Consider the following 56,425-nt stretch of genomic DNA (forward strand, 5'->3'; position numbering starts at 1 on the left):
CCCGAACGGCCGGTTCACATCGGGGTTTGGAATGCGGCGTCATCCGGTGTTGGGCTATAGCAAGATGCATACGGGCGTCGATTGGGCCGCTCCACGTGGCACCCCGATCATCGCCGCCGGCGATGGCGTGGTGGAAAAGGCGGGATGGGCCGGCGGATATGGCCGCCAGACCATTATTCGACACAATAACGGGTTTAAAACCTCCTACAATCACCAGAGCGGCATTGCCAAGGGCGTGACGGCAGGTGGGCGTGTTCGTCAGGGACAGGTCATCGGCTATGTCGGTGCCACCGGCCTGGTGACGGGCAACCACCTTCACTACGAGATGATCGTCAATGGCACCAAGGTCGATCCGATGCGTGTGCGCCTGCCCGACAATCGCGGGCTCAAGGGCGAGGACCTGCTGGCTTTCGAACGCGAGCGCAGTCGCATCGATGAGTTACTGAAAGAAAATGAGGACGCGCCGCTGTCAGTGGCATCGAGCGGCAGTTGATCATAGCCACCCCGAGCGAGCCAGCGGCCGGGTCCGACGCGATATCAGGCGGTTCAGACATGCGATGCCGCCAATATCGTCACCGGCCTCGCTGATCGCCTTATACAGCCACCAAGGCTCAGAGCTCCAGTCAGTCGCTGGCCAGTACATTTCCCTGCCTCTATTCAACGAAAGTAACGGTGACCCCCGGCTTGACGCGCTTCGCAAGTTCTTCGGCATCCCAGTTGGTCAGCCGGATACACCCATGAGAAGCCGTCTTTCCGATCTTTGACGGGTCCGGCGTGCCGTGGATGCCGTAAGTCGGCTTTGACAGGGCGATCCAGACGGACCCCACCGGGCCATTGGGTCCGGGCGGTATGGTCAACACCTTGTCGTTGTTCCCCTGCTTGAAGTTGATTTTCGGATTGTATGTGTATTCCGGATTGAGCGCGATCCGAGACACGGTATGTGTTCCCGTCGGCGAGGGCGTGTCGGATGAACCGATCGTCGCGGGATACGCAGCGACAAGCTGATCGTCTTCATTATAGGCACGCAACTGCTTGGCACTCTTGTCAGCCACGATGCGGGCGACGCTCGCCTTCATGGGCTTCCCGACATTCACCACCTTGATGATCGTGCCTGCCCGATTGAAATTCGCATCGGGATTGAGGGCAACGAGGTATTTCTCATCCATGTGAAAGCGCTCTGCGAGCATCTCGATCACGGATGTGTAGGATAGGGCATCAAGCTGAGCCTTGTGTGCGTAGTCAGCCGGTACCGAAGCGATATAAGGCCCTGCAGCGTCCTCTGCGGTGATGGTATATTCCTTGAAGGCCGGACCGCCCGTGCGTTCCAGTTCAGCCTCGATCCATTCCTTGTCGTAGGTTCTGAGCGTCTGCCCCGTTATCTCACGATAGGCCCGGATCGCCTTGTTCACGTTGTCGCCGGTGCGGCCATCGATGACACCGGGCGAAGCGCCCATACGATCAAGCAGCACCTGAAAGCGGGTCACATCCTCGCTAACCCCGCGTGGCCTGACCACGGCGCTGTCCCTTGGCAGAGCCGGCGTTACGGCAGCGCCACCTGACCCTGGATTGTTTCCTGTGCGCTGGTCGGGGAGCCCAGCCATATTGTCACGGGCGTCCGGGGCATCGAGCGGGGTTCGTTCGATGGGCTCGCGACCATAGTTCGGGTCCTCCGGATAAGCATCACGATCATCATATCGCGGAGCATTCGCATACGGATCCGAATAGCGGTCGTCGGGCGCATTACGCGCTCTGCCGCGGTTGCGCCGGTAACGATCGACCTCGCGGGGATCGGAGAAATCATAGACCTGGCCATCGAATTCGCGTGGGCGCGACGGTCGGCGCCCATCCTGCCGTCGACCCGGCGCCGCCGGGCGAATCTCCACCACCTCGCCGGTAAAGGCGTCGACGATGATTTCACGGCCGTACTGATCAATATAGACATCGAAATCGTAATTCTGAGCGAGCTGGACAGGCGCTTCCAGCGACTTGGCATCAGGAATAGCCTGGTTGTTTGCAAGCCCGTTGGTCAGGTGAAATGACGCGCCATCGCGCCACGTGTCGAGCTCCGGCATCACGGCCCAAGCTGAGGACGGCGCGGCAACCAAATACAAAGCGGTCAGAAAATTCAGTTTCACGTTCATCGCCCCTCGACTCATCCCACATGGACAGGCTGTTCGCGTAGCGAGCGATTCGCCCATTTGACGAATGATTTACCATAGGAGATGAACCGGACGTGAAGATGGCGAAGGTTGTGACAATTTCGAGGCGAGGTCACACCGGATCCAACCCCATCTCCCGCCGTGCCTTGCGCGCCACCCCATTGAACGACATGGGTGGGCTAAGGGAGGGCACCGCAAACCGCGTTGTAGTTGTCGATCTGCATGCGCCCTCCCCGGTATTGGTGGTCAAGCAGCCTGCCCGGCCTGTTCTTCCAGAGAAGCCTTGCGAGGCCGGAAATTGAGCCGGTCAGAGCCGGCCATGACCTTCACAATCGAGCCATCCAGGATATCCCCCTTCAGGATCTTTTCTGCCAGCGGATCCTGTAGCTCTCGCTGGATCACGCGTTTCAGGGGCCGCGCACCATAGGCCGGATCATACCCCTTGTTGGCCAGCCACTCGACGGCCTCACTATCGAGATCCAGTGTGATCTGGCGGTCCGCGAGCAAGTTTTCCAAACGCTGCAACTGGATCTCAACGATCTGGCCCATGTCCTGACGGCGCAAACGGTGGAAGAGGATGACCTCATCGATCCGGTTGAAGAACTCCGGCCGGAGTTTGGCCTTGACCAGATCCATCACCTCGTTGCGAACCTTGTCGACATCATCACCCTCATCAAGATTCACGAGGAACTCGGCACCAAGGTTGGATGTCATCACAATGAGGGTGTTGCGGAAATCCACCGTGCGACCCTGGCCGTCCGTAAGGCGTCCGTCATCGAGGACCTGCAACAGGACATTGAACACGTCTTGATGCGCCTTCTCGATCTCGTCGAAAAGGATGACCTGATAAGGCCGGCGTCTGACCGCCTCCGTCAAAACACCGCCCTCCTCATAGCCGACATAGCCGGGGGGAGCGCCGATAAGCCGGGCCACGGAGTGCTTCTCCATAAACTCCGACATGTCGATGCGCACCATGGCCTGCTCGTCGTCGAAGAGGAAAGTAGCAAGCGCCTTCGTCAACTCGGTCTTGCCGACGCCTGTCGGGCCCAGGAACATGAACGAGCCGATCGGCCGGTTGGGATCCTGAAGACCCGCACGAGCACGGCGGACGGCTTTCGAAACGGCTTGAACCGCCTCCCCTTGTCCGACGACGCGCCTGGCCAGTTCATCTTCCATCCGGAGAAGTTTTTCGCGCTCTCCTTCGAGCATCTTGTCGACCGGAATCCCGGTCCAGCGAGAAACGATATGGGCGACGTGATCGGGCTTGACCGTCTCCTCGACCATCCCGCCGGCACCGTCTTCCTCGCCCTGAGCCTCAGCCGCGGCCAATTTCTTTTCCAGCTCCGGAATCTGCCCATAGGCCAGTTCACCGGCGCGCTGGAATTCACCCTTGCGCTGGGCAATGGCCAGTTCATTGCGCGCTTCGTCCAGCTGCCTCTTGAGATCTGCAGCAAAGCCGAGCTTATCCTTTTCTGCAGCCCAACGGCTGGTCAGGCGCGCCGATTCTTCCTCCAGATCGGTCAGCTCGGTTTCGAGCTTGGCGAGGCGATCGCGCGAGGCTTCATCTTTCTCCGCTTTCAGCGCTTCGCGCTCGATCTTAAGCTGCATGATGCGCCGGTCGATCTCGTCGAGCTCCTCCGGCTTGGAATCCACCTGCATGCGCAGGCGGGATGCCGCCTCGTCCACCAGGTCGATGGCCTTGTCGGGAAGAAACCGGTCGGTGATATAACGGTTGGAAAGCGTGGCGGCCGCGACCAGCGCAGAATCGGAGACCCGCACCTTGTGGTGCTGCTCATACTTCTCCTTCAAGCCACGCAGGATCGAAACCGTGTCCTCAACAGTCGGCTCTTTCACGAAAACCGGCTGGAAACGGCGTGCCAGCGCTGCATCCTTTTCCACGTGCTTGCGATACTCGTCGAGCGTCGTGGCGCCGACGCAGTGCAGCTCACCCCGCGCAAGCGCAGGCTTGAGAAGATTGGAAGCGTCCATGGCGCCATCAGCCTTGCCGGCCCCGACAAGCGTGTGCATCTCGTCGATGAAAAGAATGATGTTGCCGTCGGCAGACGTCACCTCCGACAGAACGGCCTTCAGCCGCTCCTCGAACTCACCGCGATATTTCGCGCCAGCAATGAGAGCGCCCATATCAAGCGCCATCAACTGCTTATCCTTGAGGGATTCAGGCACATCCCCGTTCACGATACGCAAGGCGAGCCCTTCGGCAATGGCCGTCTTGCCGACGCCTGGCTCCCCGATCAGCACCGGGTTGTTCTTGGTACGCCGGGAGAGGACCTGGATCGTGCGCCGAATTTCGTCATCGCGGCCAATCACCGGGTCGAGCCGACCGGCTCGGGCGTCCGCCGTCAGATCACGCGCGTATTTCTTGAGAGCATCATAGCCCTGTTCGGCGCTGGCCGAATCGGCGGTGCGACCCTTGCGAATATCGTTGATGGCCTGATTGAGTGCCGTCGGGGTCACCCCTGCCCTGGACAGTATATCAGCGGTCTTTGCTGATTTTTCGACTGACAGTGCGGTCAACAAACGCTCAACCGTGACAAAGCTGTCACCGGCCTTCTTGGCCAGGTCCTCGGCAGTCGAGAAAACTTTCGCAAGCGGCTGAGCCATATAAAGCTGGCCGTTGCCGCCCTCCACCTGGGGCATGGCCTTCAGCGCCGCTTCGACGCCGAGACGCACATCCTCAGCCCGCCCACCTGCACGCTCGATCAGCGATGCTGCAAGCCCCTCTTCATCATCGACGAGCACCTTGAGCAAGTGCTCCGGGGTGAATTGCTGATGGTTGCTGGTAAGCGCAAAGGTCTGTGCAGCCTGAATAAATCCGCGCACACGCTCTGAATATTTTTCAAAGTTCATAAGTGTCTCCATTTCCCTGCCAGCCTGCTTTGCAGCACCGGCAACGATTAATGCGACGGGCTCCCATAAACCGTGATGTGGTCAGATTATCACGGTCCGGTGTGGCAAGCCCAACTGATTGAGATATGGGAACATATCCCTATCGGCACAAGATGGAGGCCAAATGAAAACGGCGGGGAAGCCCCGCCGTCATTATTTCAAAGAACGCTTTGTTCAGCCCTGAGCTGCAATCTCTTCCGGCACAGAGGCGGAAGGCGCTGTCTCATTGCCATCACCGCTGCCATCACCGCCTTCTGCATCCTCGCTCTTGCGGGCACGCGTACGACGCGGGCGTTTGGCGGGCTTTTCGCCTTCCTGCGCCCCTTCGGCATCCTCTGTCTTGGCAGCAGCTGGCTTCCGGCTGCGGCGTGCAGGCTTCGGCTTTTCATCGTCTGCACTGCCGTTCATACCACCGGCAGCGTGACCATTTCCGGCGCCGCCATCCTCGCCGTTCAATGCCAGCTCAGCCGGCACACCCTGAATATCAGGCTGCGGGCCGGAACCGTCATCGACGCGTTTCTGACGCTGAGGCTTCTGGCCTGCATTGTTGGCTTCGGCAGCATCCTGCTCATCGCCATCATCAGCATCGTCACGATTTTCGCGCGTCTGCTGCTGTTGCTGCAACTGTGCCTGGGCAGCAGCGATGATGCGATTGTAGTGTTCCGCATGCTGCAGATAGTTCTCGGCCATCACACGATCACCGGAACTTTGCGCATCGCGCGCCAGGGTGGTGTACTTGTCTGCAACCTGTTGTGCGGTCCCGCGGATTTTTACGTCCGGGCCATTGCTTTCGTAGCTGCGCGCTAAAGGATTTGGGCCTTTGCGGTTGTTGTTGCCGCGACCGCGCATGCGCCTGTTCTGCTGTTGTGGCCTCATTCGACTCTCTTGGTTTTTGAGACTGCTTGTTCGAGACAGATTTTTGAAACGATACTCTTTTCAGATGGCGGACGATGGCGGGAAGCCAGCAGTCTCACATCTCCCCTTGGCTCTGTGCCGCACCGCATTCTGCGGGCGCCAACGCCATTGCTGTTCCGCTTCAAATCAGTTGCCGGACAATCCCCGCAAAGAAGCAGAGGCGATAAACGCCCTTCACGACAGCTGGTCCTCGGGAACCGAATCGATAACGGTGCTGTCTGCTTCGTCCCATCCGGTAGGCGGAACCTAGCGGCATTCTTTTGCAATGCCAAGCTTTTTTTCAACCTTGTTCACGAGGCGTTTCCTGAGCAAAAACCAGCACCCGGTCATGCCCGGCGAGATCTTGACCGTGCGCTTTCAAACGGAAACCGTGTTCCGTAAAAAGACCGACCACGCTCTCCTTTTGGTTGTATCCGATCTCCACGGCAACGATCCCACCCGGCGACAGGAAAGGCGAGCTTTCGGCAGCAAGCCGCCTGTATGCATCCAGACCGTCCTGACCGGCAACAAGCGCCCGTCGCGGATCATGTTCCCGGACCTCTATGGCGAGGTCGCGCCAATCATCTTCCCGAATATAGGGCGGATTTGAGACGATGATATCATATCGACCATCAATATTGCCGAACCAGTCGGACAAACGTGCTTCAAACCGGTACCCGTAACCATGCATATCGGCATTGGCGTGCGCTGTTGCAAGCGCATCGGCAGAAATATCTGCGCCTATGGCCCGCGCTTCAGGCAAGACACTGAGCAGAGCAAGGGCAATCGCCCCCGTGCCGGTCCCCAGGTCGAGAATGCGCCAGGGGCGGCCCTCGCCGCCAACGCGGCGCACTTCGTCCAGCACCAGTTGAACAAGTGTTTCCGTGTCGGGGCGAGGCTCCAGCGTTTGATCGGAAAGGTTGAATTTGAGCCCGTAAAATTCCCTGAAACCGAGGATCCGGTGCACGGGTTTGCCGGCAATGCGCTGATCGATGAAGCGTTGCGCGAGATCGCGTTCTTCGGCGCCGACCGGTCTCTCAGGGCGCGATATGGCATCGAGCCGTGTGGTCTGGGTGACATGCTCGACCAGAAGACGCGCATCGAGTGCCGCCTCAGGGATACCGGCATTTGCCAACTTACTTCGCGCCCATGACAGAAGCGCGCCAAGCGTTTCCGCGTCAGCCATCCGCCCCGGTTTCCGCAAGCAGCTTTGCCTGATGATCCGAGATCAGAGCATCGATCACCTCTTCGAGATCGCCCTCGATCACCCGATCCAGCTTGTAGAGCGTGAGGTTGATACGATGATCCGTAAGGCGCCCCTGCGGGAAATTGTAGGTGCGAATGCGTTCGGAGCGATCGCCGCTCCCCACCTGCAGCCGCCGCGCCTCGGAGCGCTCGTCGGCCGCTTTCATACGCTGCATGTCGAACAAGCGCGCGCGCAGGATCTGCATCGCGCGGGCGCGGTTCTGATGCTGGGATTTTTCGGCCTGCAGAACGACGATACCGGTCGGTATATGGGTGATGCGCACCGCCGAATCGGTGGTGTTGACGTGCTGACCGCCGGCACCCGATGCGCGCATTGTATCGATGCGGATGTCGTCCGGCTTGATGTCGACGTCGATCTCTTCGGCCTCCGGCAGCACGGCCACGGTGGCCGCGGAGGTATGGATACGCCCCTGCGCTTCCGTGGCAGGCACGCGCTGGACCCGGTGAACGCCCGATTCGAACTTCAGACGCGAAAACACGCCGCGGCCCGAGACGGTGGCAATGATTTCCTTGTAACCGCCGGCCTCGCCCTCGCTGGCAGACACCACTTCAACCCGCCAGCCCTGTTCCGAGGCATAGCGCTCATACATGCGAAACAGGTCGCCAGCAAAAAGCGCGGCTTCATCGCCTCCTGTGCCCGCTCGAATTTCCAGAATGGCGTTCTTGTCGTCAGCCGCGTCCTTCGGCAGAAGGAGAATCTGCATCTCTTCGCCAAGCGTCTCGATGCGTTCCTGAACCTGCTCGACATCGGCCTCGGCGAGCTCACGCATCTCCTTGTCGGTCGTCGGGTCGGCGAGCATCGACTTGAGATCGTCGAGTTCCGCTTCTGCCTGACGCAACTCCCGGATCTTGCCCGCAACCTCCTGCAACTCCGAATACTCGGATGCGAGCTTCACATACACATCAGGTTCCGGGCCAGCCGCCATTTGCGTTTCGATAAGCTCGAAACGTTTCAAAACCTGGTCCATGCGGTCGCGCGGCAAGTCGGTCATCGACGGGAAAGCCTGTCAGTTCTAGAGAGCAATTGAGTGCTTGTTGGCAAAATCGCGTAGCAACGCGCGAATATCAGTCGACGCGCTGTGGTTGGCAAGCGCTTCGTCCATAACAGTCGAGAGGTCTGATAGAGGCAATTCGCAAAGCATTGCCTTTACCGGGCCGATGGCCGCCGGAGCCATGGAGATGGAGCGGAAACCCACTCCGAGCAATGCCATTGCCGAGATCGGTCGCCCCGCCAGCTCACCACACAGTGTCACCGGCGTTTCCGACTGATCGCCAGCGCGCACAATCTGGCGCAGAATGCGCAGAAAAGGCACACTCAAGGGATCGAAGCGATCGGCAATACGCGTGTTGCCGCGATCTGTAGCCGTCACGAACTGGAACAAATCGTTCGACCCCACGGAAACGAAATCCACTGCCTGCATCAGCTCTTCAAGCTGCCACAGGAGGGAGGGCACCTCGATCATGGCGCCGATCTTGAGTCGTGTCGGCAGGAGATAGCCGAACCGGGAGAGATGCCGTACCTCGCGATCAATGATGTTGCGGGCCTGACGCACTTCGTTCACTTCCGTGACCATCGGCAACATCATGCGCAGCTCACGCCCGCCTGCCGCTTTCAGAAGCGCGCGGATCTGCGTACGCAGCAATCCCGGCCGATCAAGCGTCAACCGGATGGCACGCCAACCCAACGCGGGATTTTCCTCATGCTGCGCGCCCTTGAAATAAGGAAGCACCTTGTCTCCGCCAATGTCGATCGTGCGGAACGTAACGGGCTTGCCATCAGCCGCTTCCAGCACTTCCCGATAAAGCCGCTCCTGCGCCTCGACTCTTGGGAAAGCCGCCGCCACCATGAACTGAAGTTCGGTGCGGAAAAGCCCGATACCGGCCGCGCCCGACTGCGCCAGCTGCGGGAGATCGACGGCGAGCCCGGCATTCATCATCAGGTCCACCGGAACGCCATCTTTCGTTTCCGTGGGCCGGTCGCGGAGTTCCTGATAAAGCTTTTGGCGCCGGGCACGGAAACGCACCTTCTCGGCATACGCGCCCTCGACATCCGATTGTGGGCGCAGATGCACCTGACCATCCTCGCCATCGACGATGATCGCATCACCATTCTCCGACATGGAGACGGCACCCTTCACCTGGCCAACCGTGGGCAAACCGATGGCACGAGCAACGATAACGATATGGCTTGTGGGGGCACCTTCTTCCAGAACCAGTCCGCGCAGCTTCTGACGAGGATAATCCAGCAGTTCAGCCGCCCCCATGGAACGGGCGACGATAATGGCGTCCTTGGGCAAGATTTCTGCCAACGCGTCCGGTCCACGGCCCATCAGCTGGCGCAGAAGGCGGTTTGCGAGATCGTCAAAATCGCTCATCCGCTCACGCAGATAGGGATCCGTCATGTGCATCATGCGCGCGCGCATGTCGCTCTGCACTTTCTCGACCGCGGCTTCGGCGGTCAGACCATTGTTGATGGCCTCCTGGAGCCGCCGCACCCACCCGCGGTCATTGGCAAACATCCGGTAGGCTTCAAGAACGGCACGATGCTCGCCTTCGAACGCCACATCCCGGCGGGACAACATGTCGTCGATGGAAAGTCTGAGTGAGTCGAGCGCGGTCTCAAGCCTTTCGAGCTCGTCATCGCTATCTTCGTTGAAGAGAGCGGTGACGACGATGCGCGGCTCGTGCAAGACCACATGCCCCAGTCCGACCCCTTCGTTGAAAGGCAGGCCCGTCATGCTCACAGGACGGCTGAGATCCAACTCTATACCGGGACGCGTCAATCTTGCCAGATCACCGGTCGCGATCATTTCGGCAATGACCATTGCCACCGTTTCCAGAGCCTCAATCTCGTCCTCGCGGTAATGTCGCATGGTGCGGTTCTGCACCACGAGGACACCAAGCGTGCGGCCTGCCCTGAGCACGGGAACGCCAAGGAACGAGTGATAAATCTCTTCCCCCGTTTCCGGCAGATAGGTAAAAGCCGGGTGTTTTTGCGCGTCGGAGAGATTGAGCGGGCGTGCGCTGGCGGCGATGGTGCCGACAAGGCCTTGACCGAGACGAAGCTGCGCCAGATGAACCGCGCCCGGGTTCAGACCCTCGGTCGCGTAAAGCTCCAGCATGGAATCGGCGCGCAGGACATAGAGCGAGCATACCTCGGCGACCATGTTCTGGGCGATTTCGCGAACGATATGGTCGAGCCGCTCCTGTGGATCGAGCGCCTCGGCCATCAACTCCCGCAATCGCCTTAACAGCACCCTTGGGCCGCCGGCAGAATCTCGCATCGAACCCCTCTCCCTCGGCCAATGCCAGCCACTTGCAGGAGCCAGGCAGAAGCCGGTTTTCGGGTTGTTGTTTTCTACTGCTTATCGAGACCGTAGACAGAATGCAAAGTACGAACCGCCAATTCGGCGTATGGACCATCAATCAGGATCGAAATCTTGATCTCGGACGTGGTGATCGCACGAATGTTGATCCCCTTCTCGGCCAGAGCCTTGAAGGCGATCGCGGCGACGCCGGCATGGCTGCGCATACCGATGCCAATCACGGAAACCTTCACCAGACCCGCTTCCGACTGAATCGCATCAAAGCCGATCGTTTCACGGACCTTGTCCAGAACAGCGACAGCCTTATCCAGATCCCCTGAGGGTACAGTGAAGGTCATGTCAGTGCGCGAACCATCCTCGGAAATGTTCTGCACGATCATGTCGACATTGATGTTGGCTTCGGCCAGCGGGCCGAAAATACCGGCAGACACGCCTGGACGATCCGCGACACGACGAAGCGATATCTGCGCCTCGTCCTTGGCGTAGGCGATGCCGGTGACGACTTGCTGTTCCACGATTTCATCCTCATCGCAAATGAGCGTACCGGGCGGGTTGTCGAAATCACCCATACCCGGCGCATCCGGATCCTCGAAAGACGATCTGACGAAGGTTCTGACCTTGTGCACCATCGCCAGTTCCACTGACCGCACCTGGAGCACCTTGGCGCCAAGGGAGGCCATTTCGAGCATTTCTTCAAACGAAATTTTGGGCAGGCGACGCGCCTTGGGTTCGATGCGCGGATCGGTGGTGTAGACGCCATCGACATCGGTGTAGATGTCGCAGCGGTCAGCTTTTACCGCGGCAGCGACCGCAACCGCACTGGTGTCGGAACCGCCGCGCCCCAGCGTGGCGATGCGGTTATCGGGGCCGATGCCCTGAAATCCCGCGACCACTGCAACCTGGCCCGTACCCATACGACGAACGATCTCGCTTCCGTCTATGTCCTCGATGCGCGCAGCGCCGTGTGCGTTGTCTGTGCGAATCGGGATCTGCCAGCCCTGCCACGAACGTGCATCAACACCCATGGACTGCAGGGCAATGGCCAAAAGCCCACTCGTCACCTGTTCGCCCGACGCAACAATGGCATCATACTCTCGCGCGTCGAAAAAAGGAGATTCCGCCCCCGTCGCCCGCGGCATGGCCTGCGCCCAACCGACCAGTTCGTTGGTTTTGCCAGACATGGCCGAAACAACAACGGCAACTTCGTGCCCGGCATCCGTTTCACGTTTTACATGGCGTGCCACATTATGGATGCGGTCGATATCGGCGACGGAGGTTCCGCCGAATTTCATCACGATGCGCGCCATGGGAACGGAGTGCCTTTGCTCGGAAATTCCAACCGCCGGGAAGTGGCGGACACAACATGGCGCAACGATGGAACCCACCTTGCGCCGCGCACTCCATACCCAAAAGATCACGCATCTGCAAGCAATGCGACAGCACCCTGCAATACGCTTGAGATCAGCACCTCAAACCATTGCAATCATGCCTGCAGTCGGCGGCGGAGTGCTTCACGCAATTCCCTGCTTGACAATCCGACCTTGCAACCCGACTTCATGAGTCCAGTTCAGAACAACACCCAGCGAGGGGTTTTCCATGTCCGAGGCCCAGCACACGACAATCGACAAGCGCGAGATCGAGCATTTTTCGGCCCTGGCGGCGGAATGGTGGAATCCGGCTGGAAAAATGGGCGTCCTGCACAAATTCAATCCGGTTCGCCTTGCCTATATCCGCGATCACGTTGCTGCTCATTTTGGGCGGGATCCCCATGCGGCGAAGCCCTTTTCGGGACTGCGCATGCTCGACATTGGTTGCGGAGGAGGGTTGTTGTGCGAACCCATGGCGCGTCTTGGTGCCGAGATCGTTGGCGCAGATGCTTCCGAAACCAACATCGAAGTTGCCAGGATCCATGCCGAACAGAGCAAACTCTCCATCGACTATCGCGCCACGACGGCGGAAGCGCTGGCCGAGGCGGGAGAAAGCTTCGACATCATCCTCAACATGGAAGTGGTGGAGCATGTCTCCGATGTGGACCTGTTTCTGTCCAAATGCGGCGCAATGCTGAAACCCGGTGGCCTCATGTTCGTGGCGACTATCAACCGCACGCTTAAGGCCTGGGGCCTGGCGATCATCGGTGCAGAGTATGTGCTTGGCTGGTTGCCACGTGGGACGCATCAGTATGAAAAGCTGGTGCGGCCGAGCGAACTGGAAAAAGGGCTTGGCAATGCTGGCATCCGGATCATCGATCGAAGTGGTGTCGTCTACAATCCGATCGGTGATCGCTGGCAACGCTCACGCGATACGGACGTCAATTACATGGTTGTCGCCACCAAGCCCTCTGTCTGAGGCGGGTCAGTTCTGCTCTTCCGGGAAGACCGGAAGGGGCATGAACTCAACGCCCTCTTCCATCAGTGCGGCTGCCTCTTCGGACGTGGCTTCGCCATAAATGCCGCGCGCTTCGGTTTCACCGAAGTGAATCTTGCGCGCTTCTTCCGCGAACCGATCGCCGACATAGTCCGCATTTTCTCGCACGGTTTTCGAGAGTTCCTTCAACTGGGCAAGCGCCTTCTTCTGTTGCTCCCCCATGGCAAGCGCCATCTGCTCGCGCTTCTTGCCGGTCGAAACAGCCGGCGCCATCAGCGCTTTTTCAACGCTGGAGGAAGCACAATGCGGGCAAGAGACGAGGCCACGCTCATTCTGCGCATCGAAGTCGGCATTGTTGCGGAACCATGCTTCGAATGTGTGGTCGTGCTCACAGATCAGATTGAAACTGATCATGAAGCCTTCCTTTCATGCGAAGCGCTGCCCGAAACACGCGCTACCGAGAAGTCACGCGCATTCTTCAAATTTGGAATCTTCGCGCGCGCTGCCGCCACCTGATCCAACTCGAGTTCAGCTATCGCGATACCCGGCGCGTCTCCATTCACCTCGGCCAGGATCCGTCCCCAAGGATCGACGATCAACGAATGACCGTAGGTTTCGCGTCCGTCCTCATGCAACCCGCCCTGCGCCGCGCTGACCATGAAGGCACCATTCTCTATGGCCCGCGATCGCACCAGAACATGCCAATGCGCTTCACCGGTCTGGCGTGTGAAGGCCGCCGGCGCGGTCAGCACCTGAGCTTCGGCTCGTGCCAGCGCGCGAAACAGTTGCGGGAAACGCAGGTCGTAGCAAATTGCGAAACCAAGCCGACCAAAGGGAAGGTCGGCCACGACAGCTCGTTCCCCGGGGGCGTAGGTGGCAGATTCGCGCCAGCTCTCGCCATTGTCGAGATCCACATCGAACATGTGGAGCTTGTCATAGGTAGTGATCAGTTGGCCTTGGGGGCCGAACAAGAAAGCACGGTTCGCCACACGTCCATTGTCCAGAGCGACGGCTGTGGAACCGAGATGCACATAAATCGATAATTCCCGCGCAAGAGACTGTGCCCGGTCGGTCACCAATGCCCCGCGCGCGCCAGCGATCCGCGACGCCAGATCTTCTCGACTGCGAACGAGAACACCTGTCATTTCGGGACTCTGTACATATTGTGCGCCCTGCCCCGCCGCGTCACGCACCAGAGCCTCGAAAGCATCGGCATTCGCTTCCGGTTCAGTGCCGGAACGCATTTGAAGAGCTGCAGCGACCAGCTTGCTCATGCCTGCCCCCCTGCCAGCAAGGCATCCAGTTTTCCCGCACGCTCAAGCGCATGGAGTTCATCGCAGCCGCCCACATGGGTATCGCCGATGAAAATCTGCGGGAAGGTGCTTCGCCCCTTCGCGCGCTGGATCATCTCCTGACGCAACTCGTCGGAGAAACTCGCATCATGCTCCTGATAGGCAACCCCTTTGCTGTCGAGCAAACGCTTGGCCGCGCTACAGAAGCCACACATCATCCGGGTATAGATCGTCACATTAGCCATAATCGGTTCCATACTCTTCACGGCGCTTATATAGGGCCTTGATCCTCTGCCCGGAAGTCCCCAGGCAGAACACGCGCAAAGGTCAACACATCGACCTGCCCGGCGCCGGCCCTTTTCAGCATGCGCGCTGCAGCCGCCACCGTGGCACCGGTTGTGTAGACATCGTCCACCAGAAGGATGCGGCGCGACTTGACTTGAGGCACAGCCGATTCAGGAACTTGAAAGGCGCCGCGGACATTGGCTTCGCGCTCACGAGCGCCCAATCCGACCTGCTGGCGGGTTCGGCGTTTTCGGATCAGCGCTTCAGGTGCGTAGGAAAGCCCCGCACCACGCGCAACTGCACGCGCCAGTTCTGCCGATTGATTGAACCGTCGAGACAGAAAACGGGCACGATGCAAAGGAACCGGAACCACCAGATCGCACTCCGGCGTGAGTTCAGCACCGGCGCGAAGCATCCATTTTGCCATCCACGGAGCAAGATCCGTACGATCTCGGAACTTCAGGGCCTGCACCAACCCACGTGCAATCCCCTCATACACCACGGCTGATCGTGCCCGCGCGAAAGGTGGCGGGTTCGCAATCGCTTCGGCCGAAAGCATGGCATCGCCGAGATCCAGAGAGAATGGCGTCCCCATTACCGTGCACCATGGTTCATCCAAAAATCGCAACTGTCCCCAGCAGGATGGACAAAGCGTTCCTGGTTCTGTGACCAGACTCGAGCAACCGAGACATACCGGGGGGAAAAGTGCGCGCTGCAGCCACCCCGTCATCAAGCCCGACACGCGCGAAACGCCCGCAATCATCATGATCCCCCCAAGCCAACCCTCTTCCGAGGCTTTGCTCTTGGCGAGCATAGCAATTTTATGCGATGGCGCATCCTTAAACAAAGGATGATCCATGGAACTGCTCTTCGACGGCGAACTGGCCCTTCTGCGCAAGAAGCGCGCCTTGAAGCAGGGCGATCCGGGCGCGCGCTTCCTGATGAACCGGGTTGCAGACGATCTGGAAGAGCGGCTCTCGACCGTGGATCGGCAGTTTCATCAAGCCGCCGCGGCATTCTGCCTGACGAATGATGCGGCGCGCGCGACCCTTTCAGGCGGCAAGGCGAAGATTGTCACCCGCATTGAAGCAGATCCTGCATTTCTTGATGGCGAAGGACGGATCGCGAAGGCTGAAACATTGCCAGTGGAGCCAGCCAGTTTTGACCTCATCGTCTCCCTTCTAAATCTGCACGAGACCAACGACATCCCGGGCATGCTCGCGCAAATTCGGCGCGCGCTGAAACCGGACGGGTTGTTTCTGGGGGCCATGGCCGGCGCCGGCACGCTTCAGGAGTTGCGTGAGGTCTTGCTGGCCGCAGAAACCGAGCTGTTTGCGGGCGCGGCCCCGCGAGTCAGTCCCTTCGCGGATGTTCGCGACGTCGGCGGCCTCCTTCAACGGGCCGGTTTCGCACTTCCAGTGGCCGATCTTGAAACCATCACGGTGCGCTATGCGACGATGTTCGATCTGATGCGCGATCTGCGATCCATGGGCGCAACCAGTGTCCTCACTGCCCGATCCCGCAAGCCGGCAACCCGCGCGCTCTTCTTGCGCGCAGCCCAGCTTTATGCGGAGCGGTTCTCCGATCCTGATGGCCGTATCAGAGCCAGTTTCAACATTGTGTGGATGTCCGGCTGGGCTCCGCATGAATCGCAGCAAAAGCCGCTGGCTCCCGGGAGTGCCAAGATGTCTTTGAAAGACGCCCTGGAGAACAGTCGAAAGAAATAGCCCCGTTTCGGGAGGCCGGGACCGTGCTAGTCAGCCGGTTTCACCTGATCCGCTACATGCTGATAGGTGGCCGAGAGCTGCTTGCCCGTCTGGGTAGCGCCGACAACGATAGCGAGCGAAATCAACCCTGCGATCAACGCATATTCGATTGCGGTCGCACCTGATTTGTCTTTGAGAAAGTGTCGTCCCATTTCCGGGTCTCCCCCTGAATAAAGGACGAACCTAATCCGAAAGGCTTAAGAAACCCTGAGCCTCGCAAAGTCGCCCGTCAGCAGTCCCCGCTATGCACGCCATCCTGATGGATGACGCATACGGAATTGCGGGACGGCTGCAGCACGCTTCTACGGATCGTGTAGTTCCGGCTGTCACGTTTGGTGGAGGCGGTGGTGATCGGATCTATGCCGAACGGCGCCCCAATCTGCGCCACATGCGAACGGGATCGCTTATCGGCGATGGGTGTCAGGATGAGCGCAAGCGCGACGCCTGCGGTCCCGAACAGCAATGCGACCCGAAGGGCTCCCATCCCCATATGACCAGCCCGTGCGGCCCAATCCGCGCGTTCCACATCACTTGCATCGCTGAATGTCATGACAACCCCTCACCGGAAGGTTAAACCCAGCCGCGAATGCGGCGCGCGCCCACAATCAACTTGTCACTGTTGCGTAAACGAAGGCTTAACCCTGACCGGACGGACCAGCAGGCTGGACGTTTCAGAGCAGATCGATGAGGAAAGGTATCAGCGGCGCATCCGCCGGCGGCATCGGATAGTTGCGCATGTCACGCGGCCGCACCCATTTCAGCTCCTGTCCCTCCTGGGCCTGCGGTGTGCCCCAGAACCGTCGGCAGACATAAAGAGGCATCAGCAGGTGGAAATCCTCATAGGTGTGACTGGCAAAGGTGAGCGGTGCCAGGCAGGCCACCTTGGTATCAATTGCGAGTTCCTCCTGGAGTTCACGAACGAGCGTGTTCTCCGGCGTTTCTCCAACCTCAACCTTGCCGCCCGGAAACTCCCACAGCCCCGCGAGAGCCTTCCCTTCCGGCCGCTTGGCCAGTAGCACCCGCCCGTCGGGATCAACCAAAGCGCAGGCCGCGACGAGAAGGATACGTTTCGACAGGTCGTTCATGGAGCGCGCTTTCTCTCAGCCAACGGCAATTGTCAGCTCCCCGGTTGGCGGTAATGATACGAATAGATTTCGCGGAAACCGAGCGCGCGATAGAGATGCAGTGCCACCTCGTTTTCAGCTTCCACCTGCAGCCAGGCGCGTTCAGCCCCATGCGATTGGGCCCATTTGAGTGCTGAAAGCAGGACACGACGTCCGTAACCCTTCCCGCGCCAGGAAGGTCTGGTCGCGATTTCAAATAGACCCGCCAAATCGCTGTCATGCACGCAAATCGCGGTGGCCACCGGCTCCTCGCCTTTTTCCAGAACGAAAAGCCCGGTCTCAGGTCGGATCGCACCTATGACCCGGGAAAGGCCGGCTCGGTGAAGCTCCTCATAGCCGTGCACCTTGAGCGTTGCATTGACAAAACGCCGGCGGTCCTTGAGCGGAATCTGATCCATTGCTTCGGACAAATCGGCATCCTGGAGATCGAGCGCCATCACCAGCGAATGCCCAAGGGTCTTCCAACCCTGTTGATCGAGATAGCTGGAGATCTCCGGTGCGGCGAGTGGGGACAGCCGAAAGGTCACCGGTCGGCCATAGGCACTGAACTGTTCCCTCGCCCGTTCGATCCGTGCCTCAAGATCCCGGTAGTCCGCTGGATCAAGCGGATTGATCGAGTTCAAGCGCTTCGCCGGATGGCCTGCGGTCAATCGCAAAACCCAGGTCCCGTCATAGGCTACGGTCTCTGCGGGCCATGCGCGCAACCCTGCCGCTTCAAAGCGGCGAATGATGGCGAAATCCTTTTTGACGTCCTGCCTCACCTGGCCTGGCACACCCTAGCTCCGATAGTCGCCATTGATGGCGACGTATTCCTTGGTCAGGTCGCAAGTCCAGACCGTGGCCTTGCCGCGCCCGATGCCGAGATCCACGCGCAGCGCGATCTCATCCCTTTTCATATAGGCAGAGGTGGCCTCTTCGGAATAGTCAGGATCGCGTTCGCCCTCATGTGCCACGCGAATATCACCGAACCAGATCGCCAAAAGGTCGCGTTCGGCCGGTTCACCGGCCTTTCCAACAGCCATGACGACCCGTCCCCAATTGGCATCCTCACCAGCCACAGCCGTTTTCACCAATGGCGAATTTGCGATGGAGAGAGCGATTTTCTTTGCCGAACGAGACGATTTGGCCCCGGTAACCGTGATCTCGAGCTGCTTGCGCGCGCCCTCTCCGTCACGCACCACCTGGAGCGCAAGGGTCTTCAGGATGCGGTTCAGCGCCCGGCGGAAGCCCGCAAGTTTGGGATCCTTCGCATCAGTGATCGTCGGCGCACCACGCCTGGCGGCGGCCCCGGTTGCAAACATCATCAAGGTATCACTGGTGGACGTGTCGCTGTCGACCGTAACGGCATTGAACGTCTTGCCTGTCCCCTTTGAGAGAAGCTCCTGCAGCACAGGCGCCGCGATCGGCGCGTCCGTAGCCACGAAAGAAAGCATTGTCGCCATGTCTGGCGCGATCATGCCGGCACCCTTGGCAATACCGTTGATGATGACATCCACCTCGCCCATCCGAACAGTGGCTGTGGCGACTTTTGGATAGGTGTCCGTGGTCATGATGGCCTTTGCCGCGGCCAACCAGCCCTCCGGCTTCGCGTCGACGGCCATCTCCTTCAGAAACCCGGTGATGCGTTCGGCAGGAAGCGGCTCTCCGATAACGCCGGTGGAGGCCATGAACACCGTGTCTTTTCCCGCGCCGACCGCCTTGGCGGCGGCCTCTCCGACGGCAACTGTCGTGGCACGGCCCTTTTTCCCGGTGAAAGCATTGGCGTTGCCCGAGTTTACGACAAGAATTCGTGCGATGCCTCCCGCCAGGTTCTCACGGCAGAACTCAACTGGAGCGGAAGGGCATTTTGAGCGAGTGAAAACACCGGCAACCGTTGTGCCTTCCTCAAAGACCATTGTCAGAAGGTCTGTTCGCCCCTTGTATTTCACTCGGGCTTCAGCCGTTGCAATACGCACACCTTCCACGACCGGCATGGATGGATACTTCTTCGGAGCAAGGGGAGAAACTGCAGCGGACATGGGCCAGACTTACCGACATTACGATTTATGGTGCATGTCGGTCTGCCCGAGTTTTTTTTCCGACGCAAGCCGAATTCAAACCAAGGGCGGCTGCGGCAGAGCCGCCAAAAGGAGAAACAAAAAAAGCGGCGGACGTCAGACGTCTGCCGCTTTTCGATTGCGCAACTGTGAGCGCTTATTCGGATTTCGCCGGCTCGGCGGCGTCACCTTCGCCGGAAGCCGCACCTTCACGCTGCTTCTCGATCCCGTCGATGAACTCCTTGAGCGCCGGGTCCTTCACGTCAACCTCGGCGGAATCGCGAAGGGCGGAGACTTCCTCGACATATTTTTCACGTACCAACAAGGACCGCACCCGATCCTTCACCGCATCGAATGCCGGCGGCTGCTTGGCGCGCTTGTCTTCTACCTTGATGACGTGGAAGCCAAATTGCGTCTCGACCGGTTCCTTCGAATGTTCGCCCGGATTGAGCGCAAATGCCGCCTTCTCGAATTCCGGCACCATTTGCCCGGAAGTGAAATAACCCAAATCCCCGCCATTGGCCGCGGCACCATCAGTGGACTTTTCCTTGGCAATCTCTTCGAAATTGCCGCCCTCTTCGAGCTGCTTGATGATCGCCTCGGCTTCGTCCTTGGTTTTCACGAGAATGTGACGCGCCCGCACCTCGTTGACGGCAGGTGCCTCGGCAATCTGCTTGTCATAACTGGCGCGCACCTGTTCCTCGGAAACTGCACCATCGACGACCTTCTCGATGAAGGCTGCATGGAGTGCCTGCTGGCGCAGGAACGCGAGACGTTTTTCGAAGGCTTCGCTATCCGCCAGGCCTTTTTCCTCTGCCTGAGAAGCCAGGAGCCTGATCTCGATCAGCGCGGAGAGAAGCGCTGCACGGCGTTGCGGTTCAGGTAGATTTCCGAACTGTGTTCCATACTCTTCACCAGCGACGGACAAGTCGCCCTCGGTGATCTCCATGCCGTTAACTGTGGCGACGACATCGGCATCGGCAGCATAGGCGGGCATGAAGCCCACAGCGGCCAGCGTCAGACCGGCCCCAACCTGAACGGCCAGGAAACGGCGAAACGATTTCAGCATGAAACTCTCCGTTCGTGATTCAGAATTTGCCCAAACCGCCTAGGAATATGGCGGAATTTTGCGCAAGAGCGCATGTTTAACGCGGCGTTGACATCACTCTTGGCCCCTCTTATCTGTCCTGATGTCCTGCGTCCAGAACCGTTTTCCGGGCGCTGATCGAAATATAATTGCTCTCGCTCGGCACGATCGGGGTTGATCCCTGTTTCACCTGTGCCGTCTGTCAGGAAGTGAAAGGACCACTGGATGGTCAGTCTCGGCGGTCTCGCCCGCAAGGTTTTCGGCTCCTCCAACGATCGTCGCGTCAAGGGTTTCCGCCCGCGCGTCGCCGCAATCAACGCGCTTGAAGACGAAATGAAGGCGCTGTCCGACGAGGCATTGCGCGGCAAAACCGAGGAGTTTCGGAAGGAACTCGCCGAGGGGAAGTCACTCGATGACATTCTGGTGCCAGCTTTCGCCGTGGCCCGCGAAGCCTCACGGCGCGCTTTGGGCATGCGCCCCTTCGACGTGCAGCTCATCGGCGGCATGGTGCTTCATGACGGTTGCATCGCCGAGATGAAAACCGGTGAAGGCAAGACGCTTGTCGCCACCCTTCCTGTCTACCTCAATGCCCTTTCGGGCAAGGGCGTGCATGTCGTCACGGTCAATGACTATCTGGCCACGCGCGATTCCGAGTGGATGGCGCGGCTCTATGGCTTTCTCGGCCTGACCACAGGCGTGATCGTTCACGGCATGTCGGACGAGGAGCGCCGCGCGGCCTATGCGTGTGACGTGACCTACGGCACCAACAACGAACTCGGCTTCGACTACCTTCGCGACAACATGAAATATGAACGCGATCAAATGGTGCAGCGCGGCCATTCGTTTGCGATTGTCGACGAGGTGGATTCGATCCTGATCGATGAGGCGCGCACGCCGCTCATCATTTCCGGCCCCCTGGACGACCGGTCCGAACTCTACAACAAGATCGACACCTTCATTCCGCACCTCATCGAAGAGGATTACGAGGTCGACGAGAAGCAGCGCACCGCTACCTTCACCGAAGACGGCACGGAGAAGATGGAGACCATGCTGCGCGAAGCGGGTCTCTTCAAGGGTGATTCGCTCTACGACATCGAGAATGTCGCCATCGTTCACCACCTCAACAATGCGCTGAAGGCTCACAAGCTCTTCCAGCGCGACAAGGACTACATCGTCCGCAATGGCGAAATCGTCATCATCGATGAATTTACCGGCCGTATGATGCCAGGCCGCCGCTTTTCCGAAGGTCTTCACCAGTCTCTCGAAGCGAAAGAGAAGGTGGCAATCCAGCCGGAAAACCAAACGCTCGCTTCTATCACCTTCCAGAATTATTTCCGCATGTATGACAAGCTGGCCGGCATGACCGGCACAGCATCGACGGAAGCGGAAGAGTTCGGCAACATCTATGGTCTCGAGGTGATCGAGATCCCCACAAACCTGCCGATCCAGCGTCTTGATGAGGACGATGAGGTCTATCGGACCGTCGACGAGAAATTCAAGGCGATCGTCCGGGAGATCAAGGAAGCCAGCGCCAAGGGGCAGCCAATCCTCGTCGGCACCACCTCGATTGAAAAGTCCGAGTTCCTTGCCGAGCGCCTTCGTCAGGAAGGCATCAAGGATTTCGAGGTTCTGAACGCCCGCCATCACGAGCGCGAGGCGTTTATCGTCGCGCAGGCCGGTAAGCCCGGCGCCATCACCATCGCCACCAATATGGCCGGGCGTGGCACGGACATTCAGCTCGGCGGCAACCCGGAGATGCGGATTGCCGAGGAGCTCGGCGAGATGGAACCGGGCTCCGAACGCGACGCGAAAGAGCAGGCCATCCGCGAAGATGTGAAACGACTGAAGGAAGAGGCGCTTGCCGCCGGCGGCCTCTACGTTCTGGCGACAGAGCGCCACGAAAGCCGCCGCATCGACAACCAGTTGCGCGGACGCTCCGGGCGTCAGGGCGATCCCGGCCGATCGAAATTCTTCCTGTCGCTTCAGGACGATCTGATGCGTATTTTCGGCTCCGACCGGATGGACGGGATGCTGCAGAAGCTCGGTCTCAAGGAAGACGAAGCCATCGTCCACCCCTGGATCAACAAAGCTCTTGAAAAGGCTCAGAAAAAGGTCGAGGCGCGCAACTTCGACATTCGCAAGAACCTGCTCAAGTTCGACGACGTGATGAACGACCAGCGCAAGGTGGTCTTCGAGCAGCGTCTCGAACTCATGGATGGAGAAAACCTATCCGAGACGGTTGCCGAAATGCGTCAGGACACGATTGATGACCTCGTCGCGCGGCACATCCCCGAAAAGGCTTATGCCGAGCAGTGGGAAACGAAAGAACTGCGCGAAGCGGTGAAAGCATCACTCAATCTTGATCTTCCCATCGACGAATGGGCTCAGGAAGAGGGCATTGCCGAGGACGATATCCGCGAGCGCATCAGCGAGGCAACAGAAGCCGCGGCCAAGGACCGGGCCGAACGTTTTGGCCCCGACATCATGACCTATGTCGAAAAATCCATTCTTCTGCAGACCCTCGACAGCCTGTGGCGCGAGCATCTGGTTAATCTCGACCACCTTCGCTCGGTCATCGGCTTCCGCGGTTATGCGCAGCGCGACCCCCTGAACGAATACAAATCCGAAGCCTTTGAACTCTTTCAATCGATGCTGAGCAATCTGCGCCAAGTTGTCACCTCGCAGCTCATGCGGGTGGAACTGGTGCGAGAGGCCGCCGAGGCGCCGCCGCCCGAGACACTCGACATGCAGGCGCACCACATCGATGGCTCCACCGGCGAAGACGAGTTCGCCGCGGAGGACACGATGACACTGGCGCACACGGAAGCCAGGGTGGTGCCAGCCGAAGAGCGTGACCCGAACGATCCCGCGACCTGGGGTAAAGTGGGAAGAAATGAGCCCTGCCCATGCGGTTCGGGCAAGAAGTACAAGCATTGCCATGGCGCGTTCGCGTAGGCAGTCCGCCTTCGACCCTTTTGAAAAGCCGGGCTCAGCTCGGCTTTTTTGTGCCTTGGATTCCTGCCACTCTCGCCCGGCCAAGCCCTTTCAGGATTCTTAAGCAGTTTGCACTAAAGCGTAGGGCACGTGTCTTGAGAGGAGTGGGGTGGTGCGTTTTTCAGCCACGGGAACCGGTGATCGCTTGCTGCCAACGCAGCTTGCCGAGCGCGCGCGCCCATGGCTCACCAGGGTCGACAGCCTGATCAGTGCCCGCGACGCACGCGGGGAGGCAGGCCGCAACGCGCTCATCGCCTTTGCCATCCGCATCGTCAACGCCGTGATCGCTTTTTTCAGCCAGGTTTTCCTGGCGCGCTGGATGGGCAGCTTCGAGTATGGAATTTATGTGCTCGTCTGGGTGACGATGATCATTCTGGGAAATATTTCCTGCCTCGGGTTTCACACGGCAATCATCCGCTTCATCCCGGAATACCGGTTGAAAGGTGCATTTGGGGAGCTGCGCGGCGTCAATATTGCCGGACGGCTGTTCGTGCTGGGCACATCCACGCTGTTCATGCTCGCCGGTCTGCTTGGCCTGTATGTCCTCGAGCCGGTGATCGAATCCTACTACATCGTGCCGTTCTATCTCGGCCTCATCTGCCTCCCGATGCTGGCTCTCAGCGACCTTCTGCAGGGCGTTTCCCGTGCCAACGCCTGGGTTATCTGGGCCTTGCTTCCAGCCTATTTCATCCGTCCGCTGCTCATTCTTCTGTTCATGGCCATCGCTGTCTTGAGCGGCTATGCGCCCGATGCCAAAACAGCGATCGTCACCGCGATCATCGCCACCTATGTGACAACGCTCGTACAGTTCGTAAGCATCACCACCCGCGTCGACCGGAACATGCCGGCTGGCAAACCACGCTACGCGATGAAGCACTGGGTGGGCGTCTCACTGCCGATCTTTCTGGTTGAGAGTTTCTATTTTCTGCTCACCAACGCTGATGTGCTCATGGTCGGGCGGTATATGGCGCCGAGCGATGTGGCCGTCTATTTCGCCACCGTTAAGACACTGGCACTGGTTCATTTCGTCTATTTCGCAGTGAAGGCAAGCGTGGCCCAGCGCTACTCGGCCTATATGCACGGGGGCGATCGCTCCGGATTGGCAACATTCGCGGCCGAGACGGTCAACTGGACATTCTGGCCATCTCTCGCCATGGGCGTTATCGTTCTCATTATCGGCAAACCCATGCTAATGCTGTTCGGCAGCGGCTTCTCTGACGGCTACCCACTCCTGTTTCTGCTCGTTTCCTGCGTGGTTGCGCGTGCTGCGGTCGGCCCTGCCGAAAGTCTGCTGACCATGAGCGGCCACCAAAAGATATGTGCCGCCATATATGCCGCCACGCTTGGGATCAATGTCGGCTTGAACATAATCCTGATACCCATTTACGGGCTGTGGGGCGCGGCGATCGCCACGGGCATCGCCATTCTGTTCGAGGCGGCATCGCTCTCCTTCACAGCCTGGCGGAAACTCGGGATCCGCATGTTGGTGTTCCTTCCAAGAAGCCGCAAGGAGCGAAACTCGTGAGCATCCCCCCTCTCCTCGAAGAGACAAGCGGTAACGGAGCCGGGCCTTCTGGGGACGAGACCCACGACGCAACGCTCGTTCCCGACACGGAACGCCTTGCATCCCTTGCCACGGCATCCGACGAACGCAAACTGGCTATCTATCCGGCATCGGCCGGTTTCGAGTTGGTCGATGAGCTGGATTATCTGGCAGCTCGATCGATCGAGACAAACATCTTTTTCAACCCCCGTTTTCTGGCGCCGGCCATGCCCCGCCTAGAAGACCGTGAGGTGCGGCTTGCCGTCATCCGCGACGGCACGGAAGAGCGCAATCGCCTACGCCTCCTAGTACCCTTCACGGTCGAACGCCCCTTGATGCCCTTCAGCGTGCCCGTGTTGCGAACCTGGGCCAATCCTTTCGGCCCGCTCGGGACCCCGCTGGTCGATTATGATGACCCGGCCGGCGTGATCGAAGACTTCTTCGCCATGCTCGCCCGACCACATCTTGATCTCCCAAAGGTTTTTGTCCTGCCGGATGTCGGTCTCGACGGAGCTTTTGCCGCGATCCTGCGCACAGTCGTGGATGCGCGCAATCTGCCCTTCCAGATCACCAATCGCATCGAGCGTCCCACGCTCGAAAGTCCACTGGATGGCGACACATATCTGCGCGATTCCCTACGGTCGCATCACTATCGCGAGTTTCGACGTCTGAAGCGCCGCCTCGCTGAACTGGGCAATCTCGAATACAAAATCGCCCGCCACCCGGACGAGGTGCGGCACGGTGTGGAGGCGTTTCTCACACTGGAAGCAGCGGGCTGGAAAGGGCGCGAACGCACCGCAATGGCGATCGACCGTTACCGGGCAGCCTTTGCGCGAGAGGCTGTTCACCGGTTGTGCGAGCGTGACATGTGCCGCATACACATGCTCACCCTCGACGAAAACGTCATCGCTTGCCTGATCGTCTTCATCGAGAACGGAACGGCCTATACCTGGAAAACGGCCTATGACGAAAGTCTCTCCACCTATTCGCCGGGCACGCTTCTGATGATCGAGGTGACAAAGACGCATCTGGACGACCCGAACATCATCATGACCGATTCCTGTGCGGTGCCTGACCACCCCGTGATGAGCCGGCTGTGGAGCGAGCGCAGACCATTGGGAACCATGGTCGTCGGCTTGACCCCCGATGCGGATCGCCATGTGCGCAAGGCCGCGGCCCAGCTTGGTCTTGCACGACGGATGCGCAACCGCCTTCGCATCTTGCGAAACCGCCTGCGCGGTTGAACATCGCACCGGGAACCATCATGGTGCCTCACCCGTTCGCCTGACAGGCTCAAGCCTGATATATTGGCGCGACACAGGAGGCTGGCCATGCGTTCCAATTCCTTTCGCCGAAATCGTATCTCCAGGCCCATCTTCAACTGGGCACGCAAGATCATGCCACCGATTTCCGAGACGGAGCGGGAAGCGATCGATGCGGGAACGGTGTGGTGGGACGGCGAACTTTTCACCGGAAACCCGGACTGGGAGCAGCTTCTGGCCATGCCGCCCGCGCGCCTTTCCCAGGAAGAGCAGGCATTCATGGACGGTTCCGTGCGTGAGCTCTGCTCGATGGTCGAGGACTGGACGCTCAACTGGCGCGATCGCGATCTCTCCCCCGCCGTCTGGGATTTCATGCGCAAGAACAAATTTTTCGGGATGATCATTCCGAAAGAGTTCGGCGGCCTCGGTTTCTCCAACACGGCCCATTCAGAGGTGGTGCGAACCCTCTCCTCGGCTAGCATCGTGGCGGGCGTCACGGTGATGGTGCCCAATTCGCTCGGCCCAGGCGAGTTGCTCATGCATTTCGGCACCGACGAGCAGCGCAAACATTGGTTGCCGCGGCTCGCGGACGGACGCGAAATTCCCTGCTTCGGCCTTACCTCGCCCCATGCCGGATCCGACGCCGCAGCCATGACAGACACCGGTGTGGTCGAATACGGCGCATGGAAGGGCAAGAAGGTCCTCGGTCTGCGCCTCAACTTTCACAAGCGCTACATCACGCTTGGGCCCGTTGCCAGCGTGATGGGCCTTGCCTTCAAGATGCAGGATCCGGAGAACCATCTCGGGCGCGGCGAGGATCTGGGGATCACCGTTGCGCTCCTGCCAACCGACACCAAAGGTGTGCGCCACGGCGACCGGCATATCCCGCAATTCACCTTTTTCCAGAACGGTCCGCTCTACGGCGAGGATGTCTTCGTTCCGCTCGACCATATATTGGGTGGCGAAGAGCAGATTGGCCAGGGCTGGACGATGCTTATGACGGCGCTCGCGGCAGGTCGCAGCATCTCTCTGCCATCGCAAGCGGCGGCCTCTGCGGCCATGTGCGCCCGTGCCACCGGCGCCTATGCGCGCGTGCGCACACAGTTCAACGTGCCAATCGGTTTTTTTGAAGGCATTCAAGAGCCGCTGGCCGAACTCTGCGGCAACGCCTATCTCATCGATGCCGCGCGCCGTACCACACTTGCTGCATTGGATGAGGGCCACAAGCCTTCGGTCATCTCCGCCATCATGAAATATCACGCCACAGAGCGAATGCGCCGGTCCGTCGAGCACGCGATGGATATTCACGGCGGCAAGGCGATCATAGATGGTCCGAACAACTATATGGGCGCGGCCTATCGCGCGGTGCCGGTCGGCATTACCGTTGAGGGCGCGAACATTCTGACCCGTAATCTGATGATTTTCGGTCAGGGTGCGATTCGCTCGCACCCTTACATGCTGGAAGAATTGCTGGCGCTTTCCAACGAGGATCGGGAAGAAGGTCTCGACCGTTTCGACGACACTTTCTGGAAGCATGTCGGCCATGCGTTCAAGACGGCCGGGCGCAGCTTCCTGCGCGGCTGGACAGGCGGATTCCTCGGGCCTGCTCCGAAAGGAGCGGCAATGGCTCGCCAATGGAAGAAGCTGTCGCGTTATTCCGCAGCCTTCGCACTCCTGTCCGATTTCGCCTTGCTCACGCTTGGCGGATCGCTCAAACGCCGGGAGATGATTTCAGCCCGTCTGGGAGACATACTTGCAGAACTCTATCTGCTGGGTGCCGTTCTGAAACGCTACGAAACCGAAGGGCGCTTTGCAGAAGACAAACCCATTGTCGATTATCTGATGCAGGCGGGCGAGGCGCGGATGGGCATTGCATTCCGCGGCGTCCTCGACAATTTGCCATCGCGGCCCGCCGCTTGGCTGGTGCGTTTGATCGCTTTCCCGTGGGGCGTGCCCAACCCGGTTCCTTCGGATCGTCTCATCACCAAGCTTGCCGACATCCTTCTGAAACCCTCTGAGCAGCGGGACAGGCTGACGCCCGACCTCTATCTCGGACAGGGGCACGATGCGCATCCGCTCAAGGATCTGGAACGCGCGTTCCGGCTCGTCGTCGATGCGGCCCCCATCGAGAAGAAGATGCGCGCCAGGCATATTAGCGACGCTCAGGAGGCTCACGATATGGATCTCATCAGCGATGCGGAGTTCACCCAATTGCGGGAAGCTCGAGAGGCTGTCGAGAAGGTTATCGCTGTCGACGCCTTTCCCATGGAAGAGATTTCGGCAACGGCCTCACAGCACAAGACAAAAAAGCCCGCCGCACGGCGCAAGTCGCCGCAGCGGCAGGCCGCTGAATAGAGCTGATGCGAACGCGAATTATCGTGTCGGGACAGGCGTCTCGCCACGATAATCGTAGAAGCCGCGGCCGGTCTTGCGACCGAGCCAGCCCGCCTCGACATATTTGACCAGCAAAGGGCATGGGCGATATTTGGAATCGGCCAGCCCCTCATAAAGCACCTGCATGATCGACAGGCACGTATCAAGCCCGATGAAATCGGCGAGCTGCAGCGGTCCCATCGGGTGGTTGGCACCAAGTTTCATGGCCGTGTCGATGGCTTCCACCGTGCCGACGCCCTCATAAAGCGTGTAGATCGCCTCATTGATCATCGGCAGCAAGATGCGGTTGACTATGAAGGCCGGAAAATCTTCGGCAACTGTAATGGTCTTTTCGAGGCTCTCGACAAAGCCGCGCGACTTCTCGAACGTATCGTCTTCCGTGGCAATGCCGCGAACGAGTTCCACCAGCTTCATCACCGGAACGGGGTTCATGAAATGAATGCCGATGAAGCGCTCGGGACGATCGGTCTGTGCGGCGAGACGCGTGATGGAGATCGACGAGGTGTTGGTGGCGACGATCGCCTCCGGATTGAGGACAGGGCAAAGCTGCGCGAAGATCTTGCGCTTGACCGTCTCATCCTCGGTCGCTGCCTCGATCACCAGATCCATGTCGGCAAGCGCTTCCATGGTGGTGGCCGGTGCAATGCACGCCAATGCGTCCTGACGAACCTTATCCTCGAGTTTCCCGGACGAAACCTGTCGCGCCATGTTCCCGGAGATAGTCGCAATCCCTGCCTCGATCCGTTCGGCGGAAAGATCGTAGAGCTTCACATTATAGCCCGCCAGCGCAGCGACATGGGCAATTCCGCTGCCCATCTGGCCTGCGCCAATCACACCCACTTTTTCAATCTTTCCAGTCATGTCGAAAACCCCGTGAGATGCGGCCTGCATCCTTCGTCAGTGTTGTTGCGCTGCAAACTAAATGGGAGGCGCAATGGCGTCTACCCCCGCGATCAAAATCCTTGGCAAAGTCCTTTTTCCCTGCATTCACCGTTGACATGGAGACAAAAAAAGCCCCGCTCGAAAGCGGGGCTGTTGCCTGAGATTCCGGTGTTCTATAGGCTTAAAGCGCCTTTTCGAGCTCCGGCAGCACGTCGAAAAGGTCTGCGACCAAGCCGTAATCGGCGACCTGGAAGATCGGCGCTTCCTCGTCCTTGTTGATCGCGACGATCACCTTGGAATCTTTCATGCCGGCGAGATGCTGGATCGCGCCGGAAATGCCGCAGGCAATGTAGAGATCGGGCGCCACGACCTTGCCCGTCTGCCCCACCTGCCAGTCGTTCGGCGCATAGCCCGCATCGACCGCCGCGCGCGAGGCACCGACAGCGGCTCCAAGCTTGTCGGCAACAGGCAGGATGACCTCGTTGAACTTCTCTTCCGAGCCCAGCGCACGGCCGCCCGAAATGATGATCTTGGCTGAGGTCAGCTCCGGCCGATCGCTTTCGGCGATACGGTTTTCGACAAATGCCGAAAGTCCGGCAGCGGACGGTGCCTCCACACTTTCCACCGCAGCAGAGCCCCCTTCGGCCGCCGCCTGGAAGGACGACGTACGAACAGTGATCACCCGTTTGGCGTCTGTTGCCTCAACAGTTTGGATCGCATTGCCGGCATAGATGGGACGTTTGAAGGTCTTGTCATCCACCACTTCTATCACATCAGACACCTGCATGACGTCGAGCAGGGCTGCCACGCGCGGCATGACATTCTTGCCCGTGGTGGTCGCGGGCGCGACGAACGCATCATAACCGTCGGCCAGGGAAACCACGAGATCGGCGAGCGGCTCGGCAAGCCTCTCCGCAAGCGCATCGCTTTCCGCGAGCAGAACCTTGCGCACGCCGCCAAGTTTCGCAGCAGCGTCGGCCGCTGCCTTCGCGCCTTTACCGGCAACCAGCACATCCACATCAGAGCCGATCTGGCTCGCTGCTGCGAGCGCCTTGGCGGTCTGATCGGAAAGGGTTTCGTTGTCGTGTTCGGCAACCAGAAGAATAGCCATCTTTTTTCTCCCTCTCCGCTTAAAGCACGCCGGCTTCGTTTTTGAGCTTGTCGACCAGTTCGGCCACCGAGCCAACCTTGATGCCTGCCTTGCGGCCGGCCGGTTCCTCGGTCTTGAGCACCTTGAGGCGCGCCTTCACCTCGACGCCGTAATCGCCCGGCTCCCTGGTATCGAGCGGCTTCTTCTTCGCTTTCATGATGTTCGGCAAAGAAGCATAACGCGGCTCGTTCAGGCGCAGATCAGTCGTCACGATGGCCGGCAGCTTGAGCTCGACCACCTGGAGACCACCATCCACCTCACGCGTCACCTTGGCCTTGCCGTCCGCAAGCTCCACATCTGACGCGAAGGTGCCCTGGCTCCAGCCAAGCAACGCCGCCAGCATCTGGCCGGTCTGGTTGGAATCGTCATCGATGGCCTGCTTGCCCAGAATCACCATCTCTGGCTTTTCTTCCTCGGCCACGCCCTTCAGGATCTTCGCTACGTCAAGAGGCTCCACCGCATCGTCGGTCTTGACGAGAATGGCGCGGTCAGCGCCCATGGCAAGAGCGGTGCGCAGCGTCTCCTGTGACTTTTCCGGCCCGATCGACACCGCAACGATTTCTTCAACCTTGCCGGCTTCCTTCATGCGGATCGCTTCTTCAACTGCGATTTCACAGAACGGGTTCATCGCCATTTTGACATTCGTCAACTCGACACCGGAGCCATCCGCCTTCACGCGGGGCTTCACATTGGCGTCGATGACCCGCTTGACCGGAACAAGGACTTTCATGCGCAATCACCTTCCATGGTGGACTTCGGTTCTGATGCTGGATACCAGCAGATGGACGCGCCGGATGGCTGAATGCCGACATGTACAGGGAAATTCAGAACACTCATCCTCCCCCCTTCATGCGGCATGCCGCCGGAGTTGGCGGGACCGTAGAGAGGCCTGACGTTCACGTCAATATGCAGAAATGTCCTATTGCCGCCCCCAGCGCGGCTGCTCGGTTTCCAGCGGGCGCGCAGCATCGGGACTTTCGAGCTCTACCGCGCGCGGCTTCTCCAAACGTCGGTCGAACAGCGGCACATCCCTGCGCCTCAGAACGACTACCAGAACCGCTCCTGCGAGAATGCCTCCGGCATGAGCGGCCCAGGAAATCTGGTTTTCGGTATCGATCACCAACATCAAGAACTGGAAGCCGATCCACAGCGCAAGAAGGATAAAGGCTGGAACCCGAATGGGAATGCGCGCAAAAGCCAGCACCCAGACCTTCACCCGAGGATGCAGGATCAGATAGGCAGCAACAATACCGGCAATGGAACCAGAAGCACCGATGAGTGGCGCATTGGAATCCGGCGCGATAAAGCCGTGCATATAGGCGCCCGCAACTGCGCAGGCGAGATAGAAAACCAAATATCGGAAATGCCCCAGCGCATCTTCCACATTGTCGCCGAACACCCACAGAAACAGCATATTGCCGCCCAGATGCAACAAGTCGCCATGCAGGAATGAATAGGTGATGTAGGTGAGCGGCTCCGGGACCAGATCCAATTCCGGCGGCAACACCGCAAGATCATTGGCAACGGACGGGATATAGCCAAGCCCAAGCGCAGCGGCGAACGCGAAATCCGTTCCTCCGACTGCCGTCACCAGATAGGCGATCACGTTGACCGCAATGATGATCAGCGTCACGTATTGGCGCTTGATATGCCGCAAGCTGTTGGCATCATGCAGCGGTATGAACATCGGAGCCCTCTTTGCGGGCCCCGATCCCGGCCCGGATATCTCAGCGGTTCTGTCCGGGCACCCATAGCACGTCCAGCGCGCCATTGTCATTCACGGCGCGCGAGGCCACAAAAAGGAAGTCGGAGAGGCGGTTGATGTAGCGCATGGCCGCATCGCTGACGATTTCACCCTCAACTGTGCGCAGTTCCACCATCAACCTCTCGGCGCGCCGCGAGACGGTCCGGGCGAGATGGAGTGCAGCAGCAGCGGGCTTGCCGCCAGGCAGTACGAAGGAACGCAGCGGAGCCAACGCGGCGTTCAAGGCATCTATGTCAGCCTCAAGCCTGTCCACCTGGCTCTGCACAATCCGCAACGGCTCGTACTCCAGCGCCTCACCCGTATCCGGCGTCGAAAGATCAGCCCCCAGATCGAAAAGATCATTTTGGATACGTGCCAGCATCGCGTCGATGCGTGGTTCCAACTCCGCCAGATGAACGCGTGCCATGCCGATACAGGCATTCGCCTCGTCGACGGTTCCATATGACGCGACCCTGAGATCGGATTTCAGACGTCGCTCACGTGAGCCGAGCCCTGTTGTCCCGTCGTCGCCCGTGCGCGTGTAAATCTTGTTCAGCTTGACCACGGAATGCCTCAGCCACCCTTTGAACGCGCGTAGTAGAGCGCGAGCACGACGAAGACGATGGCAACAGCCTGCAGAACCACGCGAGCCTGCATCAGCTTGTTCGACGTGTTGGCGGAGCCACCCCGCATCATGTTCATGAGACCACGAATGAGGACGATCACGACCGCCATCATCACAAGGATGGAAAGAATATTGAAGACTGTGGACATGGCGGTTTTCTTCTTGGTTTCAGCCCTGATTCGACAGGAAGCGATACAACATGCGCGCCGGAAGAAGCCGTTTCAATGCGACACCGATACGCGCCGGCGTGGTTACCACATAGTGCGGCCTTGGACGCGGGGAAAGAAGCGCGTGCGAAAGTCGCGCATAGACCGCTTCCGGCCCGAGCTTGAACCGCGACTTCACCCCACCCTGCCTCAAACGTGCAAGCTGACCCTCATAGGCTTCGCGATGTACGGAGTTATCGTGATCGATATAGCGCTCGAACCAGGGAAGCCCGTTGCTGGCAATCTTGGACTCGATCGGGCCGGGTTCAATGAGAGAAATATGGATGCCCGAACCTTCAAGTTCCGCACGCTGGCACAGCATCAAACCTTCAAGCGCATGCTTGGATGCGGCATAGGCACCGCGGTATTTTATGGGGATGAGCCCCAGGATCGAGGAGCAATGGACGATGCGGCCGCGACCCTGCCGCCGCATCACCGGGACGATCCGCTGCGTGAGATCGTGCCAGCCAAACACATTGACCTCGAACTGGTAACGTAACGCGTCCACAGGAAGATCTTCCACGGCACCGGCCTGAGCATAGGCACCATTATTGAAAAGAGCATCGAGTGAACCGCCGGTGCGTTCGAGCACGTCATCCACAAGCGCGGCGATCGATTCAGGCTCCGCATAGTCGAGGTAGAAGGCCTCTATCCCCTTTGTTTCAAGGGTTTGACGATCTTCCGGCCTGCGCGCCGTTGCAAAAACGCGCCAGCCATCCCTGCGCAGGGCCTCGGCACACCATGCGCCTATGCCGGAAGAGGTTCCGGTGATCAGGATCGTCCGGTCACTAACCATGAAATTCCCGTCAGCACTTGTCTATAAGCGTCCCGGTTTCACATATTGGCCTGAACGAAACAACCAAAAGCAGTGTCGACAGCAACGAAGGGAAAAACCGTGCGCGGATTGAAAGCCACCAAACGTATCATCGGCGATGCGCTCGGCCACTTCAACACGGATGACGGCTGGGCCATGTCCAGTCACGTCGCCATCTCGGCGCTGATGGCGCTGTTCCCGTTCCTGATTTTTGCAACGGCCCTGGCGAGTTTCCTTGGCGCAGACTCGTTCTCGCAACAGGCCGTCGATCTGATATTCGATACCTGGCCTAAGGAAGTGGCAGAGCCTATTGCAAGAGAAGTTCACAATGTGCTCGGCGTGCGCCGCAGCGATGTGCTGACCTTCGGTGTCGTACTTGCCGGCGTTTTCGCCTCCAACGGGGTGGAAGCACTGCGTCTGTCCCTCAACCGTGCCTACCGGGTCAGCGAAAAGCGCTCGATCTTCCGCCTTCGCGCGCAAAGCCTGTTTTTCGTGCTCGTTGCAACGGTCGGCTTTCTTGCCATCAGCATCCTGCTCGTCATCGCGCCGATCGCCCTGCGCATCGCCGCCAACAATCTGGAGTGGATTGCCCCTTATGTCGGCACGATCACCTTCTGGCGCTATGTGATCGCGCTGACAGTGCTCATTCTTGCGCTGATTTCGGTTCACCTGTGGCTGCCTGCCGGTCGGCGGAGCTTGTGGGACGTGCTGCCCGGTGTCGGGTTCACACTCCTGGGGTCCTTTGTCGGATCGAGCCTTTTCGCAGCCTATCTCGGGCGTTTCGGCAGCTATGCCAGCACCTATGCCGGTCTCGCTTCCATCATGATCGCCGTGGTGTTTCTCTACATCATTTCCGCCGTGTTCATTCTCGGCGGAGAATTGAACGCCTCGATCAAGCGCTACCGGGAAGCGCGCGCGGTCGCTGGAGCGGCCTGACGCGGTGAACGCCGCGTCGCCAGCGCCACGCCGAACGTCGTGATCGCCATGCCTACAAGCTGCACAGGCGTCAGTGTCTCGTCAAACAGGAACCACGCCATAAGCGCCGTGACAGCGGGCACGAGGTAGAAGAGCGATGCAACGCGCGCCACTTCCCCTTCTCGAATAAGGACCATTAGAAGGAAGATTGCGCCCAGCGACAGTACGAAAACCAGCCATGCCATGGCAAAGACCAGTTCACCGTTGAGCACGACCTGTTGCGTTTCAAACAACAGCGAGACCAGAAACGCCACTGCCCAACCGCCGACATATTGATACAACGTGACTGTCACAAGATCGGCAGTTGCAACGAAGCGCTTCTGCCATACGGTTCCCACGCTCATGGCGATCACCGCCACAACGGCCGCGCCAATGGTCGCCACGGTCACGCCGCCGCTGATCGAGCCGAATTTTGGCGAAAGGACCGTAACCACACCGACCAGCCCCACCACAAGGCCAAGCCAGTGCTTACGCGTCACCCTCTCTCCGAGAAACAGGCCGGCAATGACGGCAGTCAGCATGGGCTGAAGCCCGACGATGAGGCCCGCGAAACCGGCCGGAAGGCCGTTGCGCACCGCCCAGAAAACGCCGCCCAGATAGACACCATGCATCAGAACGCCTGCTATCGCGGCGTGGAGCGCATTGCGCGGCCCGATCGCCTTTGCTTTCACAAGCGGTATGATCAACAGAAGAACGCCAAAGGTCAGAGCAAACCGGATCCACAAGAATGTGAATGGTTCCGCCCATGGCATCGCATAGCGCGCCCCGATGAAACCGGTCGCCCAGAGGACGACGAACAGGGCCGGGATCGCCCTTGTGAGATCTTTCATCGGATATGTCCCTGAACGCGAAAGCTCGAATCAACCGCGGCTTTATCAGCCCCGATACCAGCAAGGAAAGCGAAACATTTCCATCATAGGATCAACGAAAGTGATCCATGGCGCCGCCAGGAGTACGCAAATGCTGATGAAACTGGATACGAGTTGGCTGATCTTCACGCTCGTGGCTGTCACGATGATCGCCTATCTTCTGTCGCTCGGTCTCAACGCAGCTCTGAAAGACGACGGCTTCGGTGCAATGGGCACCGCGATGATCATAGCCACCGCATTCTTCGGCACCATTTATCTGGCCAACCGGAACGGAATTCGTTTCTCAAGCCTCACCGAAGGCACCCTCGCCGGTCTGGCTGGTGCCTTTGCGGTGCTTCTGGTTCTCGTCATGGCCAAGGCGCTGCTCAGACGGCTGAGCTAGGCGCCCCGATCATCCGCGTGATATCATCCGGCGTCGCGCCGCTTTCGCGCAATGCGGCGAGGCTGGTGTCACCACGGCTCTTGGAGAGTTTGCGGCCGTCATTGTCGAGAACGAGATCGTGATGATGATAGTCCGGCACCGGCAATCCCAGAAGTTCCTGAAGCACACGGTGCACGGCGGTCGCGTGGAAAAGGTCGCGCCCACGCACCACATGCGTGATGCCCTGCAGCGCATCGTCCACCACCACCGACAAATGATAGCTTGCCGGGATCTCTTTCCGCGCGATCACCACATCGCCCCAATCCTCGGGCTTTGCTGGCACCAGTCCCGTCTCACCTTCCGGCCCCTGTCCCGTCTCGTTCCAGTCAAGCCTGCTTCCAACATGCGCAATGGCCGCGGCCATATCGAGCCGCCAGGCAAAGGGTGTGCCCTCATCGAAGAGATTTTGACGCTCCCGTGAGGTCATATGACGGTCTTCTCCGGGATAGACCGGCGCTCCGTCCGGATCGCGCCGCCAGCGATCGCCTCCCGCTTCAAACTCAGCTATGCGCGCGCGCACTTCCCCACGTGTCATGAATGCCGGATAAACAAGATCTGCATCGATCAGTCGATCGAGCGCGACACGATAATCGTCAAAGTGATTGGACTGCCGCCGAACGGGCTTCTCCCAATTGAGACCAAGCCAGGCGAGATCGCGCAACACGCCATGCTCCAGTTCGGGCGTGCAGCGGGTCACGTCGATATCTTCCATCCGCAGAAGAAAACGTCCGCCCGCCTCCCGGGCCATGTCCCGATTGAGCAGCGCCGAATAGGCATGACCAAGATGGAGTTGACCATTCGGGCTCGGTGCAAACCGAAAGACCGGTCGTGTCATGAGTGATGCTTGAATCGGGTTGCGGTCAGCATGTCACGATTGCTACGGCTTTCTTTCGCGCGCGGCAAGGACAGGCCACACCAATACGATGAAACGCATAGAGACTGATGCGGATATTTTGCGAGCCCTTGCGGGCCTTGTCGCACTCGATCCCCGCCTTCAGTCCGTTCGCGACCGTGCCGGCGACATTCCTCTGAGGCGCACCGAGCCTGGCTTCGCAAGCCTCGTTTCCATTGTCATATCCCAACAGGTTTCGCGTGCCAGCGCCGATGCCATTGAAGCCCGATTGACCGGACTGATCGATCCGCTCACCCCAGCCTCCATTCTCGCAGCGGGCGAAGCCCCCCTGATCGCCGCAGGCCTCTCGCGCGCCAAGCAGCGCACGATTGTCGCGCTTGCGCGGGCTGTCATCGACGATGGTCTCGATCTTGAGATCCTCTGCGCGCTTCAAGCCGAGAAAGCCGTCGCCTGCCTGACGGCCATTCATGGCATCGGCCCCTGGACGGCGCAGGTCTATCTTCTTGTGTGCGCCGGTCATCCTGATGTGTTTCCAGCTGGCGACGTAGCGCTGCAGGCCGCCGTGGCCAAAGCCCTGGCTCTTCCGGAGCGTCCTGACGCGAAGCGCCTCACAAAACTGGCCGAATCATGGACGCCGTTTCGGGCCGTCGCCGCTCGGCTGTTTTGGGCCTATTATCGCCAGATGAAGGGTAAGGAAGCAGCGCCCTTGCCGCGTTAGGAGCAAAAAACTGCGAAAATCCAGGTGTTTGACGTGTCACAAAGCAAAATATGCGCTTCACATTCCTGTCACGGCAGGCTTACAGTATCCGCATCGATCGACTTGGCCAGTTGAAGGAGCTTCAAGGACGTGACGATCGCGGCTTCGCCAGACAGCATGCCTGCTCTGGTGCTGAATGCGGACTACAGACCGCTCAGTTACTATCCTTTGTCACTGTGGTCATGGCAGGATGCCATCAAGGCAGTCTTCCTCGACCGGGTCAACATTGTTGCCGAATATGACCAGCAGGTTTCATCCCCTTCTTTCAAGATGAGACTGCCGAGCGTTATCAGCCTCAAAACCTATGTGAAACCGTCGCGTTACCCTGCGTTTACGCGCTTCAACGTGTTTTTGCGCGACCGTTTCCAATGTCAGTATTGCGGCACCCGTGAAGACCTGACCTTCGACCATGTGATCCCGCGCCGACTGGGTGGTGTTACATCCTGGGAGAATGTCGTCGCGGCCTGTTCGCCCTGCAATCTCAAAAAGGGTGGCGTCATGCCGTCCCGTGCGAAGATGTGGCCACAGCAAAAGCCCTTCCGACCCACCGTGCAGGACCTGCACAACAATGGCCGGCTCTTCCCGCCCAACTATCTGCATGAGAGCTGGATGGATTATCTCTACTGGGATGTCGAGCTCGAGCCGTAATAGAAAGCGCGCCCCCTAAACAAGAATACAGATCTGATACAACGCACTAGCGTTTGAACGCCGCTCGCAGCGCAATGAACGCCCAAAATCCGCTCGCGAGCACATTCCAGCCGGCAAATGACAGCCCCAGAAACCGTCCCGCGGCTTCGCTGCAGGATGGGGGGATCACCGCGTTCAGCTGGTCTAGCAGATTGCCGCCGAGGTTTTGGCTGGAAGCACCGGCACCGCAATCGGCCGGGCCTTCCCACCATTTCCACTCGACGCCCGAATGATAAACGCCCAGCGCCATGCCATAGAGCATCAGTGCAGCGCCCAAGAGCAACAGTCCGCGCGTGATAAGCGGAGGGGCCTTCAGCCATGAAGCCAAAAGCGCGAGCAACATCAGGGGCACGCCCACATAGTAGGGTGTGCGTTGCTCAAGGCACAGCATGCAGGGAATGTAGCCCCCGATATGCTCGAAGCCGAGCGCCAGGCTCACGGTTGCGGCCAGACCGATCACAAGCAATCCGGCGCTCAGTGTTTGTGTAGCACCGGTGGGAGCGGTGAGGGACATTGGGGACCTCTAGAAAATATATCGGATGGCGACAAAACCACCGATGAGCAAAACCATGAAAAGGGTGAAAAGAAGGCCAAGGTTCTTCTCTATAAACGTTCGGATCGGCGCGCCGAACTTGTAGAGAAGCCAGGAAACGAGGAAGAAACGAAGGCCACGTCCGAGTACAGAAACGACAACGAACACCAGAAGATTGAGCCCCGTAGCGCCTGAAAAAATGGTCAGCACCTTGTAGGGGAATGGCGTAACCGCAGCGAAAAGAACGCCCCAGCCTCCCCATTCATTATACCAGCTGGCCACCTGCTCAAAGGCATTCTCCTTGCCGTAGAAGGCCAGGATCGGCTGCCCCACCGTCTCATAGAGAAAGGCTCCGATGGCGTAGCCGAGGAGCGCACCAAAAACGGAACTCACCGTGCAGATCAGCGCATAACGCAGCCATTTTGCGCGCTCGGACAGAACCATCGGGATCAACAGAACATCCGGAGGAATGGGGAAGACCGAACTTTCAATGAAAGACACGGAACCGAGCGCTTTCTCCGCATGCCGTGTGGCTGCGAGCGACATGGTCCAGTCGTAAAGTTTGCGAAGCATGGGAGGCCCTCGATGAGGTGTTTTGTCTAACCGCTGCCGGACCCTTGCGCAACGGCGATGGTGAAAGACGTGGCAAGCGTGACGATTTGCTGCGTGAAGTGTTGACGCAAGCCCCCTTCCCCGTATAGTCCGCAACCTGTCCGGCCGTTCGCGGCGGGCCCCTGTGGCGGAATTGGTAGACGCGCTCGACTCAAAATCGAGTTCCGCAAGGAGTGCTGGTTCGAGTCCGGCCAGGGGCACCATTTCCTCCGAAGCATCGCGGTGCGGGACATGAGGAGGAACGGCACGGCCATGCTTGAACGGCGCGAAAGCTATCGGCAGCTTTACGATGGGTTCCGCTGGAGCATCCCCCAGACTTTCAACATCGGTGTCGCAATCTCGAACGCATGGGCTCTGCGGGAGCCTGAGCGTATTGCGCTCTTCGAGCATCGCGAGAATGCCTGCCCTGCAACGCTGACTTATGGAGAGCTCGCAACACTATCGGATAGCCTCGCGCTCGGGTTGGCAAAGACCGGCATAAGGCGGGGAGACCGGGTAGCACTTCTGTTACCGCAGTCGTTCGAAACTGCAATCGCCCATGCTGCCATCTACAAGCTGGGCGCTATTGCCGTACCCCTTGCCCTTCTTTTTGGCCCGGAAGCTCTCGAATATCGACTTTTCAGCGCTGGAGCGGCAGCCGTCATCACGACCAGCGACGGGCTTGCGAAAATCGCCCGCATACGCCATCGGCTACCGGCACTGCAATTGGTCATCTGCGTCGAAGGCGCAGGCGGCGGAGCGGAAGACTTACACAAGCTGATTGCAGATAATTCCGGTCCCTTTGCCGCTGCCGACACCGGCCCTGACGACCCGGCCATGATGATCTTCACCTCCGGCACCACCGGCCCGCCGAAAGGCGCCCTCCACGGACATCGTGTTCTGCTCGGACACCTGCCCGGCGTCCAGTTTCACCACGAATTCCTCCCCCAGACCCACGACCGTATGTGGACGCCTGCTGATTGGGCCTGGGCCGGCGGTCTTCTCAATGTCCTTTTGCCGGGGCTCTATCTCGGGACGCCGGTCGTAGCGGGCCGGTTCGAAAAATTCGATCCTCAAACAGCACTCGACCTGATGGAGAGGATGAAGGTGCGCAACGCCTTCATCCCGCCGACAGCGCTGCGCATGCTGAAGGCGGTGTCGGGCATTCGCAGACGTTTCGACCTTTCGTTGCGCACCATCGGCTCCGGCGGAGAGGCTTTAGGACGCGAGACCTTCGAGTGGGCCCGCACCGAACTGGGACTGCACATCAACGAATTCTATGGTCAGACCGAATGCAATCTGGTCCTTTCGTCCTGCCATGCGCTGGGGGTTGGCAAACCCGGTGCCATCGGATTTCCCGTTCCCGGCCATCGCGTTGCAATCATCGATGAACAGGGCAGCCCTGTTCGCGATGGTGAGGCCGGGGATATTGCCGTGCTGCGGCCCGACCCGGTGATGTTTCTCGGATACTGGGAAAACGAAACGGCCACACGAGAGAAATTCGTCGGAGACTGGATGACCACGGGCGATCAGGGCATCCGCGACGAAGAAGGTTATGTTCATTTCGTGGGGCGCGACGACGATGTCATCACATCGGCTGGATACCGCATCGGCCCGACCGAGATCGAAGACTGCCTGACCGCTCATCCCAAGGTGGCACTGGCTGCAGCCGTGGGCAAGCCGGATCCCGTTCGAACCGAGATCGTCAAGGCCTACATTGTTCTCCATGAAGGCATAGAGCCCAGCGACGCGCTGGCGAATGAGATACGCCTATGGGTCAGGGAGCGTCTTTCAGCCCATGAATATCCCCGGGAGATTGCCTTCGTGGAATCCATGCCCCTGACCACGACCGGCAAGGTAATCCGTCGCCTGTTCCGGGAGCGCGCAAGAAACGAATAGCGACATTCTGCGCGCCGGCGCCGCTTCAGGCTGCGTAGCGCCGGCGTTTGTGCTCGTCAAGGAAAGCGGCAATGTCCTTGGCAAGGATCGGCTTGCTGAAGAGGTTACCCTGCGCCTCGTCGCATCCCATCGCGCGGATGATGCGCAGCTGTTCCTCCATCTCGACACCTTCGACAACCGTGGTCATACCGAGTGTGAAAGCCAGATTGACGATGGTCTGAACGATGGCGGCCTGATCCGCGCTTTTGGTAATTTCCTTGATGAAAAGCCTGTCGATCTTCACCTTGTCGAAAGCGAACTTTTGCAGGTAGCTGAGTGATGAATACCCGGTGCCGAAATCATCGAGCGAAATGCGCGTGCCAAGCTGGCGCAGCCGCCGGAGGTCTGCATGCAATTTTCGATTGTCCTCAAGCAGAAGCGTTTCGGTAATCTCGAGTTCAAGCCGGTTTGCCGGCGTGTCTGTTTCCACCAGAACACGCGCTACGGTTTCGACGATATCATCCCGTTTGAACTGCATGGGAGACAGGTTGGCCGCGATGCTAATATCGTCGGGCAGGGATTTCATCTCCAGGCAGACCTGCCGCAAAACCCATTCACCCAATTGGACAATCGCGCCAGTGTCTTCCGCGATCCCGATGAACTCGTCGGGCGGAACGGAGCCATGAACAGGGTGTGTCCAACGCAACAAGGCTTCAAACGTCGTCACCTTGTTCGTGCCCAACCCGATGATCGGTTGAAACACGAGATGGAACTGTTCGTCCAGATTGGCTGAACGAAGTTCGGCTTCGAGCGCTCTTCGCCGCTGAAGGCGCTTATTCATTCCATCTTCATAGAACCGGAAAACGCCCCGGCCATCCCCCTTGGCCTGATACAGCGCCACGTCGGCCTGCATCAGCAGATCGTCCGCCGCCTCACGCCCCGGAGCGGCAACAGCAATGCCGACACTCGCGCCGGTCAACACCTGATGTCCTTCGATGATATACGGCTCGTCGAGTGCATCTATAAGGCGTTTGGCCAGAGTGCTTGCCTGCTCGGGCTTTTCAATGTTGCCCTGGACCACGACGAACTCATCGCCGCCAAGGCGCGCCACCGCATCTGCTTCGCGCACCGTATTTCGGATCCGCCCGGCCACCGCTCGGAGCAACGCATCACCGACCGGATGCCCGAGCGTGTCATTGATGCTTTTGAAGTTGTCGAGATCAACGCACATGACCGCCGTGGAGAAGCCACGCTGGTTGTCGCTGGCGAGGATCTCCTCCAGTTGCTCGCGCATCATCAAGCGGTTTGGCAGGTCGGTCAGTGTGTCGTGGCGGGCCATATAGGCCACCTGGGCCTGAGCCTTGTGGCGTTCGGTGATATCTTCATAGGTGGCCACCCAGCCGCCGCCCCGCATTGGCTGATGTGAAATGAGGATGGTGCGCCCGTCTCTCAGCTCCTGTGTCAGCGTGTCTGAGCGGTTCTGCTCAATGAGCCGCGTTTGCAAGTGCGCCAGCTGCTCCGCTTCCTCCTCCGCACTGGCACCAGCTTCCACCATATGACCGATCAGAGCGTTCAGTGAGGTCCCAAGTTTGAGCTGTTGTTGCGTCAGACCGTAGATCCGCTCCATTTTCTGATTGCTGACAATAAGTCGGCCCTCTGCATCGAACATGCAAAGACCGTGAGACATGTTGTTCAGCGCTGTGTTGAACAGAAGGTTCTGGGTGATCAGCTCTTCATTCGCGCGCCGTGCCGCCTGCGCGCTGTCGCTCAATTCCGCACTTGTACGCAGGAGGTCCTCATTGGTCGCCTTGAGCCTTTGCTGAACACTGATCTGCAACCGATGTTGCCACCTCAGCATCGCAATGAAGATGAAGCCTGTGATGACAAGCGAAAGCGCCAAAGCAGAAAACAACCAATGGAGCCTGAGAAGCTCCCCCTGGTCCTTGGCCTGGGCTGTCGCTCCATACTCGTTCGCCTTGGACGCCAAGGCCACCATCTTGGTTTCGAGGGGAGCCGTGAGGTCAAGCGCCAACTGCGCGTTCTCACGTTGATCAATATCGTCTATGAAGCCGTCGATCTGCCGCAACGCAGCAGCGAGTTGCTCCACTGTTTCCCGGTTCTCGGGCATAACAGAGACAAAGTTCACAAACTCGCCCTGCTCAAAGAGGCTGAGCCTGCTCACCATGATCTGATAACGCAGTTCCACATCCTGCTTGCTGGCCTGCGGCGGCTCGACCAGCATGGCTGTCAGCCTCTGCCGGAAACGCAGAAGCTCATTCATGCCCTGGCTCGCGCTATAGGCGATATTGTAGCGAAAGATCTGCGTCAGAGCTTCCTGGCGCTGAAAAACCAGAACCGAAATATAGAGCGCCGCAACGGCCAGCGCGACCATCCCGATGGACAGCACTGTCTGCACCACGCGCGATGCTGTGCGGCGCCTCATTTTTCTTATCTCCGGGTCCGACATGGGCAAGGCCTGTCAGACGCCTACCGGACGGTAAAGCGTCGAACCTGCCAAACGGAACGCGAATAGTATTTCTGCGTATTGATTTCCGGATCGGAATCGTACGGATAAATGATGAAGAGTGGACCCTTGTCGCTGATCGGCATGTAATTTCCATCACGCTTGTATGCGAGAATGGTGCCATGCGCTGCAAAATCAGCAATCGGGACCGGTGCCTGGTAATCGTTCAGCGCGGTGACAACCACCTCCTCACCGCTGGCCTTTACAAGGGCCATCAACTCGGAGAGCAAAGCGCCTTCAAACTCCACGGCACCATCGAACCAGGGAGTGCTCGTCCGAATTTTCACGGACTTGAGCGCCTCGAGCATTGCAAGGTCGAAATCGGCAACGCCATCACCATTGGTTGCGCCGATATTGCCATCAATGGTCAGAATGACATCCCCTTGCGGTTCGGGCAGGGCGGCGTCCTGAGCGAAAGCGGAAGTGACGAACGAGAAGAGCAATATTGCTGCTACCGCAAACCAGCCTCCCGCGAGCTTTTTATTATACATTTTTGTGCCTCTTTACTGGCTTAAACCCCAACATAGTCAATGATAGTGTCGGCTAACCAAACAACAGGTTAACGGCGAGCCCATTTGCGATACATGCCACCCACGATTGACACACCCCCCGACCGGTGACAAAGCTCTAGGCCTAAAGGACTATACATCAGGCGCGTCGGCTCGCATAACGGCCACCGGTCCCAACGTTTCCCGACGCGGCAAACAACGGGAAATTCGGGCGCCCAAAAGCGATAATTGTCTTTTGAGATCAGGGGTTTAGGAAGTGGAAACGTACAAAGAGTTCACCTTCGAGGCAGCTCACAAACTGGAGCCTTATTCAGGCCTTCACGGTCATTCCTTCAAGGTTTCCGTCCATCTCGTCGGCGATCCGGACCCTATCTATGGCTGGGCTGCCAACCTTTACGAGGTAGAGAAGCAAATCGACGAAATACATAAAATCCTCGACCATACCTATCTGAATGACATCGAAGGCCTCTCCGTGCCCTCGCTCGAGAATCTGGCCAAATGGATTTACGACAAGCTGGCTGAGAAATCCCCGACGCTCCACCGAGTGGAACTGAAACGGGGCGCAGAGGGGCAGGCAGAAGGCTGCATTTACCAGCCAGCCAAAGCCGCCTAGAAAATCCTGACAACCGTTCAGCTTCTTTTGGACGTTTCGGGGAGCACGGCTCCCCGCTTCCACGTTATTTCGGATCCGAAAGAGCCGCGTCCACCAGCTTCTCAGCATCCGGGCTTGCCCATTCCGCTGGGCCGTTCATATGCGCCAGCAGGCATCCGTCTTCGCCAATAAGCAGTGTTACCGGCAGCCCCAGTGCCAACCCCTGGCTCTTCAGATCATTGAAAATCTTCATGGATGCATCCCGGTAATAGGAAAGCTCCTCGATACCGGTTTCCTGCAGGAAGGTGGTGGGCTTTTCATCATCGCCGCGATCCACATTCACCGCAACCACCTCGAATCTGTCAGACCCCTTTGCGGCCTGCAGCGCGTCGAGTGCCGGCATCTCTTCCCGGCAAGGCGTGCACCAGGTTGCCCAAAGGTTCATCAAAACGACCTTTCCCGAAAAGTCCGCCATCGTCATCGGGTCGCCGTCCGGCCCGTTGAAGCCGAGGTTATTGAGTGACCGGGGAGGATCAGCGGCAAGCATCGCCGCGACGTGACCCGTTGCCGCATCGCCCACGGTTCTGGCTTTGGTCTGCTTTGCGGAACAGGCCGCAGCGTCGGCTTCGGCTACAATCGTCGTCGCCGCCGTGTTGCCATCCAGCCCGCCCTTCACGTATACCGCAATCGCACCCGCGATGGCGCCCACGGCGACAGCCAGGACGACCAGACGGAGTGCCGGGAATTTTTGTTTCTGCTTCGACATTCTTCTTTCCACACTAGCGCCCGGTTATCATGATGAGCGAAGACCAAGCCAGCAACCGCATGTGGGGTGGACGTTTTGCCTCAGGACCCGATGCCGTCATGGAAGCGATCAACGCATCCATCGGCTTCGACAAGAAGCTTTACGCCCAGGACATTCGCGGCAGTCTGGCCCATGCCGCAATGCTGGCGAAGACTGGCATAATTTCGGCGGAAGACGAAAAAAAGATCGCTCACGGGCTGAACACGATCCTGTCAGAGATCGAGGCCGGCAAGTTCACCTTCTCCGCGCAGCTTGAAGACATCCACATGAATGTGGAGGCTCGACTGGCGGAGCTGATCGGCCCCGCCGCCGGCCGCTTGCACACGGCGCGATCACGCAATGATCAGGTGGCGCTCGATTTCCGGCTCTGGGTCAAGGAAGAGCTGCAGCGCATCGATGCCGCTCTTGGCGGCCTGATCGAAGCATTCCTCACCCGTGCCGAAGAGCACGCGGCCAGCGTGATGCCGGGCTTCACGCATCTACAGTCGGCGCAGCCAGTAACGTTCGGCCACCACATGATGGCCTATGTCGAAATGTTCGGCCGCGACCGTTCCCGTGTCCGCGATGCCATCGAACGGCTGGATGAAAGCCCCATCGGCGTGGCTGCACTCGCCGGCACCGGTTTTCCCGTCGACCGCCACATGACAGCCGAAGCACTCGGTTTCCGCGAGCCGACGCGCAACTCCATCGACACTGTTTCGGATCGCGATTTCGCGCTTGAGTTCCTTTCGGTGTCCGCCATCTGTGCAACGCACCTCTCGCGCCTGGCAGAAGAAATCGTCATCTGGTCGACCCCACAATTCGGGTTCGTGCGCCTGTCCGACTCCTTCTCCACCGGCTCTTCCATCATGCCGCAGAAGAAGAACCCGGACGCTGCCGAGCTGATCCGCGCCAAGACCGGCCGCATCAATGGCGATCTCATTGCCCTTCTGACTGTCATGAAAGGCCTGCCGCTCGCTTATTCCAAGGACATGCAGGAAGACAAGGAAGCCGTCTTCGACGCGGCCGAGACGCTTGACCTCATGCTTGCCGCCATGACCGGCATGGTCGGCGACATGGAGATCAACACGGCAGCCATGAAGAAGGCAGCCGGAGCCGGCTTCTCAACCGCGACCGACCTTGCCGACTGGCTAGTGCGCGAGGCGGGCCTGCCGTTCCGCGAGGCCCATCACGTGACGGGTCGCGCCGTGGCGCTTGCCGAGGAAAAGAAGTGCGGGCTGGAAAAACTAGCACTTGAAGACCTCAAGGCGATCAACCCGGCCATTCACGATGGCGTTTTCTCGGTTCTGTCGGTCGGCAATTCCGTGAAAAGCCGCACCTCCTATGGCGGAACGGCACCTTCGGAAGTGCGTCGCCAGATCCGTTACTGGAAGAAACGCCTCAAACGGGATGCAACGCCCGCCAAAAAGCGCTAAAACGCAGCGCACGCATTTTCGAGGAATGGAACGCTCATGACGGCCCGCCGCACGCTCACCCTTGTCATGCTCGGTCTCGCGCTCGGCCTTGCCGCCTGCGGGCGCAAGGCACCGCTCGATTCGCCTTACGAGGCGGCAGTGGATGCGCGCAAGGAAGCCGAACGCAACGACCAACCCATGCCTCCGGCACCGGAGAAACCGGTTGAGGATCGCCCCTTCATTCTCGACGGTCTGCTCTAGAGCAGGCCGATATGGCTAACGCCGCGCGTCGGCGTCGACCCGCGCCCAATCGTTCAGTTGAAAGTTTGTCGCCGTGAATCATTTCGAATATCGTGACGGTGTGCTCCATGCCGAAGACGTTGCGGTGCCTGCCATTGCACAAGCCGTCGGCACACCGTTCTATTGCTACTCCACGGCCACGCTGACACGCCACTATCGCGTCTTCTCGGAAGCTTTCGAAGGTCTCGAAGCGCTTGTCTGCTACGCCATGAAGGCGAACTCCAACCAGGCGGTTCTGACCACGCTCGCCCGCCTCGGCGCAGGTATGGATGTGGTCTCCGAAGGCGAGTTGCGCCGTGCGCTGGCGGCCGGTGTTCCCGCCGGCAAGATCCTCTTTTCCGGTGTCGGCAAAACCGCGCGTGAAATGGATGTCGCGCTCCAAGCCGGCATTCTCTGTTTCAACGTCGAATCGATGCCCGAGCTTGAACAGCTCTCCGCGCGCGCAACCGCGCTGGGGCTAACCGCCAATGTGTCGCTGCGCATCAACCCGGACGTCGATGCCAAAACCCACAAGAAGATCTCCACCGGTAAGGCAGAGAACAAGTTCGGCATCGGCTGGAAGGATGCCCGCGCCGCCTATGCGCGCGCCGCCGAACTTCCGGGCCTCAACGTGACTGGCATCGACATGCATATCGGCAGCCAGATCACCGAGCTGCAGCCCTTCGACGACGCGTTCGCGCTGTTGACCGATCTGACCGAGGCCCTGCGCGCCGACGGCCACGCCATTGAGCATGTGGATCTCGGCGGCGGGCTTGGTGTTCCCTATGCGGACGATGGCGATCAGCCTCCCCTTCCAACCGCCTATGCCGAAGTCGTGCGCAAGCACATGCAAAAGCTCGGGCTAAAGGTCATGCTCGAGCCGGGACGTCTAATTGCTGCCAATGCCGGCATTCTCGTCTCCGAAGTGATCTATGTGAAGGAAGGCGAAGCGAAGAACTTTGTCATCGTCGATGCAGCGATGAACGACCTCATCCGCCCGACGCTCTATGAAGCTTTCCATTCCATCCGGCCCGTCGCCGAGCCTCAAAAGGAGGCCGGAAGCATGATCGCCGACGTTGTGGGCCCGGTCTGTGAAACCGGCGACTATCTCGCACTCGACCGGAAGCTTCCTCTTCTCAAAGCCGGTGATCTGATCGCCATAGGCTCTGCCGGCGCCTACGGCGCTGTTCAGGCAAGCACCTACAATTCGCGCCCACTGGTGCCTGAAGTGCTCGTGAATGGCGACCGCTTTCATGTGATTCGGACCCGGCCCAGCCACGAACAGCTGATTGACCTTGATTCGATCCCGCATTGGCTCACGGATTGAAACGGCACCTGACGCGGATCACAATTTCGCGCGCCGCCTCGCCTTCGCCCGGTTTGCTGCTATCCTTGTAAAGGATAGGGCGCGCGATTCACGTGCGCTACGGCACGAAGCTGAGAGCGTCTATGGCTGAAACAACTCCAGGGCATGTACGCACGCACGGTCGTTTTATCCGGCTTGCCCGCACCCGTTTCGCCACGCGCCTTACCATGATCGTGGAGCGCTTGTGGCCGCGCATCCTGCCTCTCGTGGTTGTCATCAGCCTGTTCGTCAGCATTTCCTGGCTGGGTCTCTTCCGGCTGATGCCCGATGCTGTTCGCTATAGCGTCGTCGCAAGTCTCGCTGCGCTCGCTATCGTATCGCTCTGGCCCCTGCGAAGCTTCCGCCGCCCCACATCGGCCCAGATCGACAAACGCATCGAGCGTGCGAACCAGCTGGCGCATGAGCCTGTCGCCGCCCAATCCGATCAGCTTGCAGGAAACCGTGACGGGTTCGCCGAAGCACTTTGGTGCGAACACCAGAAACGAATGGCCGGCAAGCTTGACAACCTCCACGGCGACTTGCCCAAAACGGGAGTTCCGGAAAGAGATCCGTGGGGTTTGCGCGCCGCCGCCGCCCTGCTTCTCGTAATTGCTGCAGCCTTCTCAAGCAGCCCTTATGGTGGCAGTGTTCTGGACGCCTTCCGGACACGTGGCGGGGCCGAAGTCGTGCCGCCCCGTATTGACGCCTGGGTCACCCCACCCACCTATACGCGCCGCGCGCCAATCTATCTGACGGCAGAGGCAAATCGGGACACAGAGCGTTTTACCGTTCCGCAAGGCAGCATGCTTGCGCTCCGCGTGACCGGTGGCTCTGGTAGCGAAACGCTCTCCTACCTCACTGCGGACGACACCGAGAGCGAAATCGCCCCAGAGGGCGCTTCCCAGAGCGAGGCATTGTCGGTGGACACATCCGCTCAGCGTTTCGCCGCCACTTTAACGGAAGACGGAAAACTGCGCCTGAAGCGTGATGGGCAGGAGATTGACGGTTGGCTTTTCTCGGTCACGCCCGACAACCCGCCGGAAATCCACTTTTCCGAAGACCCGAAGCGCGCTGTAAACGGCGCTTTGGAGCTCACCTACGAAATCGAAGATGATTATGGGCCAACCGAAGCGCACGCCATCTTCGAACAGGCATCCAGGGCGCCAGAAGCACTTCCTCTTTACAGCGCGCCTGAGCTGCCTCTCGCGCTGCCGCGCCGCGATGGGCGAACCACAGCCGCAAAAACCTCGCGCGACCTTACCGAACACCCATGGGCCGGCAGTATCGTCAAGGTGTACCTCCGCGCCATCGACGACGCCGGACAGGAAGCGCGAAGCGAGACAAAGCTCTTCACCCTGCCTGAGCGTACTTTCACCAATCCCCTCGCCAAAGCTCTGATCGAACACCGTCGTACGCTCGCACTCGACGCCAACATGAAACCGCGCGTGCTGGCGATGATGGATGCGGTCATGACCTGGCCCGAAGAAACATTGAAAGACCTGTCACAGTTTCTGGGCGTCTCCGCCGCACAATCCAGGCTGGAAACCGCCCAAACAGATGAGCAACTTCGCGATGTCGTCGACTACCTTTGGGAGATCGCCCTTATTATCGAGGATGGCGACCTGACAGCGGCTGAAAAACGTCTGCGTCAGGCACAGGAGGCCTTGAAGAACGCATTGGAGGGAGGCGCGAGCGAAGAGGAAATCGCCCGTCTCATGGACGAGTTGCGCAGCGCCATGCAGGAGTTCCTCCGCGAATTCGCGGAACGCGCGCAGCAGAATCCGAACATGGCGCAGCAATTGCCGGAAAACAGCCAGATGCTGAACCAGAACGATCTGGATCGCATGCTCGATCAAATCGAAGAACTGGCCAAGTCAGGCGCCCGCGATCAGGCTCGGGAGCTGCTATCCCAGCTCGAAAACATGATGAACAATCTGCAGGCAGGTCGGTCCCAGCAAGGCCAGTCAGGCAACCAGCAATCGGAAATGCGCCAGCAGATGGATGAGCTCGGCAATCTCATGCGACGTCAGCAGGAGCTGATGAACGAAACCTTCCGCATGGACCAGATGCAGCGCGGCCAACGAAATGAGCAAGGGCAAGAGGGCCAGGGCCAGCAGGGCGAACAAGACCAGCAGGGCCAACAAGGCCAGCAAGGTCAGGGCAACGGCCAACAGCCCGGCGAAGGTCAGGGCATGTCACCGCAGGAATTCGCCGATGCCATGCGCGGTTTGCAGCAAGGTCAAGGTACGCTCCGCCAGGATCTGGAAAGCCTGATGCAGGGTCTTGAGGGACTGGGCATCAGACCAGGTGAAGGGTTCGGCGAAGCCGGTGACGCCATGGGCGAAGCCGAAGGTGCGTTGGGAGAAGGCGAAGGTGAGCAGGCCGTCGGCGAACAGGGACGCGCGCTGGAAGCCCTGCGCCGTGGGGCCCAGGACATGATGAACCAGTTGCAGCAGGCCATGCGCGGCGAGCAGGGCGGCGGTGAACAGGGTTTTCGGCGAAGCGACAATGGACGAGACCCGCTCGGTCGCCCACAGGCAACCACAGGCCCTGATTTTGGCGATTCCGTCGAGGTTCCCGATGAAATCGACACCCAGCGCGCGCGCCGCATTCTCGAGGCGATTCGAAAACGCCTCGGCGACGCCTTGAGCCCCGCGCTTGAAAAGGAATATCTGGAGCGGCTGCTCGATATGCAGTGATCCGTCGCTCAAACAGGCGGTGGTAGAATCCTGTCTGAACTGGTCAGGCAGCCAGCGCTTCACCAACGCGCTGGCGTAGCTCGCTCAACGTGAAAGGCTTGTTCACGACACCGGCCACCGTGCCTTCGAGCTCCAACGCCCTTTCGCGCTGATCCGCATATCCTGTCATGAGAAGCAGCCGCAGCCCTGGAAACGCATCTGCGACGGCCCGTGCCATCTCAATGCCGTCCATTGCGGGCATGCGGATATCCGACAGGACGAGATCATAATCTCCAGCCGTGGCTTTAATCATCTCGAGTCCCTCGAGACCATCACCCGCGGTTTGCACGGTATGACCTGCAGCACTCAATGCGCGGGCGGTAAAATTACGGACGGACTCGTCGTCCTCGACGATCAAAAGCTTAGCCATGGCCTGTTTTCACTCGATCCGCTTACGCTTCGGTAAACGAGCCAGCCCTCGCTCGTCTAAAATATCAGTGCTCAGGTTTCGCCGTTGGCATCGCCTTTCACGACACCGACAAAAGGCAATTCGCGGAATGCATGCGCCACGTCCATTCCGTAACCGACCACGAAGTAGTCAGGACATTCGAAACCGACGAATTCGGCATCGACATCCGTCTGCCGCCGCGAATGCTTGTCCAGAAGCACAGCGATGGAAACCGACTTCGCTCCCCGCGATAGCATCAGCTCCCGCGTATGTTTGAGAGTCTTGCCCGATTCCAGAATATCATCGATGAGCAACACGTCGCGTCCGCTCACATCATTGTCGATATCGCGGAGCACCTTGATCTCGCCGCTCTCCGTTCCAGCGCCATAGCTGGAGATCATGATGAACTCCACTTCCGGGGAAATGCCGACATCGTGCATGGCCCGGATCAGGTCCGCTGCAAAGATGAATGACCCCTTGAGAACGGAGATGACGAGCAGATCGTCATAATCGCGCGAAGCGATGTCCTTGGCGAGTTCCAGATTACGCCTGGCAATCGTCGAGGCGGAAAACAACACCTCGATTTCCTTGCCGCGAACAACAGGCATGGGCGGCGAACTCCTGTCAGGGCACTTCCGGCGTTCTGCATTTACCCGGAACCGCGAAACCAGATGATCTATGACGTATGAAACGTCACAGAGACGGACTTGATCCCTTCCCTAGGCGCGACAAGCCGGCTGGAGAAGGGAAAGCGCGCGCCCGGGCCAAGATGCTGGGTGTTTGTCCCCAGAAAATAGCGCGTTGTCGAACCGTTTTCCGTCAGAACGTTGATCGAGATTGGTGGAAGCAACACGAGACCATCGCCACCGTTGAGCGCGGCCCCGTCAACGATGAGCATGGCATTGTCTCCCTGCCGCTCCACCCGTGATGTCACATCGACAAGCTGAAGAACCTGTTGAGGCTGTTGGGATGCCAGAACATTCAGTTCGCGAAAGAGACTGTGCCCTCCGGATATCCAGAAGGCTCCGGCCGTGATCAGAGCCCCGAACATCCAGAAGGCCGGCCCGGCACGTGAGGTTTCCTGTCGCGCACTCTGACCGCCCGGCCTGAGCATATCAAGGCCTGCGACGACTGGATCAGCCGACGGTTTGGATGGTGATGCAGAGGCGGTACGGGCGGTGGAAACAATTGTCTCAAAGTCAGCATCGACCGCGTCACACGATGCCACGCCCCGGGGCTGCGTTTGTCGCACCCGGTCAGGCATCATGATTTCACCCGAAACGGGGCGTGTTCTGTCAGAGTGCCTCATGCAGGCAGACTGTCCTTTCGTGATCCACCTTTCCGGGGTAAATGGAAATGGTTAATGCTTCGCCATCACGCATACCAAGCAAGAGTTAACTTGCTATTAACCATGCGGGTTGATGGTCTGGCAGCATGCGTCCAGGCAGCGTCCGCCACTCACAGAACGCAGGTTCCACGTGATTCGATTTGAAAATGTCGGCCATAGATATGGGATGGGTCCGGAAATTCTCCGTGACGTCTCCTTTCATCTGCCCGAACGTTCCTTCCAGTTTCTCAGCGGCCCCTCGGGCGCAGGAAAAACAACGCTGCTGCGCCTTCTGTTCATGTCTTTAAAGCCGACACGCGGGCTCATCACGATTTTCGGCAAGGATCGCTCGGCGATCACGCGCACCGAGCTCCCGCTCCTTCGCCGCAATATTGGCGTCGTGTTCCAGGACTTCCGCCTGCTTGACCACCTCACCACCTACGAGAACGTAGCGCTCCCCCTGCGCGTGCGCGGACGGGAAGAATCGACCTATCGCAGCGATGTGATCGAGCTGTTGAAATGGGTGGGGCTTGGTGAGCGTATGCACGTCCTGCCCCCCATTCTCTCGGGCGGAGAAAAGCAGCGCGCAGCCATCGCCCGTGCGCTTATCGAGCAGCCGCGGATCCTTCTGGCCGACGAGCCGACCGGCAATGTGGATCCGCAATTGGCTCGCCGCCTGCTTCGGCTTCTCATCGAGCTGAATCGTCTCGGCACCGCCGTTCTCATCGCCACCCACGATCTCGGCCTGATGGATCAGGTGGATGCGCGCCGTATGGTGCTATCCGGCGGAAGGCTCGAAATCTATGACTGAGACCAAGCGCCTCCTGAGAAATCTCGGTGCACGCCTCAGTTCCGGCGCGCGCGGAGCGGTCTCACGCAAGCAGATGCCTATTGTGCCTCCCGACAATGTGGCCGGACGCGCCATGGTTCTTGTCATAGCGATCATGACCTTTCTGTCCTGTCTCACTCTGGGCGCGGTGACCCTCGTGCGCGATACGGCGGCAACCTGGCAGACGCAGATCGCCCGCGAAGCGACCATCCAGATCAAGCCCGAGGAAGGGCTCGATATGGCATCCGCCCTCGCCCAGGCACGTGATATCGCTGCAAGTTATCCCGGCGTCATCGATGCAACTGTCGTAGATGCTCAAGCCACAGCACGTCTTCTGGAGCCATGGCTCGGTACGGGTCTCGACATCGAGAGCCTCCCCGTGCCGCGGCTGGTGATCGTGACCATCGATCCTCTGTCGCGTCCTGATTTCGGCGCGATGCGCTCGCAGTTGCAAAAAACCGTGTCAAACGCCACCCTGGACGACCATCGCACGTGGGTCGATCGATTGGTCGCCATGGCCCGGACCACGGTCACAATCGGCATGTCGGCGCTTGCGCTCATCCTTTCCGCCACGGCCCTGACCGTGATCTTTGCCACGCGTGGCGCCATGGCAGGAAACGGTCACATTATCGAGGTGCTGCATTTCGTCGGCGCAGAAGCGCCATTTATCGCCTCCCAGTTTCGGCGCCACTTCCTGCTCGCCGGCATGAAGGGCGCAGCCGCCGGCGGGATCGGCGCAATTCTGGTGTTCATCGGCTTTTACTGGTGGTCTTCCCGGAACATGGCCACACCGGAAGCCGATCAGGCAACGGCGCTCTTCGGCAATTTCGCGATAGGGCCTTCGGGCTATATCGGGGTTGGCGCCATTGTCGTCGTCATTGCTGTTTTGACCGCAGCGACCACGCATGTCACCGTACTATCCTATCTGAAAAACGTGGACAGCACTCATCCAGACAGCATGTAGAGAGAACGCGGCTTTTGGCTTGTTGACCAACATCTCGTTGACTATCCATTGCCGCAATTTATGGCTAACCATCACCCCATGAAACAAGAGCGCCAGAGCGGCCTCGATGGCCCGGGAACGCCTCCGCGACGCGGAAGCCAGCTTGGCATGCGCCGTGTGGTCCGGCTTGCTCTCTTGGTTTGCCTTGTTGCAACCTCTGCCTTCATTGCCGGCTTCGGGTTATTCGCCGATCATATTGGGCACCTTTCGGCCCCGCGCGATATCGACGATGCTGATGGCATCATCGTCCTGACCGGCGGACAGTCCCGAATAGATGCCGCGGTCAGCTTGCTCAAGGCCGGCAAGGGCAAGCGGCTCTTGATAAGCGGTGTAAACCCAGTGGCACGAGCAGACGATCTGCGCATCGCCACCGGCAGCGAAGCGGAGCTTTTCGATTGTTGCGTCGATATCGACCATGCCGCGCTCGACACGATCGGCAACGCCGAGGAAAGCGCCAAATGGGTTCAGGCAAACGCCTATAACAGCATCATCCTCGTGACGAACAATTACCACATGCCGCGCAGTCTGCTGGAAATGCAGCGGCTATTGCCGGATTCGAAAGTCTTTCCCTATCCCGTGGTCAACACCCCGCTGGACAACGGAGCCTGGCTCGCCAAGCCCGACGCACTCAGGGTACTGGCAACCGAATATACCAAATATGTCGGCGCACTTGTTCGCGAGGTTATTCCACTTCCCAGAAACACCAGCATGAGCGCAACGGCGAAACTCACGAAAGCGACAGCGCGCCACGACTGACCCTTCACCGCTTTGCCTCACCGTCCTGTTGATGTAAGAGCCTCGCAAGACACCCAACGGGCCACCTTCATGCTCTTTATCCGCTCCGCCGTTTTCAACGCCATCTTCTATCTGAACCTCATTGTTCAGATGCTGTTCTGGACTCCCCTGTTTTTTCTTTTGCCACGCAAGAAGGCCTGGTTCGTGCCAAAATTCTGGGCCGCGTCCAGTCTGTGGTTGCAAAGGATTATCACGGGTGCACGATCTGAAATCA

Annotated in this window: 55 protein-coding genes and 1 tRNA gene (2 of these 56 cut by a window edge); 22 read left to right on the forward strand and 34 right to left on the reverse strand. The window is 59.2% G+C overall.

Annotated features, from left to right (window positions below):
• On the forward strand, positions 1–493 hold the 3' end of the coding sequence (locus KW403_RS04810; protein WP_223021610.1) for a M23 family metallopeptidase. The gene continues 1,445 nt to the left of window position 1, outside the view; the window shows 493 of its 1,938 coding nt (coding positions 1,446–1,938); its start codon lies off the left edge, out of view; its stop codon occupies positions 491–493.
• Between the two features lie 160 nt (positions 494–653).
• On the opposite strand, the gene KW403_RS04815 is transcribed toward KW403_RS04810, so the two are convergent.
• The 7 genes from KW403_RS04815 to KW403_RS04845 all read right to left on the reverse strand — a co-directional run bounded on the left by KW403_RS04815 (position 654) and on the right by KW403_RS04845 (position 11,859).
• The gene (locus KW403_RS04815) at positions 654–2,141 is read right to left on the reverse strand and encodes a L,D-transpeptidase family protein (RefSeq protein ID WP_223021611.1); all 1,488 of its coding nucleotides are present in this window, start codon (positions 2,139–2,141) and stop codon (positions 654–656) included.
• Positions 2,142–2,405: 264 nt separating this feature from the next.
• Positions 2,406–5,027, reverse strand: coding sequence for an ATP-dependent chaperone ClpB (gene clpB, locus KW403_RS04820; protein ID WP_223021612.1), 2,622 nt, complete (start codon positions 5,025–5,027; stop codon positions 2,406–2,408).
• 213 nt (positions 5,028–5,240) lie between these two features.
• A complete protein-coding gene (locus tag KW403_RS04825; RefSeq protein ID WP_246637897.1) occupies positions 5,241–5,942 on the reverse strand; it encodes a DUF4167 domain-containing protein in 702 nt (233 codons plus the stop codon).
• 319 nt (positions 5,943–6,261) lie between these two features.
• Positions 6,262–7,146, reverse strand: a complete 885-nt coding sequence (prmC, locus tag KW403_RS04830; protein ID WP_223021613.1) for a peptide chain release factor N(5)-glutamine methyltransferase — start codon at positions 7,144–7,146, stop codon at positions 6,262–6,264.
• Positions 7,139–8,218, reverse strand: a complete 1,080-nt coding sequence (gene prfA / locus KW403_RS04835) for a peptide chain release factor 1 (protein ID WP_223021614.1) — start codon at positions 8,216–8,218, stop codon at positions 7,139–7,141. The genes prmC and prfA overlap by 8 nt, the downstream gene beginning before the upstream one ends.
• A 21-nt stretch (positions 8,219–8,239) precedes the next feature.
• Positions 8,240–10,510 (reverse strand): phosphoenolpyruvate--protein phosphotransferase, encoded by a 2,271-nt coding sequence (gene ptsP / locus KW403_RS04840; protein WP_223021615.1) that lies wholly within the window; start codon positions 10,508–10,510, stop codon positions 8,240–8,242.
• 74 nt (positions 10,511–10,584) lie between these two features.
• Positions 10,585–11,859 (reverse strand): aspartate kinase, encoded by a 1,275-nt coding sequence (locus tag KW403_RS04845; protein WP_223021616.1) that lies wholly within the window; start codon positions 11,857–11,859, stop codon positions 10,585–10,587.
• Between the two features lie 289 nt (positions 11,860–12,148).
• On the opposite strand from KW403_RS04845, the gene ubiG reads away from it, so the two are divergent.
• Positions 12,149–12,898 (forward strand): bifunctional 2-polyprenyl-6-hydroxyphenol methylase/3-demethylubiquinol 3-O-methyltransferase UbiG, encoded by a 750-nt coding sequence (gene ubiG / locus KW403_RS04850; protein WP_223021617.1) that lies wholly within the window; start codon positions 12,149–12,151, stop codon positions 12,896–12,898.
• Positions 12,899–12,904: 6 nt separating this feature from the next.
• Here the strand turns inward: ubiG and KW403_RS04855 are convergent, their stop codons facing one another.
• Genes KW403_RS04855 through KW403_RS04870 form a run of 4 tightly spaced genes read right to left on the reverse strand, consistent with a single transcriptional unit; the run spans position 12,905 to position 15,259 of the window.
• Positions 12,905–13,330, reverse strand: a complete 426-nt coding sequence (locus KW403_RS04855) for a DUF1178 family protein (protein ID WP_223021618.1) — start codon at positions 13,328–13,330, stop codon at positions 12,905–12,907.
• Positions 13,327–14,190: a carbon-nitrogen hydrolase family protein gene (locus KW403_RS04860; protein WP_223021619.1), complete on the reverse strand. Its 864-nt coding sequence runs from the start codon at positions 14,188–14,190 to the stop codon at positions 13,327–13,329. The genes KW403_RS04855 and KW403_RS04860 overlap by 4 nt, the downstream gene beginning before the upstream one ends.
• A complete protein-coding gene (grxC, locus tag KW403_RS04865) occupies positions 14,187–14,453 on the reverse strand; it encodes a glutaredoxin 3 (RefSeq protein ID WP_223021620.1) in 267 nt (88 codons plus the stop codon). Before grxC ends, KW403_RS04860 begins: the two co-directional genes overlap by 4 nt.
• Positions 14,454–14,479: 26 nt before the next feature.
• Complete coding sequence (locus KW403_RS04870; RefSeq protein WP_223021621.1) at positions 14,480–15,259, reverse strand: ComF family protein; 780 nt, start codon at positions 15,257–15,259, stop codon at positions 14,480–14,482.
• A 91-nt stretch (positions 15,260–15,350) separates the two neighbouring features.
• On the opposite strand from KW403_RS04870, the gene KW403_RS04875 reads away from it, so the two are divergent.
• Positions 15,351–16,220, forward strand: a complete 870-nt coding sequence (locus KW403_RS04875; RefSeq protein WP_223021622.1) for a methyltransferase domain-containing protein — start codon at positions 15,351–15,353, stop codon at positions 16,218–16,220.
• 26 nt (positions 16,221–16,246) lie between these two features.
• Here the strand turns inward: KW403_RS04875 and KW403_RS04880 are convergent, their stop codons facing one another.
• The 6 genes from KW403_RS04880 to KW403_RS04905 all read right to left on the reverse strand — a co-directional run bounded on the left by KW403_RS04880 (position 16,247) and on the right by KW403_RS04905 (position 20,488).
• Positions 16,247–16,411, reverse strand: coding sequence for a Flp family type IVb pilin (locus KW403_RS04880; RefSeq protein WP_223021623.1), 165 nt, complete (start codon positions 16,409–16,411; stop codon positions 16,247–16,249).
• Positions 16,412–16,488: 77 nt separating this feature from the next.
• Positions 16,489–16,809, reverse strand: a complete 321-nt coding sequence (locus KW403_RS04885) for a hypothetical protein (RefSeq protein ID WP_223021624.1) — start codon at positions 16,807–16,809, stop codon at positions 16,489–16,491.
• Between the two features lie 121 nt (positions 16,810–16,930).
• The gene (gene mutT, locus KW403_RS04890) at positions 16,931–17,344 is read right to left on the reverse strand and encodes an 8-oxo-dGTP diphosphatase MutT (protein ID WP_223021625.1); all 414 of its coding nucleotides are present in this window, start codon (positions 17,342–17,344) and stop codon (positions 16,931–16,933) included.
• 32 nt (positions 17,345–17,376) lie between these two features.
• Positions 17,377–18,156, reverse strand: coding sequence for a GNAT family N-acetyltransferase (locus KW403_RS04895; protein WP_223021626.1), 780 nt, complete (start codon positions 18,154–18,156; stop codon positions 17,377–17,379).
• 3 nt (positions 18,157–18,159) lie between these two features.
• Positions 18,160–19,401, reverse strand: a complete 1,242-nt coding sequence (argJ, locus tag KW403_RS04900) for a bifunctional glutamate N-acetyltransferase/amino-acid acetyltransferase ArgJ (protein WP_223021627.1) — start codon at positions 19,399–19,401, stop codon at positions 18,160–18,162.
• Between the two features lie 175 nt (positions 19,402–19,576).
• Entirely contained in the window at positions 19,577–20,488 is a 912-nt protein-coding gene (locus tag KW403_RS04905; protein WP_223021628.1) for a peptidylprolyl isomerase, read from the reverse strand.
• A 243-nt stretch (positions 20,489–20,731) separates the two neighbouring features.
• Between KW403_RS04905 and secA the strand changes: the two genes are divergently transcribed.
• From secA to KW403_RS04925, 4 genes are all read left to right on the forward strand, one after another.
• A complete protein-coding gene (gene secA, locus KW403_RS04910) occupies positions 20,732–23,461 on the forward strand; it encodes a preprotein translocase subunit SecA (RefSeq protein WP_223021629.1) in 2,730 nt (909 codons plus the stop codon).
• 151 nt (positions 23,462–23,612) lie between these two features.
• Positions 23,613–25,025: a lipopolysaccharide biosynthesis protein gene (locus KW403_RS04915; RefSeq protein ID WP_223021630.1), complete on the forward strand. Its 1,413-nt coding sequence runs from the start codon at positions 23,613–23,615 to the stop codon at positions 25,023–25,025.
• Between the two features lie 2 nt (positions 25,026–25,027).
• A complete protein-coding gene (locus KW403_RS04920) occupies positions 25,028–26,287 on the forward strand; it encodes a GNAT family N-acetyltransferase (RefSeq protein ID WP_378596947.1) in 1,260 nt (419 codons plus the stop codon).
• Between the two features lie 87 nt (positions 26,288–26,374).
• A complete protein-coding gene (locus KW403_RS04925; protein ID WP_223021632.1) occupies positions 26,375–28,660 on the forward strand; it encodes an acyl-CoA dehydrogenase in 2,286 nt (761 codons plus the stop codon).
• 18 nt (positions 28,661–28,678) lie between these two features.
• Here KW403_RS04925 and KW403_RS04930 read toward each other — a convergent pair whose 3' ends face one another.
• From KW403_RS04930 to KW403_RS04960, 7 genes are all read right to left on the reverse strand, one after another.
• Positions 28,679–29,560, reverse strand: a complete 882-nt coding sequence (locus tag KW403_RS04930; RefSeq protein ID WP_223021633.1) for a 3-hydroxybutyryl-CoA dehydrogenase — start codon at positions 29,558–29,560, stop codon at positions 28,679–28,681.
• A 202-nt stretch (positions 29,561–29,762) separates the two neighbouring features.
• Complete coding sequence (locus KW403_RS04935) at positions 29,763–30,692, reverse strand: electron transfer flavoprotein subunit alpha/FixB family protein (RefSeq protein ID WP_223021634.1); 930 nt, start codon at positions 30,690–30,692, stop codon at positions 29,763–29,765.
• Positions 30,693–30,711: 19 nt separating this feature from the next.
• The gene (locus tag KW403_RS04940) at positions 30,712–31,461 is read right to left on the reverse strand and encodes an electron transfer flavoprotein subunit beta/FixA family protein (protein WP_223021635.1); all 750 of its coding nucleotides are present in this window, start codon (positions 31,459–31,461) and stop codon (positions 30,712–30,714) included.
• Between the two features lie 189 nt (positions 31,462–31,650).
• A complete protein-coding gene (locus tag KW403_RS04945; RefSeq protein WP_223021636.1) occupies positions 31,651–32,418 on the reverse strand; it encodes a rhomboid family intramembrane serine protease in 768 nt (255 codons plus the stop codon).
• 40 nt (positions 32,419–32,458) lie between these two features.
• Complete coding sequence (locus KW403_RS04950; RefSeq protein ID WP_223021637.1) at positions 32,459–33,040, reverse strand: cob(I)yrinic acid a,c-diamide adenosyltransferase; 582 nt, start codon at positions 33,038–33,040, stop codon at positions 32,459–32,461.
• An 8-nt stretch (positions 33,041–33,048) separates the two neighbouring features.
• Entirely contained in the window at positions 33,049–33,249 is a 201-nt protein-coding gene (locus KW403_RS04955; RefSeq protein WP_223021638.1) for a twin transmembrane helix small protein, read from the reverse strand.
• A 19-nt stretch (positions 33,250–33,268) separates the two neighbouring features.
• Positions 33,269–34,102 (reverse strand): SDR family oxidoreductase, encoded by an 834-nt coding sequence (locus KW403_RS04960; protein ID WP_223021639.1) that lies wholly within the window; start codon positions 34,100–34,102, stop codon positions 33,269–33,271.
• 99 nt (positions 34,103–34,201) lie between these two features.
• On the opposite strand from KW403_RS04960, the gene KW403_RS04965 reads away from it, so the two are divergent.
• Positions 34,202–35,056: a YihY/virulence factor BrkB family protein gene (locus tag KW403_RS04965; RefSeq protein WP_223021640.1), complete on the forward strand. Its 855-nt coding sequence runs from the start codon at positions 34,202–34,204 to the stop codon at positions 35,054–35,056.
• Here KW403_RS04965 and KW403_RS04970 read toward each other — a convergent pair.
• Complete coding sequence (locus tag KW403_RS04970) at positions 35,020–35,925, reverse strand: DMT family transporter (RefSeq protein ID WP_223021641.1); 906 nt, start codon at positions 35,923–35,925, stop codon at positions 35,020–35,022. The genes KW403_RS04965 and KW403_RS04970 overlap by 37 nt on opposite strands.
• A gap of 130 nt (positions 35,926–36,055) precedes the next feature.
• Between KW403_RS04970 and KW403_RS04975 the strand changes: the two genes are divergently transcribed.
• Complete coding sequence (locus KW403_RS04975; RefSeq protein WP_223021642.1) at positions 36,056–36,346, forward strand: hypothetical protein; 291 nt, start codon at positions 36,056–36,058, stop codon at positions 36,344–36,346.
• Here KW403_RS04975 and gluQRS read toward each other — a convergent pair.
• A complete protein-coding gene (gluQRS, locus tag KW403_RS04980) occupies positions 36,330–37,220 on the reverse strand; it encodes a tRNA glutamyl-Q(34) synthetase GluQRS (protein ID WP_223021643.1) in 891 nt (296 codons plus the stop codon). The genes KW403_RS04975 and gluQRS overlap by 17 nt on opposite strands.
• Positions 37,221–37,308: 88 nt before the next feature.
• On the opposite strand from gluQRS, the gene KW403_RS04985 reads away from it, so the two are divergent.
• Both KW403_RS04985 and KW403_RS04990 read left to right on the forward strand, forming a co-directional pair.
• Positions 37,309–37,956: a DNA-3-methyladenine glycosylase family protein gene (locus KW403_RS04985; RefSeq protein ID WP_223021644.1), complete on the forward strand. Its 648-nt coding sequence runs from the start codon at positions 37,309–37,311 to the stop codon at positions 37,954–37,956.
• A gap of 129 nt (positions 37,957–38,085) precedes the next feature.
• Positions 38,086–38,643, forward strand: coding sequence for an HNH endonuclease (locus KW403_RS04990; protein WP_223021645.1), 558 nt, complete (start codon positions 38,086–38,088; stop codon positions 38,641–38,643).
• Positions 38,644–38,689: 46 nt separating this feature from the next.
• On the opposite strand, the gene KW403_RS04995 is transcribed toward KW403_RS04990, so the two are convergent.
• On the reverse strand, positions 38,690–39,196 hold the full coding sequence (locus KW403_RS04995; RefSeq protein ID WP_223021646.1) for a disulfide bond formation protein B: 507 nt from the start codon (positions 39,194–39,196) through the stop codon (positions 38,690–38,692).
• A gap of 9 nt (positions 39,197–39,205) precedes the next feature.
• Positions 39,206–39,787: a YqaA family protein gene (locus tag KW403_RS05000; protein ID WP_223021647.1), complete on the reverse strand. Its 582-nt coding sequence runs from the start codon at positions 39,785–39,787 to the stop codon at positions 39,206–39,208.
• Between the two features lie 157 nt (positions 39,788–39,944).
• Here KW403_RS05000 and KW403_RS05005 point away from each other — a divergent pair.
• Positions 39,945–40,029, forward strand: a tRNA-Leu gene (locus tag KW403_RS05005).
• A 49-nt stretch (positions 40,030–40,078) separates the two neighbouring features.
• Positions 40,079–41,704 (forward strand): AMP-binding protein, encoded by a 1,626-nt coding sequence (locus KW403_RS05010; protein WP_223021648.1) that lies wholly within the window; start codon positions 40,079–40,081, stop codon positions 41,702–41,704.
• 25 nt (positions 41,705–41,729) lie between these two features.
• Here the strand turns inward: KW403_RS05010 and KW403_RS05015 are convergent, their stop codons facing one another.
• Positions 41,730–44,126: a putative bifunctional diguanylate cyclase/phosphodiesterase gene (locus tag KW403_RS05015; protein ID WP_246637898.1), complete on the reverse strand. Its 2,397-nt coding sequence runs from the start codon at positions 44,124–44,126 to the stop codon at positions 41,730–41,732.
• 44 nt (positions 44,127–44,170) lie between these two features.
• Positions 44,171–44,698 (reverse strand): putative pterin-binding protein, encoded by a 528-nt coding sequence (locus tag KW403_RS05020; RefSeq protein ID WP_223021650.1) that lies wholly within the window; start codon positions 44,696–44,698, stop codon positions 44,171–44,173.
• Positions 44,699–44,972: 274 nt separating this feature from the next.
• Between KW403_RS05020 and KW403_RS05025 the strand changes: the two genes are divergently transcribed.
• Positions 44,973–45,329 carry a 6-pyruvoyl trahydropterin synthase family protein gene (locus KW403_RS05025; RefSeq protein ID WP_223021651.1) on the forward strand — a complete coding sequence of 119 codons (357 nt, stop codon included), beginning with the start codon at positions 44,973–44,975 and terminating at the stop codon, positions 45,327–45,329.
• A gap of 64 nt (positions 45,330–45,393) precedes the next feature.
• Here KW403_RS05025 and tlpA read toward each other — a convergent pair whose 3' ends face one another.
• Entirely contained in the window at positions 45,394–46,074 is a 681-nt protein-coding gene (gene tlpA / locus KW403_RS05030) for a thiol:disulfide interchange protein TlpA (RefSeq protein WP_223021652.1), read from the reverse strand.
• Between the two features lie 32 nt (positions 46,075–46,106).
• Here tlpA and argH point away from each other — a divergent pair, with 32 nt between their 5' ends.
• The 4 genes from argH to KW403_RS05050 all read left to right on the forward strand — a co-directional run bounded on the left by argH (position 46,107) and on the right by KW403_RS05050 (position 51,830).
• Positions 46,107–47,528 (forward strand): argininosuccinate lyase, encoded by a 1,422-nt coding sequence (gene argH, locus KW403_RS05035; protein WP_223021653.1) that lies wholly within the window; start codon positions 46,107–46,109, stop codon positions 47,526–47,528.
• A gap of 36 nt (positions 47,529–47,564) precedes the next feature.
• Positions 47,565–47,768, forward strand: a complete 204-nt coding sequence (gene lptM, locus KW403_RS05040) for an LPS translocon maturation chaperone LptM (protein WP_223021654.1) — start codon at positions 47,565–47,567, stop codon at positions 47,766–47,768.
• A gap of 73 nt (positions 47,769–47,841) precedes the next feature.
• Positions 47,842–49,113, forward strand: a complete 1,272-nt coding sequence (gene lysA, locus KW403_RS05045; RefSeq protein ID WP_223021655.1) for a diaminopimelate decarboxylase — start codon at positions 47,842–47,844, stop codon at positions 49,111–49,113.
• A gap of 122 nt (positions 49,114–49,235) precedes the next feature.
• Positions 49,236–51,830, forward strand: a complete 2,595-nt coding sequence (locus KW403_RS05050) for a TIGR02302 family protein (RefSeq protein WP_223021656.1) — start codon at positions 49,236–49,238, stop codon at positions 51,828–51,830.
• A 43-nt stretch (positions 51,831–51,873) separates the two neighbouring features.
• Here the strand turns inward: KW403_RS05050 and KW403_RS05055 are convergent, their stop codons facing one another.
• From KW403_RS05055 to KW403_RS05065, 3 genes are all read right to left on the reverse strand, one after another.
• Positions 51,874–52,239: a response regulator gene (locus KW403_RS05055; RefSeq protein WP_223021657.1), complete on the reverse strand. Its 366-nt coding sequence runs from the start codon at positions 52,237–52,239 to the stop codon at positions 51,874–51,876.
• A gap of 71 nt (positions 52,240–52,310) precedes the next feature.
• Complete coding sequence (gene hpt / locus KW403_RS05060; RefSeq protein WP_223021658.1) at positions 52,311–52,865, reverse strand: hypoxanthine phosphoribosyltransferase; 555 nt, start codon at positions 52,863–52,865, stop codon at positions 52,311–52,313.
• A 68-nt stretch (positions 52,866–52,933) separates the two neighbouring features.
• Positions 52,934–53,371, reverse strand: a complete 438-nt coding sequence (locus KW403_RS05065) for a hypothetical protein (RefSeq protein WP_246637899.1) — start codon at positions 53,369–53,371, stop codon at positions 52,934–52,936.
• Between the two features lie 364 nt (positions 53,372–53,735).
• Between KW403_RS05065 and ftsE the strand changes: the two genes are divergently transcribed.
• The 4 genes from ftsE to KW403_RS05085 form a co-directional block, all read left to right on the forward strand.
• Positions 53,736–54,395, forward strand: coding sequence for a cell division ATP-binding protein FtsE (ftsE, locus tag KW403_RS05070; protein WP_223021660.1), 660 nt, complete (start codon positions 53,736–53,738; stop codon positions 54,393–54,395).
• Complete coding sequence (locus KW403_RS05075; RefSeq protein WP_223021661.1) at positions 54,388–55,377, forward strand: cell division protein FtsX; 990 nt, start codon at positions 54,388–54,390, stop codon at positions 55,375–55,377. Before ftsE ends, KW403_RS05075 begins: the two co-directional genes overlap by 8 nt.
• Before the next feature lie 147 nt (positions 55,378–55,524).
• Complete coding sequence (locus KW403_RS05080; protein ID WP_223022445.1) at positions 55,525–56,172, forward strand: YdcF family protein; 648 nt, start codon at positions 55,525–55,527, stop codon at positions 56,170–56,172.
• 69 nt (positions 56,173–56,241) lie between these two features.
• On the forward strand, positions 56,242–56,425 hold the 5' end (the start) of the coding sequence (locus KW403_RS05085) for a lysophospholipid acyltransferase family protein (protein ID WP_223021662.1). It continues 626 nt past the right edge of the window; 184 of the gene's 810 nt are visible here — the first part of the coding sequence; the start codon lies at positions 56,242–56,244; its stop codon lies beyond the right edge, outside the window.

Source organism: Nitratireductor kimnyeongensis (assembly GCF_019891395.1).
Taxonomy (GTDB): domain Bacteria; phylum Pseudomonadota; class Alphaproteobacteria; order Rhizobiales; family Rhizobiaceae; genus Nitratireductor; species Nitratireductor kimnyeongensis.

What these genes read in the sequence shown, in the direction of transcription:
- KW403_RS04995 (WP_223021646.1), bottom strand. Translation starts at nt 39,196, where the DNA reads ATGTCCCTCACCGCTCCCACCGGTGCTACACAAACACTGAGCGCCGGA.
- KW403_RS04930 (WP_223021633.1), bottom strand. Translation starts at nt 29,560, where the DNA reads ATGACTGGAAAGATTGAAAAAGTGGGTGTGATTGGCGCAGGCCAGATG.
- KW403_RS04925 (WP_223021632.1), top strand. Translation starts at nt 26,375, where the DNA reads ATGCGTTCCAATTCCTTTCGCCGAAATCGTATCTCCAGGCCCATCTTC.
- KW403_RS04825 (WP_246637897.1), bottom strand. Translation starts at nt 5,942, where the DNA reads ATGAGGCCACAACAGCAGAACAGGCGCATGCGCGGTCGCGGCAACAAC.
- mutT (WP_223021625.1), bottom strand. Translation starts at nt 17,344, where the DNA reads ATGAACGACCTGTCGAAACGTATCCTTCTCGTCGCGGCCTGCGCTTTG.
- KW403_RS05000 (WP_223021647.1), bottom strand. Translation starts at nt 39,787, where the DNA reads ATGCTTCGCAAACTTTACGACTGGACCATGTCGCTCGCAGCCACACGG.
- KW403_RS04940 (WP_223021635.1), bottom strand. Translation starts at nt 31,461, where the DNA reads ATGAAAGTCCTTGTTCCGGTCAAGCGGGTCATCGACGCCAATGTGAAG.
- KW403_RS04860 (WP_223021619.1), bottom strand. Translation starts at nt 14,190, where the DNA reads ATGAGCAAGCTGGTCGCTGCAGCTCTTCAAATGCGTTCCGGCACTGAA.
- KW403_RS04970 (WP_223021641.1), bottom strand. Translation starts at nt 35,925, where the DNA reads ATGAAAGATCTCACAAGGGCGATCCCGGCCCTGTTCGTCGTCCTCTGG.
- gluQRS (WP_223021643.1), bottom strand. Translation starts at nt 37,220, where the DNA reads ATGACACGACCGGTCTTTCGGTTTGCACCGAGCCCGAATGGTCAACTC.
- KW403_RS05020 (WP_223021650.1), bottom strand. Translation starts at nt 44,698, where the DNA reads ATGTATAATAAAAAGCTCGCGGGAGGCTGGTTTGCGGTAGCAGCAATA.
- KW403_RS04955 (WP_223021638.1), bottom strand. Translation starts at nt 33,249, where the DNA reads ATGTCCACAGTCTTCAATATTCTTTCCATCCTTGTGATGATGGCGGTC.
- KW403_RS05065 (WP_246637899.1), bottom strand. Translation starts at nt 53,371, where the DNA reads ATGCTCAGGCCGGGCGGTCAGAGTGCGCGACAGGAAACCTCACGTGCC.
- KW403_RS04885 (WP_223021624.1), bottom strand. Translation starts at nt 16,809, where the DNA reads ATGACATTCAGCGATGCAAGTGATGTGGAACGCGCGGATTGGGCCGCA.
- KW403_RS04985 (WP_223021644.1), top strand. Translation starts at nt 37,309, where the DNA reads ATGAAACGCATAGAGACTGATGCGGATATTTTGCGAGCCCTTGCGGGC.
- lptM (WP_223021654.1), top strand. Translation starts at nt 47,565, where the DNA reads ATGACGGCCCGCCGCACGCTCACCCTTGTCATGCTCGGTCTCGCGCTC.
- KW403_RS04875 (WP_223021622.1), top strand. Translation starts at nt 15,351, where the DNA reads ATGGAACTGCTCTTCGACGGCGAACTGGCCCTTCTGCGCAAGAAGCGC.
- KW403_RS04815 (WP_223021611.1), bottom strand. Translation starts at nt 2,141, where the DNA reads ATGAACGTGAAACTGAATTTTCTGACCGCTTTGTATTTGGTTGCCGCG.
- secA (WP_223021629.1), top strand. Translation starts at nt 20,732, where the DNA reads ATGGTCAGTCTCGGCGGTCTCGCCCGCAAGGTTTTCGGCTCCTCCAAC.
- KW403_RS05055 (WP_223021657.1), bottom strand. Translation starts at nt 52,239, where the DNA reads ATGGCTAAGCTTTTGATCGTCGAGGACGACGAGTCCGTCCGTAATTTT.
- grxC (WP_223021620.1), bottom strand. Translation starts at nt 14,453, where the DNA reads ATGGCTAATGTGACGATCTATACCCGGATGATGTGTGGCTTCTGTAGC.
- clpB (WP_223021612.1), bottom strand. Translation starts at nt 5,027, where the DNA reads ATGAACTTTGAAAAATATTCAGAGCGTGTGCGCGGATTTATTCAGGCT.
- ubiG (WP_223021617.1), top strand. Translation starts at nt 12,149, where the DNA reads ATGTCCGAGGCCCAGCACACGACAATCGACAAGCGCGAGATCGAGCAT.
- KW403_RS04945 (WP_223021636.1), bottom strand. Translation starts at nt 32,418, where the DNA reads ATGTTCATACCGCTGCATGATGCCAACAGCTTGCGGCATATCAAGCGC.
- KW403_RS05010 (WP_223021648.1), top strand. Translation starts at nt 40,079, where the DNA reads ATGCTTGAACGGCGCGAAAGCTATCGGCAGCTTTACGATGGGTTCCGC.
- KW403_RS04855 (WP_223021618.1), bottom strand. Translation starts at nt 13,330, where the DNA reads ATGATCAGTTTCAATCTGATCTGTGAGCACGACCACACATTCGAAGCA.
- KW403_RS04935 (WP_223021634.1), bottom strand. Translation starts at nt 30,692, where the DNA reads ATGGCTATTCTTCTGGTTGCCGAACACGACAACGAAACCCTTTCCGAT.
- prmC (WP_223021613.1), bottom strand. Translation starts at nt 7,146, where the DNA reads ATGGCTGACGCGGAAACGCTTGGCGCGCTTCTGTCATGGGCGCGAAGT.
- KW403_RS05075 (WP_223021661.1), top strand. Translation starts at nt 54,388, where the DNA reads ATGACTGAGACCAAGCGCCTCCTGAGAAATCTCGGTGCACGCCTCAGT.
- KW403_RS04905 (WP_223021628.1), bottom strand. Translation starts at nt 20,488, where the DNA reads ATGCTGAAATCGTTTCGCCGTTTCCTGGCCGTTCAGGTTGGGGCCGGT.
- KW403_RS05080 (WP_223022445.1), top strand. Translation starts at nt 55,525, where the DNA reads ATGCGCCGTGTGGTCCGGCTTGCTCTCTTGGTTTGCCTTGTTGCAACC.
- tlpA (WP_223021652.1), bottom strand. Translation starts at nt 46,074, where the DNA reads ATGTCGAAGCAGAAACAAAAATTCCCGGCACTCCGTCTGGTCGTCCTG.
- ptsP (WP_223021615.1), bottom strand. Translation starts at nt 10,510, where the DNA reads ATGCGAGATTCTGCCGGCGGCCCAAGGGTGCTGTTAAGGCGATTGCGG.
- prfA (WP_223021614.1), bottom strand. Translation starts at nt 8,218, where the DNA reads ATGACCGACTTGCCGCGCGACCGCATGGACCAGGTTTTGAAACGTTTC.
- KW403_RS04880 (WP_223021623.1), bottom strand. Translation starts at nt 16,411, where the DNA reads ATGGGACGACACTTTCTCAAAGACAAATCAGGTGCGACCGCAATCGAA.
- argJ (WP_223021627.1), bottom strand. Translation starts at nt 19,401, where the DNA reads ATGTCCGCTGCAGTTTCTCCCCTTGCTCCGAAGAAGTATCCATCCATG.
- KW403_RS04870 (WP_223021621.1), bottom strand. Translation starts at nt 15,259, where the DNA reads ATGATGATTGCGGGCGTTTCGCGCGTGTCGGGCTTGATGACGGGGTGG.
- KW403_RS04845 (WP_223021616.1), bottom strand. Translation starts at nt 11,859, where the DNA reads ATGGCGCGCATCGTGATGAAATTCGGCGGAACCTCCGTCGCCGATATC.
- KW403_RS04975 (WP_223021642.1), top strand. Translation starts at nt 36,056, where the DNA reads ATGCTGATGAAACTGGATACGAGTTGGCTGATCTTCACGCTCGTGGCT.
- argH (WP_223021653.1), top strand. Translation starts at nt 46,107, where the DNA reads ATGAGCGAAGACCAAGCCAGCAACCGCATGTGGGGTGGACGTTTTGCC.
- KW403_RS05015 (WP_246637898.1), bottom strand. Translation starts at nt 44,126, where the DNA reads ATGAGGCGCCGCACAGCATCGCGCGTGGTGCAGACAGTGCTGTCCATC.
- hpt (WP_223021658.1), bottom strand. Translation starts at nt 52,865, where the DNA reads ATGCCTGTTGTTCGCGGCAAGGAAATCGAGGTGTTGTTTTCCGCCTCG.
- KW403_RS05050 (WP_223021656.1), top strand. Translation starts at nt 49,236, where the DNA reads ATGGCTGAAACAACTCCAGGGCATGTACGCACGCACGGTCGTTTTATC.
- KW403_RS04960 (WP_223021639.1), bottom strand. Translation starts at nt 34,102, where the DNA reads ATGGTTAGTGACCGGACGATCCTGATCACCGGAACCTCTTCCGGCATA.